General features: G+C 70.6%; 41 protein-coding genes, 1 tRNA gene and 4 pseudogenes. 22 read left to right on the top strand and 24 right to left on the bottom strand.

What is annotated here, in order from left to right:
- The first annotated feature begins 33 nt into the window (after positions 1-33).
- A pseudogene (locus tag ACFWEG_RS06035) lies at positions 34-391 on the top strand (VOC family protein).
- A gap of 69 nt (positions 392-460) precedes the next feature.
- Complete coding sequence (locus ACFWEG_RS06030; protein WP_387209685.1) at positions 461-1,105, top strand: dihydrofolate reductase family protein; 645 nt, start codon at positions 461-463, stop codon at positions 1,103-1,105.
- Positions 1,106-1,136: 31 nt separating this feature from the next.
- Here the strand turns inward: ACFWEG_RS06030 and ACFWEG_RS06025 are convergent, their stop codons facing one another.
- From ACFWEG_RS06025 to ACFWEG_RS06010, 4 genes are all read right to left on the bottom strand, one after another.
- Positions 1,137-1,763: an NUDIX domain-containing protein gene (locus ACFWEG_RS06025; protein WP_387209683.1), complete on the bottom strand. Its 627-nt coding sequence runs from the start codon at positions 1,761-1,763 to the stop codon at positions 1,137-1,139.
- Between the two features lie 40 nt (positions 1,764-1,803).
- Positions 1,804-2,292, bottom strand: a complete 489-nt coding sequence (locus ACFWEG_RS06020; RefSeq protein WP_387209681.1) for a DinB family protein — start codon at positions 2,290-2,292, stop codon at positions 1,804-1,806.
- Between the two features lie 263 nt (positions 2,293-2,555).
- Positions 2,556-3,956 (bottom strand): FG-GAP and VCBS repeat-containing protein, encoded by a 1,401-nt coding sequence (locus tag ACFWEG_RS06015; RefSeq protein WP_387209679.1) that lies wholly within the window; start codon positions 3,954-3,956, stop codon positions 2,556-2,558.
- Between the two features lie 126 nt (positions 3,957-4,082).
- Positions 4,083-5,228, bottom strand: a complete 1,146-nt coding sequence (locus ACFWEG_RS06010; protein ID WP_387209677.1) for a DUF2786 domain-containing protein — start codon at positions 5,226-5,228, stop codon at positions 4,083-4,085.
- A gap of 123 nt (positions 5,229-5,351) precedes the next feature.
- Here ACFWEG_RS06010 and ACFWEG_RS06005 point away from each other — a divergent pair, with 123 nt between their 5' ends.
- The 3 genes from ACFWEG_RS06005 to ACFWEG_RS05995 all read left to right on the top strand — a co-directional run bounded on the left by ACFWEG_RS06005 (position 5,352) and on the right by ACFWEG_RS05995 (position 10,115).
- Positions 5,352-6,095, top strand: a complete 744-nt coding sequence (locus ACFWEG_RS06005; protein WP_387209675.1) for an ABC transporter ATP-binding protein — start codon at positions 5,352-5,354, stop codon at positions 6,093-6,095.
- Positions 6,080-8,203, top strand: a complete 2,124-nt coding sequence (locus ACFWEG_RS06000; protein ID WP_387209673.1) for an FtsX-like permease family protein — start codon at positions 6,080-6,082, stop codon at positions 8,201-8,203. Before ACFWEG_RS06005 ends, ACFWEG_RS06000 begins: the two co-directional genes overlap by 16 nt.
- A 217-nt stretch (positions 8,204-8,420) precedes the next feature.
- The gene (locus tag ACFWEG_RS05995) at positions 8,421-10,115 is read left to right on the top strand and encodes a bifunctional 3'-5' exonuclease/DNA polymerase (protein WP_387209671.1); all 1,695 of its coding nucleotides are present in this window, start codon (positions 8,421-8,423) and stop codon (positions 10,113-10,115) included.
- A 291-nt stretch (positions 10,116-10,406) separates the two neighbouring features.
- Here ACFWEG_RS05995 and ACFWEG_RS05990 read toward each other — a convergent pair whose 3' ends face one another.
- The 3 genes and pseudogenes from ACFWEG_RS05990 to ACFWEG_RS05980 form a co-directional block, all read right to left on the bottom strand.
- The gene (locus ACFWEG_RS05990) at positions 10,407-11,738 is read right to left on the bottom strand and encodes a hypothetical protein (protein WP_387209669.1); all 1,332 of its coding nucleotides are present in this window, start codon (positions 11,736-11,738) and stop codon (positions 10,407-10,409) included.
- A gap of 50 nt (positions 11,739-11,788) precedes the next feature.
- Positions 11,789-12,311 (bottom strand): annotated as a pseudogene (locus tag ACFWEG_RS05985) (SigE family RNA polymerase sigma factor).
- The gene (locus ACFWEG_RS05980; RefSeq protein WP_387209667.1) at positions 12,292-14,277 is read right to left on the bottom strand and encodes an NIPSNAP family protein; all 1,986 of its coding nucleotides are present in this window, start codon (positions 14,275-14,277) and stop codon (positions 12,292-12,294) included. The pseudogene ACFWEG_RS05985 and the gene ACFWEG_RS05980 overlap by 20 nt, the downstream one beginning before the upstream one ends.
- A gap of 299 nt (positions 14,278-14,576) precedes the next feature.
- On the opposite strand from ACFWEG_RS05980, the gene ACFWEG_RS05975 reads away from it, so the two are divergent.
- A complete protein-coding gene (locus ACFWEG_RS05975; RefSeq protein WP_387209665.1) occupies positions 14,577-16,259 on the top strand; it encodes a lysyl oxidase family protein in 1,683 nt (560 codons plus the stop codon).
- Between the two features lie 63 nt (positions 16,260-16,322).
- Here the strand turns inward: ACFWEG_RS05975 and ACFWEG_RS05970 are convergent, their stop codons facing one another.
- Entirely contained in the window at positions 16,323-17,693 is a 1,371-nt protein-coding gene (locus tag ACFWEG_RS05970; RefSeq protein ID WP_387209663.1) for a GDSL-type esterase/lipase family protein, read from the bottom strand.
- Between the two features lie 425 nt (positions 17,694-18,118).
- On the opposite strand from ACFWEG_RS05970, the gene ACFWEG_RS05965 reads away from it, so the two are divergent.
- Positions 18,119-19,948 carry a glycosyltransferase family 2 protein gene (locus tag ACFWEG_RS05965; protein ID WP_387209661.1) on the top strand — a complete coding sequence of 610 codons (1,830 nt, stop codon included), beginning with the start codon at positions 18,119-18,121 and terminating at the stop codon, positions 19,946-19,948.
- Positions 19,949-21,480: 1,532 nt separating this feature from the next.
- Here the strand turns inward: ACFWEG_RS05965 and ACFWEG_RS05960 are convergent.
- Positions 21,481-22,377, bottom strand: coding sequence for an IS3 family transposase (locus tag ACFWEG_RS05960; RefSeq protein WP_387209659.1), 897 nt, complete (start codon positions 22,375-22,377; stop codon positions 21,481-21,483).
- Positions 22,374-22,679, bottom strand: coding sequence for a transposase (locus tag ACFWEG_RS05955; protein WP_387209657.1), 306 nt, complete (start codon positions 22,677-22,679; stop codon positions 22,374-22,376). The genes ACFWEG_RS05960 and ACFWEG_RS05955 overlap by 4 nt, the downstream gene beginning before the upstream one ends.
- Positions 22,680-22,771: 92 nt before the next feature.
- On the opposite strand from ACFWEG_RS05955, the gene ACFWEG_RS05950 reads away from it, so the two are divergent.
- The 3 genes and pseudogenes from ACFWEG_RS05950 (at position 22,772) to ACFWEG_RS05940 (ending at position 25,255) form a co-directional block, all read left to right on the top strand.
- Positions 22,772-23,938 (top strand): hypothetical protein, encoded by a 1,167-nt coding sequence (locus ACFWEG_RS05950; protein WP_387209655.1) that lies wholly within the window; start codon positions 22,772-22,774, stop codon positions 23,936-23,938.
- A gap of 68 nt (positions 23,939-24,006) precedes the next feature.
- Positions 24,007-24,860 (top strand): annotated as a pseudogene (locus ACFWEG_RS05945) (IS5 family transposase).
- Positions 24,857-25,255 (top strand): hypothetical protein, encoded by a 399-nt coding sequence (locus tag ACFWEG_RS05940; protein ID WP_387209653.1) that lies wholly within the window; start codon positions 24,857-24,859, stop codon positions 25,253-25,255. The pseudogene ACFWEG_RS05945 and the gene ACFWEG_RS05940 overlap by 4 nt, the downstream one beginning before the upstream one ends.
- 97 nt (positions 25,256-25,352) lie before the next feature.
- On the opposite strand, the gene ACFWEG_RS05935 is transcribed toward ACFWEG_RS05940, so the two are convergent.
- Both ACFWEG_RS05935 and ACFWEG_RS05930 read right to left on the bottom strand, forming a co-directional pair.
- Positions 25,353-26,570 (bottom strand): hypothetical protein, encoded by a 1,218-nt coding sequence (locus ACFWEG_RS05935; RefSeq protein ID WP_387209651.1) that lies wholly within the window; start codon positions 26,568-26,570, stop codon positions 25,353-25,355.
- On the bottom strand, positions 26,567-28,816 hold the full coding sequence (locus ACFWEG_RS05930) for an ATP-binding protein (protein ID WP_387209649.1): 2,250 nt from the start codon (positions 28,814-28,816) through the stop codon (positions 26,567-26,569). The genes ACFWEG_RS05935 and ACFWEG_RS05930 overlap by 4 nt, the downstream gene beginning before the upstream one ends.
- A gap of 484 nt (positions 28,817-29,300) precedes the next feature.
- On the opposite strand from ACFWEG_RS05930, the gene ACFWEG_RS05925 reads away from it, so the two are divergent.
- Complete coding sequence (locus tag ACFWEG_RS05925; protein ID WP_387209647.1) at positions 29,301-31,277, top strand: DNA cytosine methyltransferase; 1,977 nt, start codon at positions 29,301-29,303, stop codon at positions 31,275-31,277.
- Here the strand turns inward: ACFWEG_RS05925 and ACFWEG_RS05920 are convergent.
- Positions 31,205-31,705, bottom strand: coding sequence for a very short patch repair endonuclease (locus ACFWEG_RS05920; protein ID WP_387209645.1), 501 nt, complete (start codon positions 31,703-31,705; stop codon positions 31,205-31,207). The genes ACFWEG_RS05925 and ACFWEG_RS05920 overlap by 73 nt on opposite strands.
- Before the next feature lie 85 nt (positions 31,706-31,790).
- On the opposite strand from ACFWEG_RS05920, the gene ACFWEG_RS05915 reads away from it, so the two are divergent.
- A complete protein-coding gene (locus ACFWEG_RS05915; RefSeq protein WP_378886481.1) occupies positions 31,791-31,979 on the top strand; it encodes an AbrB/MazE/SpoVT family DNA-binding domain-containing protein in 189 nt (62 codons plus the stop codon).
- 31 nt (positions 31,980-32,010) lie between these two features.
- Here the strand turns inward: ACFWEG_RS05915 and ACFWEG_RS05910 are convergent, their stop codons facing one another.
- From ACFWEG_RS05910 to ACFWEG_RS05880, 7 genes are all read right to left on the bottom strand, one after another.
- Positions 32,011-34,029, bottom strand: coding sequence for an AIPR family protein (locus tag ACFWEG_RS05910; RefSeq protein WP_387209643.1), 2,019 nt, complete (start codon positions 34,027-34,029; stop codon positions 32,011-32,013).
- Complete coding sequence (locus tag ACFWEG_RS05905) at positions 34,022-35,029, bottom strand: PD-(D/E)XK motif protein (protein ID WP_387209641.1); 1,008 nt, start codon at positions 35,027-35,029, stop codon at positions 34,022-34,024. The genes ACFWEG_RS05910 and ACFWEG_RS05905 overlap by 8 nt, the downstream gene beginning before the upstream one ends.
- Positions 35,026-37,815 carry a Z1 domain-containing protein gene (locus tag ACFWEG_RS05900; RefSeq protein WP_387209639.1) on the bottom strand — a complete coding sequence of 930 codons (2,790 nt, stop codon included), beginning with the start codon at positions 37,813-37,815 and terminating at the stop codon, positions 35,026-35,028. The genes ACFWEG_RS05905 and ACFWEG_RS05900 overlap by 4 nt, the downstream gene beginning before the upstream one ends.
- 47 nt (positions 37,816-37,862) lie before the next feature.
- Positions 37,863-39,338, bottom strand: coding sequence for an ATP-binding protein (locus ACFWEG_RS05895; RefSeq protein WP_387209637.1), 1,476 nt, complete (start codon positions 39,336-39,338; stop codon positions 37,863-37,865).
- 1,150 nt (positions 39,339-40,488) lie between these two features.
- Entirely contained in the window at positions 40,489-41,427 is a 939-nt protein-coding gene (locus ACFWEG_RS05890) for an SUMF1/EgtB/PvdO family nonheme iron enzyme (RefSeq protein ID WP_387209635.1), read from the bottom strand.
- A 51-nt stretch (positions 41,428-41,478) separates the two neighbouring features.
- Positions 41,479-42,264: an aminotransferase class IV family protein gene (locus ACFWEG_RS05885; protein ID WP_387209633.1), complete on the bottom strand. Its 786-nt coding sequence runs from the start codon at positions 42,262-42,264 to the stop codon at positions 41,479-41,481.
- 153 nt (positions 42,265-42,417) lie between these two features.
- Positions 42,418-42,801: a GntR family transcriptional regulator gene (locus ACFWEG_RS05880; protein ID WP_387209631.1), complete on the bottom strand. Its 384-nt coding sequence runs from the start codon at positions 42,799-42,801 to the stop codon at positions 42,418-42,420.
- Between the two features lie 647 nt (positions 42,802-43,448).
- Between ACFWEG_RS05880 and ACFWEG_RS05875 the strand changes: the two genes are divergently transcribed.
- The 10 genes and pseudogenes from ACFWEG_RS05875 to ACFWEG_RS05830 all read left to right on the top strand — a co-directional run bounded on the left by ACFWEG_RS05875 (position 43,449) and on the right by ACFWEG_RS05830 (position 52,829).
- Positions 43,449-43,715, top strand: a complete 267-nt coding sequence (locus tag ACFWEG_RS05875) for a DUF6284 family protein (protein WP_387209629.1) — start codon at positions 43,449-43,451, stop codon at positions 43,713-43,715.
- A complete protein-coding gene (locus ACFWEG_RS05870) occupies positions 43,712-44,572 on the top strand; it encodes a DUF2637 domain-containing protein (RefSeq protein WP_387209627.1) in 861 nt (286 codons plus the stop codon). Before ACFWEG_RS05875 ends, ACFWEG_RS05870 begins: the two co-directional genes overlap by 4 nt.
- A 50-nt stretch (positions 44,573-44,622) precedes the next feature.
- A pseudogene (locus ACFWEG_RS05865) lies at positions 44,623-45,003 on the top strand (DNA cytosine methyltransferase); the annotation flags it as partial.
- A 591-nt stretch (positions 45,004-45,594) separates the two neighbouring features.
- A complete protein-coding gene (locus ACFWEG_RS05860; protein WP_387209697.1) occupies positions 45,595-45,762 on the top strand; it encodes a hypothetical protein in 168 nt (55 codons plus the stop codon).
- Between the two features lie 27 nt (positions 45,763-45,789).
- Positions 45,790-46,155 carry a DUF6251 family protein gene (locus ACFWEG_RS05855; protein ID WP_387209625.1) on the top strand — a complete coding sequence of 122 codons (366 nt, stop codon included), beginning with the start codon at positions 45,790-45,792 and terminating at the stop codon, positions 46,153-46,155.
- Positions 46,156-46,471: 316 nt separating this feature from the next.
- Positions 46,472-48,316 (top strand): ATP-binding protein, encoded by a 1,845-nt coding sequence (locus tag ACFWEG_RS05850; protein WP_387209623.1) that lies wholly within the window; start codon positions 46,472-46,474, stop codon positions 48,314-48,316.
- Between the two features lie 85 nt (positions 48,317-48,401).
- Positions 48,402-49,268 (top strand): DNA primase, encoded by an 867-nt coding sequence (locus ACFWEG_RS05845; protein WP_387209621.1) that lies wholly within the window; start codon positions 48,402-48,404, stop codon positions 49,266-49,268.
- A gap of 2 nt (positions 49,269-49,270) precedes the next feature.
- Positions 49,271-50,746 carry an ATP-binding protein gene (locus ACFWEG_RS05840; protein WP_387209695.1) on the top strand — a complete coding sequence of 492 codons (1,476 nt, stop codon included), beginning with the start codon at positions 49,271-49,273 and terminating at the stop codon, positions 50,744-50,746.
- A gap of 432 nt (positions 50,747-51,178) precedes the next feature.
- A complete protein-coding gene (locus ACFWEG_RS05835) occupies positions 51,179-51,379 on the top strand; it encodes a helix-turn-helix domain-containing protein (RefSeq protein ID WP_387209619.1) in 201 nt (66 codons plus the stop codon).
- Between the two features lie 64 nt (positions 51,380-51,443).
- On the top strand, positions 51,444-52,829 hold the full coding sequence (locus tag ACFWEG_RS05830; protein WP_387209617.1) for a tyrosine-type recombinase/integrase: 1,386 nt from the start codon (positions 51,444-51,446) through the stop codon (positions 52,827-52,829).
- Positions 52,830-52,876: 47 nt separating this feature from the next.
- Here the strand turns inward: ACFWEG_RS05830 and ACFWEG_RS05825 are convergent.
- The 4 genes from ACFWEG_RS05825 to ACFWEG_RS05810 form a co-directional block, all read right to left on the bottom strand.
- A tRNA-Thr gene (locus tag ACFWEG_RS05825) sits at positions 52,877-52,950 on the bottom strand.
- A gap of 95 nt (positions 52,951-53,045) precedes the next feature.
- The gene (locus ACFWEG_RS05820) at positions 53,046-54,494 is read right to left on the bottom strand and encodes a substrate-binding domain-containing protein (protein ID WP_387209615.1); all 1,449 of its coding nucleotides are present in this window, start codon (positions 54,492-54,494) and stop codon (positions 53,046-53,048) included.
- 134 nt (positions 54,495-54,628) lie between these two features.
- Positions 54,629-56,233, bottom strand: a complete 1,605-nt coding sequence (locus ACFWEG_RS05815) for an alpha/beta hydrolase (RefSeq protein ID WP_387209613.1) — start codon at positions 56,231-56,233, stop codon at positions 54,629-54,631.
- Positions 56,234-56,337: 104 nt separating this feature from the next.
- A complete protein-coding gene (locus tag ACFWEG_RS05810) occupies positions 56,338-57,543 on the bottom strand; it encodes a DNA polymerase III subunit delta' (RefSeq protein WP_387209611.1) in 1,206 nt (401 codons plus the stop codon).
- Positions 57,544-57,671 lie beyond the last annotated feature (128 nt).

Here is a 57,671-nt window from a genome sequence, read left to right as displayed (position 1 = left end):
GACCAGCGCACGCGGCCCTGCCAGACTGCGCTCATGGCGAACCGCTGGAACGGTGTGACCGTCGACTGCCTCGACGTCGAGCGGATGGCGACCTTCTGGGGGCGCGCTCCTCGATCGAGAGCGCGGCCCGTCCATGCCGGGCTGGGTCTACCTCGGCAGCGTCGGCGACCCGCAGCCCCGGCTCGTCTTCCAGCCGGTCCCCGAGCCGAAGCGGGGCAAGGTGCGGCTGCACCTGGACGTCCTGGTCGACGACATCGACGCGGGCATCGCCCAGGTCGTCGCCCTCGGCGGGCGGCCGACCGGCGAGCGGCACGAGTACCCCGGCGAGGGGGTCGTGGTCGTGATGGAGGATCCCGAGGGCCACGAGTTCTGCCTGTCGCAGTACTCCTGAGGTGTCGGCGCGCCGATGAGTTCCGCACACCGCTCCGGTCTTGACTACGTCACGACACGAGGAGGAGCGATGGGACAGTTGCTGCGGGTGCAGAACTTCGGGGTTTCCGAGGACGGGATCGGCGCCGGTGAGGACCAGACGCTGCAGCAGCCGTTCGGGCACGTCGACCCGATGCGGCTGATGCGGTGGGCGACGGAGACGGCCGGCTGGCCGGGGCGGACGGACGGCGGCGGCAGCCGCGGGCTCGACGACTACTTCACGCGCGACTTCTCGCACGGCATCGGCGCGGAGATCATGGGCCGGAACAAGTTCGGGCCGCAGCGGGGCCCGTGGGAGGACCACACGTGGCAGGGCTGGTGGGGCGACGAACCGCCCTTCCACACACCGGTGTTCGTCCTCACCCACCACCCGCGGCCGTCGTTCACCCTCTCCGACACCACGTTCCACTTCGTCGACGGCTCACCCGCCGAGGTCCTCGCCCGGGCCCGGGAGGCCGCGCAGGGCAAGGACGTGCGGCTCGGCGGGGGCGTCCGCACCGTGCGCCAGTTCCTCGACGCGGATCTGGTCGACACGCTGCACGTCACCGTCGCGCCGGTGAAGTTCGGCAGCGGGCTGCGGTTGTGGGACGCACCGGAGGAGCTGCTCGACCGGTTCCACCTGGAGAAGGTGCCGAGTCCGAGCGGGGTGGTGCACCACCTGTTCTGGCGCAGGTGAGTGCGGGGCCGGCGCGGGGTCGGGCGAGGGGTCAGTCGACCGCCGCGCCCGCCCCCGCGTCCGGCGCGCCCTCGCCTCTGTCCGGCGCGCCCTCGCCTCTGTCCGGCGCGCCCTCGCCTCTGTCCGGCGCGCCCTCGCCTCTGTCCGGCGCGCCCTCGCCTTCGTCCGGCGCGCCCGCCCCCGCCGCGTGCCCGCCGACCGCCCACGGCCCGTCCGGGAGCAACGCGGCCAGTACGGCGAGGAGTTGCGGCGGCTCGACGGGGTCGGCCAGCGCGCGCACCTCGTCCCACGGCACCCACGCCGTCGCGTCGAGGCTCGCCAGCTCGTCGGGCTGCAACCCGTCCTGTCCGAGCGGCGGTTGCTCGCGGTCGAACCGCGCGGCGCAGTAGTGCTCGGTCCCGGTGTAGTGCAGACCGTTCCACCACATGTCCCGCTGCACCGGCGCCCAGCGGTCGATCACCCCGCCCGGATCCAGCCCCGTCTCCTCGACCAGCTCCCGCCGCGCCGCGACCAGCAGCGACTCCCCCGCCTCCACCCCGCCCCCCGGCGGCTCCCAGATCAGCTTCCCCCCGACCGGGTCCCGCCAGCGCATCAGCAGGACGCGGTCGGCGGCGTCGACGCAGAGGACCCGTGCGGTGGCGTGCCGTGTCGTGGACATGGGGCGAGCCTAGGGGGGTCGTCCTCAGGCCGCGCAGGGTTCAGCGGGGGCCCAGACCGGTGCGGCCTTCGAGGAGTTCGCGGGCGATGTCCAGGTGGCCGGCGTGGCGCGCGGTCTCCTCTATGAGGTGGAGGATGACGCCGCGCAGGTCGGCGAGGTCGTCGCCGAGGGGTTCGGGGCGGGGGACCTTGGTCGGGGCGGACAGGGGCGTGCGGGCGATGACCGCGTCGGAGTGGCGGCACTGCTCCTCGTAGAACGCGAGGACCGCCTCGCGCGGCCGGGGCGTGGTCAGCGGGTCGTGGTCGCCGGCCCACGGGTGCGGCTCGGCCTCCCCGCCCACCACCTCCTGGAACCACGCCCGCTCCACCCACCCCAGGTGCTCCACCAGACCGAGCGGCGTCCAGCCGGACGGCACGACGGACGTGGTCAGGGCGCTGTCGTCGAGCCCGTCCACGATCGCCACCACACTGGCCCGCTGCGCCGCGAGGAAGGCGACCAGGGCACGCTTCTCACCGTCATCCGCGTTCATGCGCGGATCATGCCACCGGGCACTGACAACGGGCGGCGGATGCGGTGCGCGACGGCCCTGACCTGCGGAGCCCGGCCCCCGCGCGCGTGTGCGTGCGAGGGCTGAGCGTCCACGGCGGCAAGGCCGGCGCGTCCGCGCACCGGGCCGGACCACGCCGGAGTGCCGTCGCCCCGGCGTCGCGACGCGCCGTGGCGGCCGGTCCTGACCGGACCGGCCTTCTGGGTACCGGGGCCGCCCGGCACGCCGGCGGAGCGCCCCCTACCTCACTGGGGGAACGACGGCCACAGGCCGATCACCTTCACGCCGGTGCTGACGCCGGAGGGGCCGCCCGGGAAGAGGAGGCTCGTCTTCTCCTCGCCGTAGCGCCTGTCGCCGACCAGGAGGTCCGCGTCGCCGTCCCGGTCGATGTCGCGGAGCCGGAGGTACACACCGAACATCTCGTGCTCGGTGGGGCTCTCCGGCACGCCGGTGGTGGCGCGGGTGAACCACTTCGATCCGGTCCCGCTGAGGCCCTTCGCGCCGCCGCGCAGGACGTGGACGCCGCCCGCCCCCTCCGCCGAACCGACCTTCTCCTGCCACACGCCGACCGCGAGGTCCGGGTAGCCGTCGCGGTCGGTGTCGCCGGCGGAGAGCGAGCCGCCGAACCAGTCGTTCTTGGAGGCGGCCGTGACGATGCCCGAAGTGGACTGCGTGAGGCGGTACTTGGTCGAGGGGCCGGAGGCTCCGCCGCGGACGACGACGACCGAGCCGGCACTGCCGTTGTAGCGGCTGTCGCCGACCGCGAGGTCGCCGTAGCCGTCCTTGTCGAAGTCGGCGACGACGCCCGGAGCGCCGTAGCCGGGGGTCGAGCTGTTGACGGTGACGTCCGCGCCGCTGATCTTCACGGTGCTGCCGCCGCGCAGGAACCAGGCGTTCTGGGTCTCCTTGCCGTTGCGGTACCCCGTCGCGAGGACGTACAGGTCGGTGGCCTTGTCCTTGGTGACCTTGCCCGCGACCAGCCCGGCGTTCTCCATGCCGCTCGCGCTCACGGGGCGGCGGTGCTCGGTGACCTTGCCGGTCTTCCCGGCCTGGGAGAAGCCGCCCCGGAAGATGTGGACGGTGTGCGAGCCGTCCGCGACCGCCAGGTCCGTCCGGCCGTCGCCGTCGAAGTCACCGGTCTCGACGTCCGCACCGAATCCGTAGCGGGTGACGGGCTGGGAGGCGAGCCGGGTGGCCTTGGCGCCGAGGCCGGACTTCCCGCCCCACATGATGGTGACCGCTCCGGCCGAGACCTTGCCGCCCACCTTCTCGCTGCGGTCGCCGACCGCGAGGTCGCCGTAGCCGTCCCGGTCGAAGTCGGCGGCGGCCAGGTCCTCGCCGAAGAGGTCCGAGTAGCCGCCGGCGTCCCCGGCTGTCCCGGGAACACCCGCACTGGCCTGCGTGAACTTCTTCGAGACGGTGCCGGGACCGGCCGCGGTCCCGTAGGTCACGAGGAAGCCGGCGCCTCCCTGTTCGGAGGTCTGGGCGTAGTCGCGGTATCCGTCGCCGTTGAAGTCGTCGCCGTACTTCGCGGGTGCGGCCGCCGCCGGCTGCGCGACGACCAGCGGCACCGCGGCCGTGAGGGACGCCGCGGTGGCCGTCGCGAGAGCGAGCCGCAGCGGGCGGAAGGTCCTGCGCGTGATCATGCGTCTCCTGCAGGTGCACGGGGCCGGACGGGGCCGGTCCCGGAGGATCTTGTGAGCAGAGGCGCAGGGGGAGACATCCCAGGGGGGAGGAAGGTTGTACGGGAGGGGCGCCGGTGCCCTTTCCGGTCAGCGCAGGTGCGCGCGGTCCGCCGCGGTGGTGCCGTCGGTCCAGCCGGCCTCGTCGTAGGCGCCGCGGACACGGGAGGTGGTGGTGCGGGGGAACATGCGGTCCGCGCTGGTGGTGACGGCGACGTCCCGGGCGGCGAGGGCGGGCAGCAGGGAGGGCGCGTCGGCGGCGGCCTCCTCGGTGGTGCGGGCGGCGGTGTCGTGCAGGCGGGTGCCGATGCGGGTGGCGTAGGCGAGCAGGAAGGACTGGCGGAAGGTCTTGGTCCGCTTGCGGCCGCCGCGCCGCTGGGCCGCCTCGCCGCGGGCCATCGCGGTGGTCGCCTGGACCAGGAGCGAGGTGTGGAGGAGTTCCACCGCCTCCAGGTCGCCTTCGAAGCCGACGACGGTGGAGAACCCGTACGCCCCGTTCCACACCGCCCGGCAGTGGTTCGCCTCCGCGACCGCGGCGAGCAGGATCGCCTTGGCGTCCTCGTACGGCGGCTCGACGCCGACCCGGATCGCGGCGGGCGTCTCGCCGGTCGGCCTTGTCGCGTCCAGGCGGGCCGCGTCGACGGTGTGCCGGGCCATGAGCTCCTGCGCCTTGGCCGACAGCGCCTCGGCCTCCTCCGGGTAGTCGGTCGCCTCCGCCTTCGCGAGCAGCGCGCGGATGCGGGTCAGCATGCGCGGGTCGGCGTGGTGCGGCACGTCGATCAGCGCGTCCCCGGGGGCCGGTCCCACCGCCTCGACGCGCGGCAGCCGCACGAGGAGCCGGAGCACGGCGAGCACGACGCTCGCGTACGAGAACCGGTCGGCGCGGTACGGCGTCCCGTGGTCAAGGTCGACTAGCTGCAGCTGACCGGCCCAGCGCGGCGGCAGCCGGTCGTACCGGGCCGTCTCCTCGCGGATCAGCTCGGCGGCGACCCGTACGTGCGGCCCGTCGAGGTCCCGGGCCACGAGCCGTACGACGTCGGCGGGCTGCCATCCGCGCGTCCAGGCGTCCCGCACGAACTCCCTTCCGCGGCGCGCGAGTTCCGCGTCCACCGCCGCGTCCGCCGCGAGCAGCGACGCACCCGCGTCGAGCGCGGCGTCCCCCTCCGCGTACAGCGCCGCGGCGAACGCGGCGTCGACGGTCTCCTTCGGGGAGCGGGGGCGGGGCGTGGAGGTCATGGGCGGGGCGTCCGAGGGCAGGCGGCGGGGGGGGCGTACGCCTTCGAGGGTAGGGCAGGCACTACCTTCGAGACGCCCGCAGGTGGTCGTGATCACGGCACCGCGCGAGGCCAGGGTTGCGGCATGACCCCAACAGCACCGCACACAAGCGCACTCGTCACGGACACCGCCGCCGTCCGGCTCACCGCGCTGCACCGCGTCCACGGAAACGTCCGCGCGCTCGACGGCGTCGACCTCATCGTCCCGGCGGGGACCTTCACCGCCGTGACGGGCCCCTCCGGCTCGGGGAAGTCAACTTTGCTCAGCTGTGCGGCGGGCCTGGACCGGCCGACGTCGGGGAGCGTGCGGATCGACGGGACGGAGCTGACGGGACTGAGCGAGCGCCGGCTGACGTTGCTGCGGCGGGAGCGGATCGGGTTCGTGTTCCAGTCGTTCAACCTGCTGCCGTCGCTCACCGCCGCGCAGAACGTGGCGCTCCCGGTGCGGCTCGCCGGTCGCCGGGTGAGCCGGGCCGAGGTGCGGGAGGCCCTGGCACGGGTGGGGCTCGAGGGGCGGGCCGGGCATCGCCCGTCCGAGCTGTCCGGCGGGCAGCAGCAGCGGGTGGCGATCGCCCGCGCGCTGATCGCGCGACCCGCGGTGCTGTTCGGGGACGAACCGACCGGCGCGCTGGACCGAGTGACGAGCCGTCAGGTCATGCGCATGCTGCGGGACCTGGTCGACCGCGACGGCCGGACGATCGTCATGGTCACCCACGACCCCGACGCGGCCGCGTACGCCGACCGCGTCGTCACGCTGGTCGACGGCCGGATCGCGTCGACCGCCGAGCGGACCGCGGACGGGGGGCGGACGGCGTGCCGAGCCTCCTGACCCTGGTGTGGGCCGGGCTGCGCACCCGCTGGGTGACACTGGCCGGCTCGTTCGTCGCCCTGTCCCTCGGTGTCGGCCTCGTCGCCGCGACGGGACTCGGACTCGCCGCGACCGCCGATGGTCCGGCCCCGGCGACCGCCCTGCGGGACACTCTGCAGGTCCGTGTCGAGCGGGGGCCGGGGGCGGCGTACGTGACGCGGCCGCTCGCCCATCCACAGCCTGTGGACAGAGTTTCGACGGCCGGGAAGGCCGGGCGGGACGGCGTGGCGGGCCCGGCCGACGGCACAGAGCACGACGGTGGCGGGCCCGGAGGGCCGGGCGACCGCAGTACGCCGGGCGCGGGGGTCAAAGCGCACGACCGCGACGCGCTGGCCGCCGCGCACCGGGCCGCCGGGTCGTCCGTCGAGCGGCTGCCGTACGGGACCGGCGGCGACGGCGAGGCCGTACTCGCCGTGCAGGCCACGCTCGGGACGGCCGGCGGGGTGACCGCGTTCGTCGCCGCGTTCGTCGTGGCCTCCACGTTCGCGTTCGCCGTCGCCCTGCGGCGACGGGAGTTCGCGCTGCTGCGGCTGGCCGGGGCGACGGCGGGTCAGGTGCGGCGGACGGTGACGGCGGAGGCGGCCGTCGTCGGCGCGCTCGCCGCGGCGGCCGGATGCGGCCTCGGGGCCCTGGGCGCACCGGAGTTGGCGCGGCTGCTCGTCGACGGCGGGATCGCGCCGCGGTGGTTCGCGATCACCGGCGCACACACCTGGCCTTACCACCTCGCCTTCTGGACCGGCCTGTCGGTCTCCCTCCTCGCCTCCTACGCGGCGGCCCGGCGGGCGGGGCGCACCGGGGCGGCCGAGGCGATGCGCGAGGCGTCCCTAGACCGGGGCGTGCTGCCCGTCGCACGGCTGGTCGTCGGGACCGCCCTGCTCCTGGGCGCGGCCGCGCTCATCGCGTACACGCTGGCCACCGACCCCGACGAGCTGCTCAAGCGCAAGACGTACACCACCCGGCCGATGCTGCTGATCACCGGCGCCGCGCTGCTCACCCCGCTGCTCGTCCGGCCCCTGACCCGGCTGCTCCGGCTGCCGGGCGCGGTCGGCACGCTGGTCCGCGAGAACACCGCGGCCGCCGTCCGCCGCACCTCCGCCGTCGCCGCGCCCGTCCTCGTGACGGTCGCGCTGGCCGGATCGATGCTCGGGACGGCGGACTCCGTCGCCGACGCGAAGGCGGCGGAGGCGCGGCAGCAGCTCGCACCGTCCCACCTCGTCGTCACCGGCGACGACCTGCGGCCGGTCGACGTCCCCGGCGCGGTCCTCTCGCCGTCCGCCTCGACCGTCGTCCTCACCCGCGAGGAGGGCACCGCGCTCGTCCGCACCGAGGCCCGCGCGGTCACCTCCCCGGCCGCGCTCGCCGCGACGCGCGCGCTCCCGGTCGTCGCCGGCGACGTCCGCGATCTCGACGACTCCTCCATCGTCGTCAACGAGGAGTGGCAACGGCACACCGTCGGCGACCACGTCGACGTCTGGCTCGGCGACGGCCGCCCCGTCCGGCTCCGCATCGCCGCGGTCCTCGCGCTCGGCACCGGCGACAACGGGGCCTACGTCACCCGCGCGAACGTCCCCACCGCGGCGGTGGACCGCATCGACGTCCGTGTGGGTGACGCGTCCTCGACCCGCGCGGCGGCCGCGCTCGCCGCGACCGGCGGAAAGGTCCGCACCGTGCCCGACCTCCTCGCCGACACCCGTCCCGCCTCCGCCCCCCACACCCGCCTCGGCTTCTGGCTCGTCCTCGGCATCGCGCTCCTCTACACCGTTATCTCCCTCGCGAACACCCTCGTCATGGCCGAATCCGTCCGCGGCCCCGAACTCCGCGCCCTCCGCCTCGCAGGAGCCACCCGCTCCCAGATCCGCCGCGTTTTGGCCGGCGAAGCACTCCTCTCCGTCACCCTCGGCGCGACCCTCGGGCTCGCGGTCACCGCAGCCAACCTCGGCACCCTCGCCCTCGCCCTGCGGGCCATCACCGCGCCGGCGGTGGTCGGGGTGCCGTGGGGGGCGGTCGCGGTGGCGGCGGGGGTGTGCGGGGTCGTCGCGGCGGGGGTGGCGGCGGCGAGCCGCGAATGAATCCAGCCCGGCCGGCGTGGGGAGGCCCAAGACCCCAACCCGGCCGGCGTGGGGAGGCCCAAGACTCCAGCCCGGCCGGCGCGGGGAGGCCCAAGACTCCAGCCCGGCCGGCGCTTGAGGCCACCGGGCGGAGCCCGGTACCCGCGGCGGAGCCGCGAAACCCCTCGTCGCCCGCCGCTCCAGGCGTTTGTCAGTGCCGGATGCCATAGTCGAACGCGTGGACGGACGATGGCTGCTGGAGCCGACGCCGCGCGGCGGCGCACGGGTGGTGCGGGTCGGGGAGACCGGCACCCCCGAGGGGCAGCCGTGCGAGGAGCCGGACCTCGTGGAGGCCGTGCGCGCCCGACCCGACGCCACGCGCTGGGTCTGGCGCTCCACCGCCGAGGTCTACCCCCGCCTCCTCGCCGCGGGGATCCGCGTCCGGAGGGCGTACGACATCGAGGTCGCCGAGGGCCTCCTGCTCGGCCACGCCGGCCGCCTCGGCGAACCCCGCTCCGCCGCGGCCGCGTACGCCCGGCTGCACAAACTGCCCGTCCCGCCGGACCCCCCGTCCCGCCCCGCGGACCCCGGCTCGCAGTCCGCCCTCTTCGGCGCGGACACCGCCGAGGGCCGCACGCCGCTGCCGTTCGACCACCTCCTGGAGGTGTACGCCGACCAGCTCCGCCGGCACGAGGACACCGCGCACCCCGACCGTATGCGCCTGCTCACCGCGACGGAGTCCGCGGGCGCGCTGATCGCCGCCGAGATGAACCGCGCCGGCCTTCCCTGGCGCGCCGACCTCCACCGCGAGGTGCTCACCGAGCTGCTCGGCGAGCGCTACCCCGGCGGCGGCGAGCCCCGCCGGATGGCCGAGCTGACCGACCGCGTCTCGGCAGCGTTCGGCCGCCGCGTCCGGCCCGAGCTACCGGCGGACGTCGTCAAGGCGTTCGCCCAGGCGGGGATCCGGATCTCCTCGACCCGCCGCTGGGAGATCGAGGGCATCGACCACCCGGCCGTCGAGCCGCTCATCGAGCACAAGAAGCTCTACCGGATCTGGGTGGCGCACGGCTGGGGCTGGCTCCAGGACTGGGTGCACGACGGGCGTTTCCGCCCGCAGTACCAGTCCGGGGGGACGGTCACCGGCCGGTGGACGACCAACGGCGGAGGCGCGCTGCAGATCCCGAAGGTGCTGCGGCGGGCGGTCGTCGCGGACCCCGGGTGGCGGCTCGTCGTCGCCGACGCGTCGCAGATGGAGCCGCGGGTGCTCGCCGCGATCAGCCGGGACCGGGGGCTGATGGAGGTCGCCGCGCGGGAGGACGACCTGTACCAGGCCGTCTCCGACAAGGCGTTCGCCGGCGACCGGGACATGGCGAAGATCGCCGTGCTCAGCGCGGTCTACGGGCAGACGTCCGGGGACGGGCTGAAGAACCTCGCGCTGCTGCGGCGGCGCTTCCCGACGGCCGTCGCCTACGTCGACGAGGCGGCGCGGGCCGGTGAGGAGGGGCGGCTCGTGCGGACGTGGCTGGGGCGGACGAGTCCGCCGGCGGCGGGGGCGGAGTCGTACGAGGAGGCGGGGCTGCCGCAGGGGCCCGAACCCGTCGCGCCCGACGGCGAGTTCACGCCCGGGTACGCGTCCACGAACATACGCGCCCGGGGGCGCTTCACCCGCAACTTCGTGGTGCAGGGCAGCGCGTCGGAGTGGGTCGTCCTCATGATGGCCTCGCTGCGGCAGCGGCTCTGGGGGCTCCGCGCCGAGCTGGTCTTCTTCCAGCACGACGAGGTCATCGTCCACTGCCCGGTCGACGAGGCCGACGCGGTCACGCAGGCGATCCGCGCGGCCGGGGGGACGGCCGCGCGGATCGCGTTCGGGGACACCCCGGTCCGCTTCCCCTTCACCACGGCGGTGGTGGAGAGCTACGCGGAAGCGAGGTAGCGGGCGGGGGGCCTTTCGCGGCTCCGCCGCGTCTGCACGACCTTCGGCCGCGCGGCCTCAAGCGCCGGCCGGGCTGCGTTCTGTCGCGGCTCGGACGCGACACCCTCCGCCCGGCACGAGAACTTCGCGGCTCCGCCGCGCACACCGGGCTCCGCCCGGCGGCCTCAAGCGCCGGCCAGGCTGGAGTTTTTCCCGCCCGGGCCGGCAGGTGCGTTCGCGGCTCCGCCGCGTCTGCACGACCTTCGCCCGCGCGGCCTCAGACGCCGGCCGGGCCGAAATTCCCCGCCGCCGCTACCCCAGCTCCCCCCACCTCTCCGACAGCGCGATCTGCCGCAGCTCCGCCATGCTGTGCAGCGGCGTCTCGCGTGTCGCCGAGGTGTGCTGGGTGCTCGCGTTGTACTCGGCGACGACGACCCGGTCGCCGTTGGGGCGGAGGACGTCGACCTTCCACTCGACGACGCCCTTGCCGCCCTTCTCGCCGGGGCCCTTCGACTCCTGGACGAGGGTGCCGTCGGGCAGGGTCTCGGCAGAGGCGTAGAGCTGCGTCTTGGCCTCGGCCCGCGAGTGGTGGTCGCCGACGTAGCCGGGCTGGACGTTGACGCCGATCAGGGAGCCGCCCTCGCCCTCGTCGATGACATAGGAGGCGTAACCGCTCTGCGCCATGCCGGAGTTGGCCAGGATGATCCCCTTGGGCAGCAGGGAGGCGAGCACCTCGGCGACCGCCTTCTCCGGCATCTCGCCGGGCGACGGCGTCTCCGGGTCGGCCGGGTCGGAGCCCGACAGCAGCTCGTCCCAGGCGGGCAGCAGGGCGATGCCCTTGAGCTCGGCCGTGGTCAGCGGGGGCTCGGGGCGGGTGACGGTGCCGAGCTTCTCCTCCGCCGCGTTGTACGCGCCGACGGTGATCGCGTACCCCTCCGGGGTGACGACGGCGACGGACCAGTTCTTGGCGTTCGCCCGCTCGTCGCCGTAGTCGTAGCCCTGGAAGAGCTGCACGCGGGAGCCGTCGGCGAGGGTGTCCGTACGGCAGGAGTCGAAGCGGACCAGGGACTTCGACGGGCACGCCACGAGGTCGCGGGCCGTCGCACCCTGCGGGTCGACGCGGCTGAGGCTCAGCCGGATCAGCGACGCCCCGTCCCCGTCGTCGAGGACGAGGGACGCACTGCCGGTGTCGGAACCCTGCTCCTTGGTGGTCCTGCCCTCCGGCAACGCCCCCTTGAGCGTGGCGAGCACCTTGTCGCCGTCGACGGTGAGCCCGTCCCACTCCTCCGCTCCGGCGAACTCGCCCTTCGAGGAGGACGTCGGCTTCGGTGACGCCTTCTCCTTCAGTTCGAGCGTCGACTCCGACGTCTTCACCGGCCTCGGCGACGGAGAGGCGGTCGCCCGGTCCGCGACCGAGCTCTGCTCCAGCGCCCTGCCCGGCCCCCCGGCCAGCTGCTGGGTGCCGAGGCCGACGACGGCCAGCGCGGCGGCCGCGCCGGTGACGGCGAGGGCGCGACGGCGGAAGAGGCGGCGGCGGCCCTGGCGGAGGCCGGCGTCGACGAGGGCGGGGCGGTCGGGCTCGAAGGTGTCGGCCGTGCGGCGGAGGGCCGCGCCGAGTTCGTCCTCGAACGGCGAGTCAGGCATGGTGGAACTCCCCTTTGAAGGCATGAGGTTCACGAATCGCGCGCGGGTGGTCAGCCCGACGCGTAGGTCACGAGGCTCCCGCCGAGCTGGTCGCGCAGCTTCGCGAGCGCCCGGCTGCTGCGGGTGCGGACGGCGGACGCGCTGACGTCGAGCGCACTGGCCGTCTCCTCGACGCTGCGGTCCTCCCAGAAGCGCAGGACGACCACCGCCCGGTCCTTCGGCGGCAGCGCGGCCAGCGCGGCGAGCAGCGAGAGCCGCAGATCGGGGTCGCCGGCGGCGCCCCCCCGCCGCGCCGAGCGCGCCCTCCGGCAGCTCCCCGTACGGCCGCTCGCCGGACGACTTGCGGCGGCGGGTGGCGAGGAACGCGCGGACCAGCACGGTCTGGGCGTAGCCCGCCGGGTTCTCGATCCGGCCGATGCGCCCCCACTGGGCGTACATCCGGCTCAGGGTCTCCTGCACCAGGTCCTCGGCGAAGTGGGTGTCGCCGCTGGTCAGGAGGCAGGCCGCCCGGTACAGCGGCGCCGTGCGGCCTGCCGCGAACTCCCTGAACGCGTCATCGCGAGCCCGTCTCACTGTCTCCCCCGTCGTCGTGCCGCTCGGTCACCCCTTTGATGCGGCGGGGGGTGTGCGATGTTGCAGACCGGTTCGGATCCCCCGCCCGGAGCTCCTCCGCCTCCGCGACGAGCACCCGCGCCTCGTCCGTCCGCCCCGCCAGGTGCCGGGCCGTCGCGAGGTCGACCCGCGCCTGCGCCTCCGCGCCCGGGTCGCCGAGCCGCTGCGCGGTGCCGACGGCGAGCTCGCACATCCACGCCGACTCGGTCTGCAGCAGCCGCTGTTGCAGGTACGGCACGACGCACCGGATCAGCGCGAGGACCTGTCCCGGCGCACGGGCCGCCCGTTCCTCGGCGAGCGCGGTGAGGACGGGCAGCTCGGCGTCGGCCCAGGCGAGGGCCGCGTCCGCGTCGGCGAAGGGCTCGGCGTCGCCGAGGACGCCGGTGAGGCGGCGGTCGCGGTCGGGGCCCGGCGGGAGGAGGACGAGGGCGGCCTCCCGCGCCCGGGCCGTGCACCAGCGCAGGACGCGGTCGGCGGCGGCCTCGCCGTCCCGGCCCGGGGCCGGCTCGCCCGCGAAGGCGCGGACCAGGTCGTGCGGCGCGAACCGCCCCGGCCCGGCGGGCTCGACGAGACCGGCCCTGGCCAGCCCCTCCAGGGCGAGCACGGCGCGCTCGTCCGTGGCCCCCATCAGCCGCGCCGCGGACCCGGCCCCGTACCAGGGCAGGGCGAGCGCGCCGATGCGCCGCAGGGCGAGCGCGGACTCGGCGGAGAGGGCGGAGGCGGCGACGGTGAGCGGGCCGTGCAGGCCGGCGTCGTCGCGTCCGGGCCGGCCGACGTGCGCGGCCTCGTCGGCGAGCTGGGCTGCGAGTGCGTGCGGGTCCGGTGCGTCCCGGGCGGCGAGCCGCGCCGCGGCCAGCCGCAGCGCCAGCGGCAACCCGCCGCAGGCGCACGCCAGTTGCTCCGCCCCGGCCACCCCGAGCAGCTCCTCGCCTGCCGCCGCCGTCAAGGGCCCGAGTCGCAGTCCGACCGCCCCGATGAGCCCCGGCAGCGGCTCCCGGCTCGTCACGACGACCGCGCACCCGCGCTCGTCGGGCAGCAACGGCCGTACCTGCGCGGCGGATTCGGCGTCGTCGAGCACGAGCAGCGTGCGCGTCCCGGCGAGCCGGTCCCGTAACTGCCGGGCCGCGGCGCCGTCCTCGGCCGGGACCGTCCCCGCCCCGAGCCCGTGCAGCAGGGCCGCCAGGGCCCGGCCGGGCGCGAGCGGCCGCCGGGCGCCGCCGAGCCGCAGGTACACCCGCCCGTCGGGGAACTCCGCGCCCGACGCGTGTGCCACCCGCAGCGCCAGCGCGCTCTTCCCGACCCCGGCCACCCCGCTCACCACGGCGGTACGGGCCCGGCCGGCGGGCCCGGTGACCGGTCCGGAGCCGGGCCGAGGGGGCAGGACGGCGCCCCCGCGCGGGCCCGTGGGGCCTGCCGCGCCCGTACGTCCGGTGGGGGCGGGCGCCGTGAGCGCGTCGGTCAGCGCCCGGACCTCCGCGTCACGGCCGACCAACCGCTCCGCGCACGGCGGGAGTTCGAGCGCCCCGTCCCTCCGCATCCCGCCACGCCCCCGCCCCGCGACCCGCGCCGACCGTTGGCCACATGTTAGCCATCCGTCGCCGAACCGGGCGGGTCCGGAAGCATCGGGCGCATGAAGGTCCGCTAGTACCGCAGCACTCCGCAGCACACAGCCGCTCTCGTCGCGCATGGCGTCGGCGGCGACGAAGTCGGGATGGCGACCGAAGAGCGCCCGGTACTCCTCGTACGCGGCGAGGCTCGGGAAGCTGAAGAGGGCCAGGGCCTCGTCGCCGGCGCCCTCGCCGGGCAGGAAGTACCCGTGGTGGGTGCCGCCGTGCCGGTCGACGAGCTCCATCCAGCGCCGGCCGAACCGCTCGAAGGCCTCGGTCTCGGCCGGATCGATGACGTACCGGACTACACCGGTGATCATCCCCCGAGGCCAGGGCGGGCGCACCGTCGAAGGCCACGACGACTGTTTTCGGCCAAGAGTCGAGCCATCCGCGCGTGTCGGTGAACCTTTTCGCGCCCGCGGGACTCTCTCACGCGGGGGACAGTCTTCACGACCGGAGCCCGCCCGGAGGTCCGCAGGCAATGACCGGCCCGCGGACGGGGCGGAAGGCTCCGGCGGGGCCCGCTGTTCGTCCATGCCCCCGGGCACGCCGACATGACCAAGCAGGGAGCCGGGAGCCCGCCGGAGCGCGGGAGCCGGAGACCGGAAGCAGAGGCACCATGACCAGGACACCACCGAACCGGCTGTGGCGCTGCGCGCTCGCCTCGGGGGCGGCGCTCGCCGTGACCGCGGGCGTCGTGGCGGCCGCACCCGAGGCGCCGAAGGCCGACGGGGCGCCGGAGCTGAGCCTGATCGCGGCGACGGACTCGCTCACGCTCGACTCCTACAAGGAGGACCCGGGCGTCTACCTCGACCTCGGGACGTACCTGCGCGCCGACGGCGGCGACTTCGAGCTGAAGGTGACCCGCAACCCGTCCTACCGGACGCCGATCGCGGTCCAGCAGATCATCCGCACCGGCTCGGGGACGGCCGCCAAGACCCTGCCGAAGGGCCTGGTGAAGGACTTCGCCGGGCTCCCGGGCTTCGTCTCGGTCGAGATCAAGGACGCCAAGGGCAAGAAGGTCCTCACCCGCACCGAGGCCTACTGCCCGAACAACGCCTCCGGCCGCGTCCGCCCCGACGCTCCCGCGAAGTCGCGGTTCCCGGAGAGCTGCCCCTACAACCCGTTCACGCTGGGCTCCGTGTGGGGCGTGCCCGACGGGTGGGCCTCCAACACCTACGCCGGATACTCCTCCCGGCCCGTGAAGCTGGCCAAGGGCAAGTACACCGCCAAGGTCTCCGTGGCCGAGAAGTACCGGACCCTCTTCGGCATCGCGAACAAGCCGGTGACGGTCAAGCTGACCGTCCGCGAGCGGAGTTACGAGGACGAGTCGTCGTTCTCGGCCCGGAGCGCCCACTCCGCCCACGGCGCGCACGGCACCCAGCGCCCGGCCGCCCCGGCCGCCGAGACCAGCGGCGCAGGCCCGTCGTACAACGTGGGCCACGGCCCCTACACCCCCGCCCCGCCGGCCCTGCCCTGGGCCTCGAAGAAGGCGGCGCTGCGCAAGACCGCCCCGTCGGCGGAGGTCGGCGACGGCACCGGGCAGACGGACGGCTCCCGCCAGGCGCCCGCGCTCGGCCCCAACCCGGCGCGGCCGACGGGCAGGGCGGCGGTGCCGGACGTTCCCAAGCCCGACCTGCGCTCGCTGCCCGCCTTCGGGATGCGCATCGACAAGCAGAAGAAGAAGGACTACCTGGCGTTCAGCGCCAACGTCTGGAACGCGGGCCCCGCCACCCTGGTCGTCGACGGCTTCCGCGCCCCGGGCAAGAAGCTGATGGACGCCTACCAGTACTTCTACGACGCGGCCGGCAACCAGGTCGGCTACACGCCCACCGGCACCATGGAGTGGGACCCGCGCAAGGGCCACGAGCACTGGCACTTCACGGACTTCGCCAGCTACCGGCTGCTGAAGGAGAACAAGAAGGAATCGGTCCGCAGCGGCAAGGAGGCCTTCTGCCTCGCCAACACCGACGCGGTCGACTACACCGTGCCGAACGCGAACTGGCACCCGAACAACACGGACCTGTCCACGGCGTGCGGGCAGGAGAACTCGATCTCCGTGCGGGAGGTCCTCGACGTCGGGTCCGGTGACACCTACACGCAGGACCTGCCCGGGCAGTCCTTCGACATCACGAGCCTGCCGAACGGCACCTACTACATCCAGGTGCTCGCCAACCCGGAGAAGCGGCTCAAGGAGACGAACCTGGAGAACAACAGCGCGCTGCGGAAGGTGGTGCTCGGCGGGACCAAGGGCGCGCGGACGGTGAAGGTGCCGCCGCACGGCCTCATCACGGCGAAGTAGTCAACCTTGACGGGGGGGGCGGGGCCCAATGGTTCTCAGGGTCCCGCCCCCTCTCGTGTGTCCTCAGCCGGCGACCGTCGTCGCCGTGCTCACCAGCCGCATCTCCTCCGGCCCCCGGCCCGCCACGTTCACGCAGGCGTGCGCCTGGAACCCCCGCACCCCGTACACCCGTGCCAGGCAGGCGCCGAGCGCGCGCTGGCCGTAGGCGTTCGGGTGCAGCGACTCCTGCACCTGCCCCGGCCCCGCCCCGCTCACCACGAACCGCGCCCACTCGGCGCTCACCCCCGACGGCGGCACGTCCGCGGTGGCCCGCTCCGTTCCCCGCGCGCACACCTCGCGCCCCTCGAACGCGCGGGACAGGTCGAGGAACTCCGCGCCGGCGTCCTCGGCGACGGCGGCCAGCGTGCGGCTGATCGCGGGGACGGCGTCGTCGTGGGCCCAGTCGAGGTCCGCGTCGAAGAAGGGGCAGCGGCCCACGGCGGCCCGGTCGTACCGCGAGTCGAAGGCGCGCAGGCGCGCGCCGGGCGGCAGGGGGCCCGGGTAGGACTGGACGACGAGCCGGTACCCGCCCTCGGTCTGCCCCGCGCCGGCCAGCGCCTTGCGGATGCTCGCCACCGCGCCCGCGACCGCCGTCCGCATCCTCGGCAGCCCGTCCGCGACGGCCGCACGGGACGTCTTCGAGCACGGCCGGCCGCCGACGGGCCTCAGGAACGCGGCCGCACAGCCGCGGACCACTTCGGCGAACCGCAGGTCGTTGCCGCCCAAGGAGAGCACCACCAGCTCGACGTCGTGGTCCTCGGCGATCTCCGCGAGCCGCTCGGCCTGCGGGCGCTCGCCCTTGAACGCGCGCCCCCCGTCCTCCGGCAGCAGCACCGCCTCGGCCGTCGCCCCGGCGCAGGCGAGGTTGACCCGCTGCGCCATCGGCAGCGGCCGCCCGCCGACGGTGATCGCGGCGCTGCGGACGGCGGCCACGTCGGAGCGGTGGCAGCCCGACGTGTGCGTCGCGCCGTAGACGCGGTCGGTGTCGTACGCCGCCCGGTCGCCCTCCCAGGTCCGGTCCGTCCCGGCGCCGCCCGCGTCCGCCACCAGGCTGTTGCCGCGCCAGCGACCGGCCTCACCGGAGAGGTAGCTGTCGCCGAGGGTCACCACGACGGGGGGCTTCGGGGCGGCGGAGGGGGCCGGCGCGGGTGCTGCGGCAGGGTGCGCCGCGGGTACTGCGATGGGGAGCGCCGCGGGTGCGGCGGTGGGGTGCGCCGCGGGTGCTGCGGTGGGGTGCGCCGCGGCGCCCGGGGTGAGGCCGAGGGCGGCCGCCAGGGCGACCGCGGCGACCACCCCGGCGCGCCGGGACCGGGCGGAGGGGGACGACCGGGGGACGTGGCGCGGGCCCTGGGGCCTGCCGCGCCGCGGGGTGCTGTGCCGTTCGGAGTACGTCATCCCTCCAGCACAGACCACCCGCCCGGACCACCGGCCGCGCCACAGGACCCGCCCGCCCGATCCGCCGCAGGTTCCCCCGGACGGAGCAACGCAACCCGCCGCCAGGGGGTCGCCCGCCCTTCGGCGCCCCGCCGCATCGGTCGGAACGACGCCGTCGATCGGTTCGACAGAAAGGCCGCCTTTTCGAACAGGGCCGCATATGACGCCGCGTGAATTCCGTTTTTCCTTGCCGGAGCTAATGAATGTAAATGCGATTATCCGTCCCCGATATATCGCCGTCGGCACTGTTATCTTTACCGCGATTCCTCTCCACCGGACAGACCGCGTTCTTCGCGTGCGGAGCGAGAGGTGGACGACGAGGGCCGAATTCCACGACGGCCCGCCCCGGTGCAGCACCTGACACCGCCCAGTACGAGAGGGACTCCGTGAAGGTCACCGTCATCATCCCGACCCACAACACCGGCGACGGCGTGCTGCCCGGCCTCGACTCGCTCCGCAACCAGACCATGCCCCGCTCCGACTTCGAGGTCGTCTACGTGGACGACGGCTCGACGGACGACACCGTCGCCCTGCTCACCGCGGAATTGGCGGACGAACCGAATATGCAGCTCGTCGCCATGAGCAATTCGGGATGGCCGGGCCGCCCGCGCAACACGGGAGTGGAACGTGCGCGCGGCGAGTACGTGCATTTCGTGGACGACGACGACTGGCTCGCCCCGCAAGCCCTCGAAAGGCTTTACGCACGGGCCGAGGAGACCGGCGCCGACATCGTCGCCGGCCGCATGGCCGGGCACGGCCGCGGGGCCCCGCGCGCGCCCTTCGCCAGGAAGCTGGCGCCCGGTTCGCTGCGCGAGAACCCGGTGCTGCTGGGCTCCATGACGGTCCACAAGCTCTTCCGCCGCCAGTTCCTCCTCGACCACCGGCTGCGCTTCGAGGAGGGGCGGGTGCGGCTGGAGGACCACATGTTCATGCTGCGGGCCTACCTGCTCGCCCAGCAGGTCAGCACGGTCGCCGACTACACGACGTACCACTGGGTGCGGCACCGCAACGGCAAGCACAACATCAGCTACTCCCCCATCGAACCCGGCCCGTACATCGACTCGGTCCGGCGGATCATCGCCCTGCTGCACGCTCCCGACACCTATGTGGCCGACGACGACCTGCGGCACCGTTTCATCGCCAACTGGTACGGCAGCAAGGCCCTCAAGCGGCTGACCGGCAAGGGCTTCCTGGCCCAGGACGAGGAGCGACGTGCCGCCTGGCGCCGGGCCGTCGTCGACCTGGCCGCCGAACTGCCGCCGAAGGCGGACCGGCACCTGCCCGCGCGCCTGGCCGTGCTGTCCCGGCTGTGCCGCGCCGGCGACCACGACGCCATCGAGGCCTACGCCCGCTTCGAGGCGGAGGTGCGGCAGCAGCCGCGGGTCGAGGAGGCCGTGGTGAAGGGCGGGAGAATCCACCTGCACACCCGCACGACCCTGGTGCACACCGACGCCGGGACCGGCGAGACCGTCCCGCTCCTGTTCAGCCGGACCGTGCGCGAGACCGCGTCGGGAGCCAAGGCGGTGCGCTGGCACTGGAGGCTCCCCGCGCCGCTCGGCACGCTCCCCCTCGACGCCGAGCCCGACCTCACGGAGCCGCTCACCGGGGCCCGGGCGCAGGCCATGGTCCACCACGAGAGCGGCGGCACCCAACTGGTCGTGACCACCGGGACGTCGGAACTCGTCCCCGTCGCGGACCCCGCGGACCCCGACCTGTGGCAGATGCACTGGATGACACGGTGCACCGTCGACCCCGCCGGCGTGGACGCCCTGTCAGGACCGCTGGAGCCGGGCACCTGGCACCTCCGCCTCCGCCTGAACATGGGCGGCTGGCTCAGCGCCCCCCGCCTGCCCCGGCTCAAGCTCGCCGTCGCCGCGACGTCACCCGGCGGCCCGAAGCCCGCGGCCCCGGCGCCCGCCCGCCCCACCGCCTTCACCAACTGCCCGGCCCACCGCGTGGTGCGCGCCCTCGTCCCCACCCTGCGCCTCCTCCTGCCCGCCGGCGGCTACACCGCGCTCCGGAGCCGCTACCACCGCTCCCTCCTCCGCGCCACCGCACCCCGCGCCCGGACGGCTGCATCCCCCTCCCCCCGCCGCACCTCCCCCACCCCACAGCCCCCGTCCGCACCCCCCACCCCCCGCCCCACGAACCTCCCCCTCACCACCCCACCCCCCACCCCCGCACCCCGCTCCGACACACCGTCCCCGACGCGGTAACCCCCGGCCGACCACCGCCGGCCCCAGGGCCTCCCCTCCGAGGCCCTGCCTCCCGCACCCCCGCCCCCTCGCTCACACACCCGCCGCCACGACACCCAGCACAACAGAAAACCCCAGGTCACACAGCGTGTGACCTGGGGTTCTAATGGGGCCGCCTTCGGGATTCGAACCCGAGACCTACGCATTACGAGACCATGAGCGATCGTGTTGCGTGGTGCCTCGCCGTGCTGTCCGGTGACGTTTTTCCTGATCAGAGCACATGCGACTCGTTGACGTGTGCTGCCCCGTGATGCACCGTCCAAAGGCGTCTGTCCACCGGCTGTCCACCGGTGGGGCTCTCACCGGTCCGCCAGTGAGACTGCCGCCGGGCTGCCAGCAATGCTGTCGACCGGCCGGAGAGACGAGCGAAGGTCGCTGTGGGACCCCTACAGGCCATCCACGACTGGGTTCCTTCACACGCCCGCACTGCCCGCGTGTGGTCTCGAAGAGCTCGGTGCCGGTCTCGCCCGTAGCGTAATGCAGTGCGAAGGTCCCTGCGCGCCCTCAGCCTCGACCAGCGCACTCCCCGCTACCCGATCGCCCATGCCCGTACTGCGCCGGCGAGCTCACCCTGCACACCGGCCCCGAGCAGGCCCCCGACTGACGTGCCCGCCCGGGCCCGATTCCAACGCACCTTTGCCCGTGGGTGAGGACGGTCGGCGCGTGTGGACATGGGCCGACCTGCTGACTCCGATTGCCGCCCTCCGTTCCGAGGGACGGCCCGAAACCGCTCGGCACGCAGCTTAACGCCGTTGGCCCTGGCACGATCCGGGGCCGACCGGACTGCTTCTCAGTGGGGCGTGGCTTGCGCACGAGACCCCGGGCCCGCGCTGACAGGGCCCACACCCACCAGTCACATATAGGTAACAAAAGGGCAAAGCAGACGAAGATTCGGACTCCTTGACTGCAAACTGACTTCAGAGTTGAGGCGAGAGGCAGAGTGCGGGCAAAAATTATTTAGTTAGACTAAGCACTTTTCTTCCTCGTCCAAGCTCTCAGCAATAGCGGTCGAACGAATGAAATAAAGGGGAGGGCAAATCAGATGCCCAAAAGTTGGATGCGAATTATTCGCGAAGCACTGCAGAGCGGCGACGGGACGCTTCGTCTCGTGTTCCTCATGGGCGCGGGGGTCGCTTGCGGCGCCGCGTTGGTGGGTGTGGTTGCCGCCGCAAGGCTCACCGGGCTGCTCTAGTCTGCGAATGCTGCATCACATACGAGGTAGCAACAACATTCTTGGCCCCTGACCTACCGGCGCCACCCTCGGCCCGTGCGCCCCGCCATTTTCTCAAGAGGCGGGGCGTGTCGAGTAGTTACCCTCTACTTCGCGATGACCGTGGTGGTCTGCGAGGCCCTGCCGGGCCAGGTCGAGCGTACCGCGATGGACACCGTGCACGCCCGGGTGGTGGTCGCCCGCCCCGATGACCGCGGTGGGCGTCAACAGCACCCGCACCGTCCTGGACTGAAGTTTCCCCGTGATCATGGACACAGTTGCCTTATGCCGCGAGGGCCTGTCCTTGCTGGAAGCGCAGGCGTGTCTCGTGGGGTGTGAGGTAGCCCCAGCGGATGTGTTTGCGTAGTCTGCGTCGGTTGTAGAAGGTTTCGATGAAGGTGAAGATCTCGGCGCGGGCGGTGGCCCGGTCGGGCCAGAAGCGGGTGCCGATCTCTTCCTTGAGGACCGCCCAGAAGCTTTCCGCGGCGGCGTTGTCGAAGCAGATCCCGGTCCTGCCCATGCTCTGCCGGCCTTCCAACTCGCCTATTTTGGTGCGGAGTTGAGTGGAGGTGTACTCGGATCCGCGATCTGAGTGGATCACGCAGTCCGGCTGCAGGCGGCCGAGGTCTGCTGCCATGGCGAGGGCGTCGAAGACGAGTTCGGCGCGGTGGTGGTCGGCCATCGAGTAGCCGATGATCTCGCGGGTGGCCAGATCGAGCCAGCCGGCGAGGTAGAGCCATCCTTCGGCGGTCGGGATGTAGGTGATGTCTCCGACGATCTTCGTGCCGGGGTGGTCGGCGTGGAAGTGGCGGCCGATCAGGTCGGGCGCGGGTGCGGCCTTGGAGTCCTGCTTGGTCAGGCTGCGGCGGCCGGTGCGCCGGGTGTGGCCGGTGATCCGGTGTTCGCGCATGATCCGCTCGACGCGCTTGCGGTTGACCGTGCGCCCCTGGCGCCGGAGTTCGGCCGTCACGCGCGGCACTCCGTAGGTGCCCTTCGATGCCACGTGGATGACGGTGATCTCGTGGGCCAAGGCCGTGTCCGCCCGGTGCCGGGCCTCGCGGGCCACGATTCCGGCGGCCCACGCGTAGTACGTGGAGCGGGCGGTCCTCATCACCCGGCACAACAGCACGATCGGGAAGTTGGCCTTCTCCGCGTGGATGAATCGGCAGAGACGGCTCACCGATCGCTCTCCTTCGCGAAGAAAGCTGTCGCTTTTTTTAGGATCTCAATCGTTTTCGCCTGCTCCGCGGTCAGCTTCCGCAGCCGCTTCAGCTCCTCGTCCCGGTCGCCCCCGCCCTGCTGGGCGGCGGTCGTCGGTCCGGTCTGGGCGGCACGGGCCTTCTTGACCCACCCCCGCAGGCTCTCCGAACTGATCCCCAGCTCGCGCGCGACGTCCGTGACCGTCCGCCCCGACGAGCGCACGAGCTCGACCGCGTCGCGCTTGTACTCCTCGGAGTACCGCTTCGTGTACTTGCTTCCCACCTGGTGCTACTTCCTCTGGAACCGCTCAGGTCCCATTCTCCAGGTGTCCATGATCTGGGGGAAGCTTCAGGTGCCGGTGTCATCCTGTGCCGGTGGACGTATCCCTTCCCGACCAACTGGGCGCAGTTGAACGAGAGTCCTGTGTCGCTACGCAAGCGGTAATCCAAAAACTGAATCTCCCCGCGCTCCCTGAGCAGATCACGGGACAGCAGGATGTTGCCTATGTGCCGGTGACCCGCGCGCAATGGAAGTCAGTGTTGAGGGACGCCGGCCTGTCCGGGCTTCAGCGGGAGACCGACGAGAAGGTTGCGGAGATCCTGCGCCTGCGGACCGCTTCGGGCCGAACCGTCGGGAAGCAGCTTCCGGAGTTGTTGCGGAGTCTCCACGCGTCGGTTGTTGCCTTGGGCGCTGTCGCAGAAGAGGTGTCCCGGTTCAGTCCGTCCCGTACGAGCGCGGCAGAGCGACGGTTGGCGACCGACCTGGCGCGAGCGAATCGGAGCGAGGCTCAAGCGCTGTTCGCCTGCCTGGAACAGGGATGGACGGAGTCTGCTTGGTCTGCAGTACGGCGGTATGCTCTCGCGGCCCAGGCGGCCGGGCGAACTCTGGAAGCTGCCGCCGGGACTGATCACGCCGGCCTTCCTTACGAGGACGTCTACCAGCGAACGCTCGGGGTGTCGGCCGAGCAAGTGGGTCCCGGGTCGGGTGTGGCGTCGCGGGCCCGCCTCTTGGCCGCTTGGTCGGAAGCCCCGCAGATGCTCGATCACCGGCTGCGCAGGAGCATGAGACATCTGATCGATGACTCGCTGCCCCTAACGGTGATACTTCTCCATCACCTTGCCGTCCTAGCGATCTCCGATCGCCCTTTGGTAACGCACCGTGCTGCTCTCCTGGGACGTGACCTGGTGACGTCCCATCTGAAGTCCGATCCGGAACTGGCATGTTCAGTTATGGCACGACACGTCGCTCGAGAACCGGAGATGGTGTCCGCCCATCGAGGACAGATCGCCTACTACGAGGAGGAATACCAGGAAGAAAAGGCGCGGGCGGTCATGGACCTGCACCGGGCCGTGCTGGAAGCAGACGTCAGGCGCACGGCTGTTGTGGTACTGGGACTGCTGGGAAGGACGGTTCCGCAGGGGGCCCCGCTCGCCACCGTCCGGGATCTGCTGGCCGCTCAAGACGGTCAGCCGCTGTGCAAGTTGCTTGCCTCGACGATCCGCTCTGAGAGGTCGTTAAGTCCGATCTTTCTCGGTTCGTGATCGCTCGATCGTGTGACCGATCGCCAGGTCGGTCACACGGCGGGCATGTCCATGTTCAGATCCGGGGCATGGAGCGAGAGCCGTACCCGAGCGACTTAACGGACGAGCAGTGGGCGTTGATCGAGCCGATGATCGCAGCCTGGAAGCAGGACCGGGTGAAGCGGTCGGCGACCGGCGATCCCGGTAGCTGTGACCTGCGGGAGGTCGTGAACGCGATCTTCTATCAGAATCGGACGGGCTGCCAGTGGCGCTATCTGCCCCACGATCTCCCTGCCTGGTCCGCGGTGTTCTACCACTTCGGCCTGTGGCGTCAGGACGGGCTTGACCAGCGGATCTCCGAGCTCCTGCGGTGTCAGGTCCGGGAGAAGGCCCGCCGATTAGAGGACCCGTCCCTCGTGGTCATCGACACCCAGTCCGTGCGCGCGGCCGCGGGTGTCCCGAAGACCACGACGGGACTGGACGCCAACAAGAAGGTGGCAGGCCGCAAGCGGGGACTCGCCGTCGATGTGCTGGGGCTGATCATCGGTGTCGTCGTGCTGGCCGCATCCGCCCACGACAACGCCGCCGGCACCGCCCTCCTCGACCAGGCCGCAGAACGGTGCGGCAACCGCCTGGAGAAGGCTCTGGTCGATCAGGGCTTCAAGGACGAAGTCCTCATCCACGGAGCCCTGTTGGACATCGACGTCCAAGTCGTCCGCCGCACCCGGGCGATCATGGCAAGGGTTTCGTTCCGCAGCCGAAACGGTGGATCGTGGAGCAGGTCAACGGAACGCTGATGCTGCACCGCCGCCTGGCCCGCGAGTACGACCACCGGCCCGACACCTCTGCCTCGCGCGTCTACTGGGCCTCCATCGCGAACATGACCCGCCGCCTCACCACGCCCAGCCAGGCCTGGCGCGACTCCCTCGAGCTGGCCGCGTGAACATCACCGAGCTCCTGGCCGACCTGCAGGTCCAGTACGACCGGACCGCGACGCGGGCCGGCGAACTACGCGACCGGATCGAGCACCTGACCTCCGCCCTGGCCGAGACCGAAGCACGGCTCACGAACCTGGCCACCACGCGAAAGATCATCGCGGAACTCGCACCGGCCCGCGACGATACCGAACCGCCCGAGACCAACAGCGCCTACCAGGCCATCGTGAACGCCTTCAACCAACACCCCGACCAGGAATTCCGGGCCCGTGACCTGCACGAACTTCTCCACATGCCCACCGACGAAGCAGCCGTCAACGTCACCCGCGCCCGCCTCGGACGCCTCCTCCGCCAAGGCTTCCTCACCCAACCCGGCCGAGGCCGCTACCAGAAACGGACTTAACGACCTCTGAGATCCCCGACACGGTCGGGCTCAGATCACGCTTCAGAATTCAGCGCGCGGGCGAGAGGGCCGACAGGCTGATCATCCTGGCCGAGAATCAGGACTGCTTGCCGTCCTTCGTCGTGGTACGAGGGTTCGGAACCGAGTTCTGGTCCGTGGCCTTCCCCTTTCCGTCCAGCCCCAGGGACTGCTTGATGTTCTCGTAGTCGACGACGGGGGTGCCGATCCTGGCCACCGTGTGCCCGTGCGAGGTCAGCATGGCCTCGGCGAACGGGCTGTCCAGCGTGGCGACGCGGGTCCACAAACGGACCTCTGCCAACGGAACAGACTGCACGATCTCGAAGTCGACCAAGAGGTCCGGGATGTCGAGGTACTTGGGCAGAATCCGGTAACGGGCGTTGTTGTCGCGGAACATCTCCAGAGCCGCGTTCCGCTCCCGGCTCCCCTTGACGGGGGATCCGGCCTCGATCCAACGTGCGATCAAGGGTGCTTCGCTCAACGGAACCGCCTTGGCGAGACGTACGTACTCGGCCTTGGCCGCGCGGTTGCCGCCGCTGGGCAGGTCCTCGTAGAGGTCGCACGCAGGAGTGAGGACGACCCACCAGCCGTCCTGGGGGTCCCTCAGAAGATCTGCCGCGGTCACGTGCTTCGTGACCGGCGGCATCAGGTACATCCGGGCGGTCGACGCGTGTCCCATCACACGGTCCTCGGAGGAACCGAGCACGGCTCCGAGGGCCTCGACCGCGTTCTCCTTCAGCCAGGCCGCCAAGCGGTGCACGAGGATGGGCGCGATCTGGCTACGGTCAACAGCCCCGAGCCGGTCCCAGTTCGGGGCGATCTCGTCCCGCAGGAATCCGCGCACGTGCTCGTCCACGAGGGCGGTAATGTGCCGGGTAAGGACCGGGACACCGGACTCGAGGCCCTCGCGAATCGCGGTGACAGCGTCGTCCAGTCGGTTCTTCGGGACCACTTGGATGAGCGGTGGCTGCGCCAAGTCGCTTACCTGCTCCGCGAGGCCGGTGCAGAAGACGACCGGCACCCAGCGGGTCTTGGCTATCCGGTCGTGCAGTTCACGGCCCTGCAGGTTGGGGTGCGCGGCGGAGCCACGCCGTGTCGCGTCCCTGACATCCAGAACAACCAGGTCGATCGCCTGGGTCTCCAGCAGGCGTTCCGCTTCGTCGAAATCGTTCTCGACGTGGATGTCGAGCGTTCCGAGGTCCGAGAGCTCCTCCGTGAGCATCTCGGACAGTTCCTCCGCGATGTCCACCTCGTCCTCGACGATCAAGATCCGGTACACCGCGCCCCCGTCCGTCACCCAACTCTCCTTCGCAGTCTTGCCCTGAATGTGGCTCCGGCGAGGGGCCCTGGCGTCACCAGGGACAGATCACCGTCGTAGAAATCCTTCACGACGCTGCCGGCGATGCTGAGGCCCAGCCCGATGCCGTCCTCCTTGTCGCTGAAGTACGTGTCGAAGATCATCTCTCGGATCTCCTCACGTACTCCGGGGCCGCTGTCGCTCACGTCGATGTCGACCTCGTCGTCGGGCGTCCGCCTCGTCTCGATGAGGATGGCGCGCTCCTCCCCCTCGGGCAGGGTGGAGAGCCAGTAGATCGAGTTCCCTACGAGGTTGTGTACCACCTGGGAGATGTCGCCGGGGTCAGCCGTCACTGTCACGTCCTCTCCGCTGACGGTGACGGTGATGCCGTGCTTCTTGAGCGTGCCCTCGTGGACCGCGACGGCCTCGTCGATCGCGGCTTGGAGGGACAGGGCGCGGGGGCGGCCTCGCCGCCGGCCGCTCAGCGGCTCGACGCGGGTGAAGAGCCGGTCCAGAGCCTGTTCTTGCGCCGTGAGGTCGACATGCATCTTCGTGAGAGCGGAGGCGAGTTGTTCGTCCTCATCGCGCTTACGGCCTGCCAGCTTGTCCAGTCGGCGGAGGACGTAGGCGATCCGCGTCAGTGCCGTTCGACCGTCGTGCAGTACGACGTCGACCAGCGCTCCGAGAGTCGCGAGGCGGGAGAACTGCGAGAGGACCTCCTGGACCTTCTCGACGCTCTCGTCGATCGTTTCCTGAGCCTCCTCCAGTGCGCGGCTCAACTCGGTGTCGTCCGGATACTTCGCGTTGAGAACGTCCCGGACGGGCGAGAGGGTGAAGTTCTGGAACAGGCCGTGACGGTCGCTTCCGGCACCGGAGGGGGTGTCCGCCGTGATCGGACCCGACTCGCGCCTCTCTCCCTTCGGGTGGCGCAGCAAGTAGCGCCAGCTCTCGAGTCGGCTCACGGCCTGGGTCAGGACACCTTTCAGGTCCTCGTATTCGGGCGAGTCGATGAGTCCTTCCCGGTGCGACCGGTCCCGAAGCCCGGGGTTACCGTCCGCCGATATGTACACGAAGCCCGCGACCTGGTTGTTGGAGAACCGCATGGTGGGGTTGTTCACGCGGCGGAGGTCGAAGCCCAGCCAGTCGAAGTCGACCTCGCCGAAGGGCTGCACCCGGAAGCCGTCCCGGTAGAGGGCGACACCGCTGTTGTCCTTGATCAGCTTACGGACCTCGGTGATGTTGCGGGCCCCGAGGTCGATGTTGAGCATCTCCTTGAGGGAGGCCGAGTCGAGGTCCCAGGTACGGAGGTCGAGCATCAGGGAACCGCACTTGGGTGCCTTCCCGTGCGACGGGAAAAGGTACTGGTTCAGAGTCTCCGACTGCCCGGACGTGAGGTTGGTCATGGTCAGGTCAGCGAGACCGTTTTCGTCGATGGCCCCTATGAGGCGGTAGTGCGGGTGTGCCAGAGCTTCGCTGGCCCCGACGAAACCGGTGTGGTGGTCCAACGGCCCAGCCGGAAGCGATAGGTAGATCGCGAACTCCGGCTGGTCGGGTACGTCCAGCTCCGCAGGAGGAGGAGGAGGAAGGAGTCGGGACAGGGACCGCTTCAGGCTCGCCACCGACTCGGCCCCCCAGTCCTGCCGAAGCCCTTCGAGCCGGACTAGGGTGCCGTGAGAGCCCGTCCAGGCGGGCTGTTTCCCGCTCGCGCGAAAAGTACTTGTCACCTCGTCGAAGAGGCGTCGCGCTTCGCCGTTGTCGGCGAACACCTCGGGAGCGCCCACGTTCCACTGGACCGGTACCTGGTCGAGGTAGGCGTTCTCGGCGGCGAAGTCGCTCCAGTCGAGTCGGATGTTCACCTCAGGGCCGCCGGCCTTGCGACTCCTGATCGCGGTCACGGCGCCGAGGCGGGCTGCGGAGAAGCGCCCGATTCCCTTTGCACCGAGAACCCTTCGCCCGAACTGCTCGCTGCGCGGAGCACGGTGCCGGAACGGTGTGGCAATCTCCATCCAGGTGTCCCGGACGGTCTCGGGAGACATACCGTGCCCGTCGTCCCACACCTCGATGGAACCGTACCCCTCCTCCAAGGGCCCGTTGAACCTGATCACAACGAGGCTCGCGTCGGCGTCGTAGGCGTTCTTGACCAGCTCCGTGAGCGCCACCCGCTCGTTGCTGATCAGTTCCTCACCGAGTGTGCTCATCAGGCGCGCACGGGGACGAAGGAACGTCTGTGTGTTCTCGGAGTCCACGCTCGCCCCTCTGACCGCTTCGCACCCGCACCCCCGCCCGAGGGGAGTACCAGCTGCGATCTTAACGGCGGGGAGGGCTCCGGAAACGCTGCTCAGGAGATTTGGGCAGCACGTGTGCCGGGACGGGTCCACGGTGGTTGCGGCACCCGACGCCCGACAAGGGGTACAGCCCTGTGATCGAACGTGTCTTCTGGTTCGGGGGTTCGTTGAGACAGGCGACGTTCGTGGACGTATCGCAACCGGAACTGGGGAGTCCCGAGGAGTAGCCCAGGGGGTGTCCTCTAACATGGGGTGACTCAAGAGTAGAACACTGCTTCAAGTTACCGACTAGACACGGTGAGTGAACAGCTGTGTTCACAGGCAGGTCACCCGCGTGACAGACGAGGCTTTGCGGCGGCGTGGGCCGGCCGGAAGCCTTGCCTCCGCAGCGGCGTGCGTGATCTCCTGGAGGTCGTTCAGATCATCAGGTACGGAGGAGTGGGTCGTGGCGAAGGAGAAGGGGGCGAAAAGCACGTACGGCGTGCCCCTGGAGCGGAGCGACTACCTCAAACTGGACAAGCACAGGCACCACTGCGAGCCGGACGATTTCAGGAAATGGGTCGAGTCCGGTTACGGAAAAGGTAAACGCCTGGCTGTCGACCTCTTCTCGGGTGCCGGCGGGCTGAGCCTGGGCCTTGAGCGGGCCGGATGGACCACCGCTGCGGCCGTGGACTTCGACGAGCGGGCTCGCGAGACGCATGCAGCGAATTTCCCGGGAATGAGTCTTTGCGTCGACCTCGGCGATGACGACCAGCGAGGCGAATTCGTCCAGCGAATCCTGGACTCCGGCGCCGATATCGATATCGTGGCGGGAGGCCCTCCCTGCCAGCCGTTCAGTCGTGCCGGACGCAGCAAGATCCGGCACTTGGTCGAATACCACAACCGTGACCCGCACGATCTCCGAAAGGAACTCTGGCGCGCCTACGTCGATGTGGTGGAGCGGCTCCTTCCACGTGCCGTCCTCATGGAGAACGTCCCCGACATGGGGCTCGGCGATGACTTCAGCGTGATCCGCATCATCGAGGCAAAGCTGGAGAGCCTTGGGTACGTGACCCAGGTACGTCTCGTCGACGCGTGGAACTATCGCGTGCCGCAGCACAGGAAGCGTCTGATCCTCCTCGCACGGAGAGACGGCGGCGACTTCGCGTGGGGGAAACCGAAGAAACAGACCAAACTTCGGGATGCCATCGGCGACCTACCTGCGCTCAATCCGGAGCCCTTGAAAGCGGTGGGTGCCCGAGTCATCGACTACGACGAGCAGCAGGAGTCGAAACTGTCTTCCTTCGCCAAGGAGATGCGCAGAAGGGCAGACAAGGGTGTAATTCACGACCACATGACGCGGCGGGTTCGTGAGGACGACTTCAGGATCTTCACGGTCATGGATTCCAAAACCCTCTACTCCGATCTCGAAGAGAAACTAGAAGAGGGCGAGAAGGATTTCCAGAGGTACGACTCGGAGCAATTCACCGACAAGTACAAAAAACTGGACTGGGAGGAATTGAGCCGCACGATCACCGCGCACATCGCCAAGGACGGTTACTGGTACATCCATCCTGAAGAGGCGCGAACGCTGACCGTGCGTGAAGCCGCGAGGATCCAGACCTTCCCGGACCGCTTTCGGTTCGCAGGTACGCGGAGCGACGCCTTCCGCCAAATTGGCAATGCGGTTCCCCCGCTGTTGGGCGAAGCCGCGGCCCGGGTTCTCCTGCGGCAAGATGTTCCCGCCGGAGACGAGGCCGCGGACAAGTGGCCGAAGGTACGTGAGGAGCTGACCCGCTGGGCCAAGGAGCAGCGTGCGGGCAAGCAGTGGTACCAGTTCCCCGGTGGCCGGAAGATGAAGCCGCTCGGTGCTCTTGTCATGGCGGTGCTCTCGGGAAGCAAGCTGCACCCGAAGCAGCTCTCCGACGTGATGGACGAGGTCGCTGGGCACAGGGAACTGACGCAGGACGTCTATCTCGCCCTCGTGAACGCAGCGCCGACAACAGCACTCCGCAAGCGTCTAGAGGGCAGGCTCAGTCCGGTCGTCGACAAGCCCGAGGTCTGGGTAAACGCGGATTCGGTTCTTGATCACAGTAAGGTGATGGGGCTCAAGCCGGCTGAGCTCGCGTTGTTCAGGCTGCTGGCCGGCGGCGACATAATGCTGGTCGGCCAGAGTGCGTTGCGGGTGGCTGCGAGGGTTCAGCAGAACGAATCGCACCTGACCAACCGACTGACCGAGGGTCGGCTCAACCTCATCAAGCTTCTCGGCGCCGGCCGGAACGCACCGGTGCGCATGGCCGCCATCAGGTTCATCGGCGAGAACCTTTGTCGTGACAAGCAGCCCGTCTGTGGAAGCTGTCCGCTGAGCAACTACTGCCCGACCCGTCCGCAGGAGGACGAGGGAATTGAAGCCACCTTGGATGTTGCGGTAACCACAGGCTGACAGGGTCCTGCCGGGAGAACCGGGACGCTGCGGTGTGCCGCGTGGGCGATGCGCTCGGCGGCCTGCTCGGCGTCGGCCCTGACCTCACACTCCCAGATGCGCACTACGGTCCATCCGGCGTCTCTCGCCGCTTCGGTGTTCCTGGCGTCCCTTTCCATGTTGGTCGTGATCTTGGCTTCCCAGCGCGAGGCGTTCGGCCCTCGGAAATGCCGCGTGCCGTGGGATGGGCAGCCGTGCCAGAAGCAACCGTCGACGAAGACCGCGAAGGAGTACCGGGGCAGAACGAAGTCCGCCGTGCAGCGGGGAGCGACCTTACGGTGCAGCCGAAAGCGCAGCCCGAGGGCGTGGACGGCGCTCCTGAGGGTCTTTTCCGGTTCGGTGTCCCGGACGCGGCGGCCTCGGAGCTGCGCGCTCCAAGGGGTGCTCACCCATCCTTCGTGTGTGCTCACGAGGCCATGCTTCCACCTTGGGCGGTCATGCCGTGGGCGTGCTCCGGGTGGCAGACTGACCTAGGTGATCCGAGAACCCGCAGAACTCGACATCGACGAGGCTGGCCGTGTGGAGATCCCGCTCGGGATCCTCGCCGAAGCAGGCATCAGCCCGGGTACCAGGCTGCTCGTGTTCAGCGACGGGGACGGGCGCATCGTGCTGAGGCGTGCAGACGACGCGATCAACGACCTGTTGGGGGAGGGAACCCTGTAGCGGCAGCCACGACCGCCCGGGACTGCCGCCCTCACGCGGTCTCGTCGTCGAGGCCGACGGACACGGGGTGGAATCCATGCCGCAGGGCCTCTTCATAGACCTCCATCGCCTGCCTGGCCTGGGCCCCGGTCACCCGTCGCCCCTGAGAGAGCCGCTGCGCGACACGGTCGGCGAGCTGCCTGTCCAGGGCGCGCAGGAGTCGGCCTTCGCGGGCCCAGTCCGCGAGAGCCTGCCACTCCTCGCTGGGGATGTCCTCGACGGCGGCTTCGGCCTCGTCGGACTCGGTGCTCTCGGGGGAGGCGATCTCGAAGGGCTCGGCCGTGAGTTCGGCGGTCAGCGCATCGGGGAGCGTCCACGGGATGCGGGAAACCTCGTCCCAGCAGTCGGGCTTCTTCGCCCACTCCGACACGTGCCGATCGCCGGAGATCACCGTCTCCATGATCAAGGGACAGAGCTCGTCGAGGGCGTCCTCCAAGGCGTCCGTGGTGCCCTGCTCGTTCCAGATCCTGTCGAGGTCGATCCGCTTCTCGGCGGCGAGCGAGAGCCGGGCGACCGTGTAGGTCGTGATCAGTCGTTTGTGGCTGCCGGCAGAGTGCGCACGGGCGATCCGGTCGGCAGCCTGGAAGAGGATGGCGGTGGCTATGGCGCGCTTGCAGTACTGCACGTCCACAACGGGATCGGACTTCTCGATCCGCTCCATGAAGTGGGCAAAGTTCTTCTGGGCACCGCGACTCACCCAGTACGGGAGCTGCTCCCAGGAGTGCACGAAGGTGGCTAGGTCGGCCTTGCTGAATCTCTGCCGGCTCGGCGTGATCAGCTTGAACTTGCGCTGGGCGGCGCGGGTCTCGTGCTCGGCGGACTTGTCGGTGTACTGACCCCGCGCCCGCTCGTAGAACCACCGCGTCTCCTGACCGCTGCCGTCGGTCGCAGGAGCCCACAGGCTGCGGGAGACACGCTCGAAGGCGACGTGGAACTCGTGGTTCGAGCTGAAGTCGACCAACGTCACCTTGTTCTGGGTGTTGGAGTACTGGGAGATCCTCGGAACGATCTCGGACAGGTAAGCGGGGTCGACGATCGTGAGTTTCATCTGCACGTGGACCCCGTCCAGGTTCCGCTTGTCATGAGTCAGGACGTGGTGCAGCGAGGCGGTGGTCTGGCCGCCGTTGACGATCTGGAGGCCGGTCATACTCCTGATGGCGACGGGACTGCCGTGCTCGTCGGTCTCGAAGTCCACGTCCGAGGCGGTGGCGGTCACGCCGTTGTTGTAGGCGAGGAAGCGGCTCGGATCCTTCAGCAGGGTCTCGCGGATGCCCTTGTTCACGCCACCACGGGTCTGGAGGAAGGACCGGACGTTGAGTTCGAGCAGCCGGGTCCGGTGCTCCTTGTACAGTTCGGCAAGCTGCCGGCCGGGGATGACGGCCAGGACGACCGAGTAGTTCGGCTCGTCGCTGTGCGCTGCCAGGCACGGAAGAGGACGCTCGAAGGTCACCTTGATGGGCTCGCCGATGCTCCCGGAGGTCTCGTGCCTGTGGAGCCGCGCAAGGTCCCAGAGCTCGTGTGTGACAGGGATCCCCTCGAACTCCCCGGGTCCCGGGGCACTCGTCGTGCTGACCCGGTTGCTCAGGAGAAAGAGGCGGATCTTCGGAACGTTCGACAGTGCCTTCTCCACACCGACGCACATGTCGTGCACGTCGGTGTTGTCCTCCTGGTTGGGGCGGATGGCCGCGTGCTTGCCCAGGAACGCGAACAGCCTGCGGAAGAGCCTGTCGGACTCGGCCTTGGTCAGCTTGCTGCTCATCGGGGTCAGGTTGAAGTCGGTGGTGTAGAGATCGAGGCTGGACCCGTCTTCGGGCAGACCGTAGCCGTAGATCTCCAGCCCCCGGGAGGAGTGGTAGGCGAGCGCAGCGTCGGTGACCACCCCGGCCTCCTCGAGGATCTCGAGTACGTGCTGGGTGAACGTGTTCGGGATCGAGCCGCCCTCGGCGTCCGCCAGCGCCTGGATGTCGGTCACCAGCGCGCGTGAGTAGTCGTGGAGGTCGTGCTCAGCCATGGGTTCCTCGGATCAGGTCGACGAGTGTCTCGGCGGTCACGCTGTGGGCGGTCAGTGCCGACACGTCGATGGTGTAGGTGCAGTTGCCCACCCCAGGCGGCAGTTCGGCCTCGATGATGCGGGGGAAACCCTCCCCGACCGTCCAGAACTCGCTGCGACGCAGGGTGTAACGATCGTGGTCGTAGAGGTCCCGCTGATTCGGCAGATAGCCGGCTTGGACCAGCAGACTCTCGAAGCGCTGGGCGGCGGACGGTGAGGTCAGACGGGCCCGTATCTCGTCCACCAAGGCGTTCAGACTCCTGCCGAGCCCACTTTGCCGGTCGTCGAGGACGACATGAGCCAGTGCGAGGGGCGTCGAGTCGGCCGTGTCCAGCTGCCGCTCACTCGCGATCTGGACCGTCCGGGGAGAGCGGGCTGTGGTCGTCTTCACCTCGACCGCGGCGCCGGGCAGCTGGAAGTCCTGGTTCGTCTGCTGAGGGCCCGTCCAAGAGCTGACGGCCGTGTGCTGGTCCACAGCCGGAAGTACGTACTCAAGGAGGAAGTGGAGTTCGCCGAAGAGACCGCACCGGGCCTGTCGGGACAGGCCGTCGCGCGATACGGAGCGCAGCAGCTGCTGCCACCGGACGTAACGGCGAACCGCGGCCTCCGCCGCCGTCTCGGTTGTCGGTGCGTCCCGAACCACTTCTGCGATGTCGGTGACGAGCGGGGTGAAGACCTCGGTGAGTTCGTCGTCGGTGAGCACCACTTGGAGCTCGTAGTGGTTGCCGGACACTGACGACAGGTTCAGCTGCAGGCCACGGGTGGCCGGCAGTTCGTGGATCTCCTGACGGACGGTGTCGGCGGTCCTAGCGTCGGTGCCTAGCAGCAGCATCCGCCGGAGGGCAGGGTGCGTCACCGACACCTGGATGTCGTGCAGGGAGTCGGGGTGGAGCCGCCGGGTGGACCTGCCCGGAGTCTGCTGGTGGGCCTCCAGCTCCTGCCACACACTCTCGTCGATCACTCTTCGTCCTCGAAGTCGTCGAACTCCATGTCCTGCTTGAACCAGATGTCGTTCACCACGTACTCGGTCTTCAACTGGTGGCTGGAGAACGGAAAGCTGATGGCGAACCCGACCAAAGGGGCGACCGGCTCGGGGTTCCCCGACGAATTGGCCACCTCGGCAGGGCTGAGGGGATACAGCAGAAGCAAAGGCTGGTCAGAGCGGCGCTGGTTACGCAGGGGCCGACCGCGGGGAGTGTCGGGGTCGAGGGGCTCGCCCTTCCTGTTGAGCTTGCCCCTCGCGGCCTCCTTCGTGTCCTTCAGCGCGCGCTCCTTCTGTTCGTCGGTCAGGTCGCAGAGTTCGTCGGCGGGGCTGAGTACGCGCTTGATCGTGTAGCGGCCGGGAACAACGTCCGAGGACTTGGAGTGGCTGCGCGTGATGAGGCCGACGGAATGGCCTGCGATCTCGGCCGCCGCTCCCTCGGGCAGTCGGCTGGCCAGGCGGATCGTCCAGTTGCCCAACTCACCCTGCTTGGCACACTGGCGTACGTACTCCGCGATGAAGGCCGGCCGCACCCGCTGGGCCTGCCGGTCGGTGAGGTAGGAGTCGAGGAATCCCTCGGTGACGTCCGAGGCTGCGACGCCACTCCAGGTAATGCTCCCGCTCCGCTCGTCTACCTTCCCGGCAGAGAGCGCATCGAGCCGCGCGACGAACGTGTCGAGCAGATCGTGGTTGTGGCGGACCACCTTCTCGGAAAGGTCAAAGATGGTCGTCTCGGGAAGCTCACCGGAGTAACTGAGGCGGACACGTGTGCCCTGTCTCATCTTGTTGGAGGCCGTGATGCCGAGGCCGAGCGACGAGGTCCTGACCTTGAGACCGTACTCGCGTGGGGTGAGTCCCACTGCGGACATCTCCTCGACGTCGCGCCGGAGTTCGTCGGTGGCCGCGGTGATCTCCGCGTACTGGCGCTGCAGCGTACGCGTCGTGTACAGCCGGCACAGGTCCTCGTAGTGGGGACGGTAGCCGAACCAGCGACCCATCTGCAGCAGGGTGTCGTACGTCTTGGAGGCACGCAGGTAGTAGCTGACCGACAGCCCTTCGAGGGTCAGACCGCGGGAGAGTTTCTCGCCGCCCACGGCGATGACCGACAGGCCGGTCTCCCGGCGCTCGTAATACTGGAGAGCGTCCTTCGCGGCACCGTTGACAGCCATGACGGTGATCTTCGCAAGGGCTGCGTGGAGATGCGGTTCGACGTCATCCCAGTCGAGCCTGCCCCCGGTCATGTCCTCGGTGCAGGGGACGAAGTCCCCATCCCAGAGCTCCCGCAGCTCTTCCTCAAGTTCTTGCCGGGCACTGCTGAACCGGTCCTGTAGAACGTCGAAAAGCAGACGCACATGGGCGTCGATCTGGTCGCGGACTTGCTGCTGTACGGCGGTGAAGCGGGTCACGTGCACCAGCATGGAGTTGTGCACGGCGACCTGCCCCCGTGCTCGACGTGCCGCGCAGGTCAGGACGAAGGACCGAATGGCTCGCTGCAGCGACTCCGGCAGGAAGTCGGGAACCTGGTGGTAGGACTTGTGCTTGTCCGGCACCCAGAGGTCCGTGTCCTTGATGTGCCTTATGAGCGGCAGCGGCTCGATGTCCTCCTCGTCGCCGTCGGTCTGCAGACCGAAGACCCGCTCGGGACCGAGGTAGTTGGACGGCGCCCGCAGGGTGCGGATGAAACTCTCCGGAAAGAGGTCGGGGCCCAGCTCGTCGTGGTCCGTGTCGGGGCTGATGTAGATGTTCGCGAAGGGGGTCGCGGTGTAGCCGACGTAGGACGCCTTCGTGAAGCTGTTGACCAACCGCCTGATGGCCTTGTTGATCGCCGACGGGTTGGTGTCGGGGTCCTTGGAGGTGTTCACCCCGGCGTTGTCGGCTTCGTCGTCGATCACGAACAAGGGGAGGTCGGGAACGACCATCCGGCCGGTCTCCGGGTCCTCCACGCCGTGGTTGTCGATCACCCAGTCCCGCAGGTTGTCGATGATCCGCCGGTTCTTCTTGACCACGAGGACCACCGGAACGCTGCCCACCGGCACGTTCGCGGAGACCGCCGTCTTGCGGGCGAAGTCCCCCTTCTCGTGACTGGTGGTGAGCGACGCGGCCTTCAGACGCTTGCCGTGCGACATCGCGCCAACACCGATATGACGATGCGCGTCGTCGTCCGAGCGGAACTGGTACTGGGTGTCGAACCCGAGGAGCCCCTCGTCGATACGGAGCTGCGTCTGGCTCCGCAGGTCGTTGTGGATCCCGGCGAATACCACGATGAGCCGGTAGCCGGCGTCAGCCGCCTTCGCGGCGAGCCCGATGAACTGCCCCGTCTTGCCGGACTGGACCTGTCCGATCACGAGCCCGGTCCGGCGCCAGACGCCTTCCCGCTGAGGGTCTTCCAGCTCACCGAGGACGTCGTCGGTGCTCTGGTCGAGTCGGCGTACGACCTGCGTCGGGAGTTTGGAGACGGTCAGGAGGTAGCGCCGGTAGCGGTCCCAGAAGTCCCACTTCCGGTCGGCCTTCGCATCGGCGAGCCAAGGTACATGCCCGTCGTCGTCCTTCATCGCGGAGGAATCGGCCTGGAACACGGAGGCCCGGGCCTCGAGCACTTTCCGCACTTGGTCCCGCTCCACTGTGATCCCTTGGGCAGCGAGGATGCTGACCGCGGTGTTCACGGCGAAGTCCACCTCGGCCGGCGTTGCCTGGCGGTCACCGGGCAGGAGCAGCACCGCGGTCTGCTCGGCCTTCTCGAGACTGTCTTCGGGGGTGGTGCTCACAGCGACCTCCTGCGGCCGGGTCGGTTGGGCGTGGGGACTACCAGGTGTCAGGAGTTCCAGAAACCTTGTTGCTCGTCGAAGGGGGACATGGAGCTGAGTACTGCCCGGGCGTCCTCAGGCGAGCGGCCCTGCTCAAGGAGTGCTTCGTACACCTGGCGGGCGATCTCGACGGTCTCCGGAGCGGCCGGCCCCGGACCGCCGAAGGGTTCGGGGTCGTCGACCGTGTCTGTCTCGTGGAGCATGCGGAGCGCCGTGACCGGGACCGTTTCCTCAAGGAGGCGGATCATCGAGCGGACGACGTCCGGGGTGCCGCCCTGGTCGTCCATCGCTGCTTTCACCAAGGGGTGTTTTCTGTTGATGCGCAGAACGATCCGGCCGTCGTTGCGTTTCACGTTCCAGGCGAACTTCAGAGGGTCACCGTGCGCCCGCGACACGACTTGACCACGCTGTCGTGCGGAGCGGGAGGCCGCCTCGCGCGTGTACCTGGCGATCCTCTCCAGGTGACGCCGCAAGGAGACGGGTGGAACGACGCTCGCTTTGCGCACGTCCACGCCCCAGTCGGTGTCGGCCTCCGCAGGGATGTCCACAGCGATCCGTGCGAGGTTGTACTTCTCCTCGCGCCGGAGGCCGCGGATCCCGAGCCAGTCACCTGCCAGGATCAGGCGGTCACGGCGGTAGACATAGAACCCCTGCTGCCCCAGCCATCCCTTCTGCCCGGCAGCCGACTCGTATTCGGCTTGCGAGAGCCGCTGTGCCGTCGGGAGGACGAAGGGCTCCACGCGCACCGACTCCGATCCCAGCGGTAGAGGCTCCCAGGGGATCCGCTGGACCGACGGGTGCTTGGACAGAAACGGGTCCCACGGGGAGAGGTCGGAGCCACGTACCCGGATCCGGCACCCGGCCGGACGCTGCAGGAAACGAGCGAAGACCATCGCAAGGTGGGCTTCGGTACGCTCCGCCTCTGCGTAGAACTGGGCCTGCGTCTTTTCGTCGTCATTGGTCACGGCGGTGTTGTGGTAGCCGGAGAGCTGCTCCCACAGGACGACGGTCCCGTGCTGCATGCTTCCCGCGATCCGACGCAGCAGGGTGGTGGTCGTATCGCCGGGGTCACGGAGGAGCCGCCACTCCTTGTAGTGCTCCACGACGCCGAGATCCCACGTCCGGACGTGCCAACTTCCGTCCCTGACCGTGGCGACGGTGAGCTTGCGGCACTGGGAGAACGAGGCGGACTTCAGCCCCACACCGAAACGGCCGAGATCCGTGGCACTCCGCTCGGCTGACGGACCGCGGGCCGCCACCGTCATGGCGGTCACAAGCTCGGGCTCCGTCATCCCCCTGCCGTCGTCCGTCACAGCGATCCAGGAACTCTGTCCGTCCCATGTGAAGTCGACGTCGATGTTCCGGGCCTCAGCCGAGACACTGTTGTCCACAAGGTCTGCGACGGCAGCGGGAAGCGAGTAACCGAGCGAACTGAGCGACGCCACCATGCCAGCAGGGTCGGGAGCGGCGACGTCGAAGTCCATCTTCACGCTCCGTACCCGGTGTATCCGGTCAGTCCTGTGCGGTCGGTTCGCCTGTGTGCTCCAGGGAGCGGCATGCGGCAGGACTTCTCGGGCTTCGCGTGGTGAGTGTGCTGCAACTCGTCCCACGCCAGCCGAAATCCCCCCGTTCGGAGCATCCTACCGAACGGGTCTCGTCTAACGTAGGTGATCTCTGTGGAGGGCTGTCCGCCAGCTTCGCGAGGAACAACACGTACGCCGCTTGGTTGCCTCGGCGGAGGACGCGAAGATCACCCGCCCGGATCCGTCCGACCGTTCCGTGCGGATCCACGGCGCGTACGAGTTGCTGACCGGCAGCGGTATCGCCTCGCCGGGGCCGGTATTCCGGGCGGGTCCCAGCACTACGGCTGCGTCACTGCGCAACTGGTCGACCGAGCAGACGAGGACGGGCAGGACCGGCTACGCCCCTGTCACCCTTGGCATGGGCAAGCGCCTCATGATCGGGCTGACTTAGCAGTGGGAGACAGCGCTCGACGCCCGGCTGGCCATGCACTCGGCATCGCCGGTGCGCATCCTCAACGACCTCCGCGCATACGCGCGTCCGTGATCTGATCTAACCTCCTCGCCATCGCTTCATGTCAGAACCAAACAGTCCCGACGCCGCCCGCGGCCCCCTCGGAGACCGGTGAATTTTCACCCCTTGGCCAGGGAGTGACGAAAGCCTCTGACGGAGTTTCACGCACGTCTGTCCACCGGTTGTCCACCGGGACCCGTTGCGCCAGCCTGACCTCTCCTCTACATGCAGGCAAAAGACCAGTTCAGAGCCTTGGTTCGTCGATCTCGTCACAGAAACGAACTTTCGACCTACGCATTACGATGCACAGACAGACAGGGCCCGATTGACCCAGCTTCCAAGGTCAATAACATCAAGAAACCCCAGGTCAAAGGCTTGACCTGGGGTTCACAATAGAGCCGCCTTCGGGATTCGAACCCGAGACCTACGCATTACGAGTTTTCGATCTTACTTCCGCACGCGTCCACGGGTTTCCGAGAATGCGCCTCCCCCGGCGGGTCGACGCCGTTCAGAGACTCCCCCGGACGACCCGGGACGTTGACGGAATCGCCGACGTCTGAGACCGCAATTGAGACCGCGGCACCGTCGGCCGCTCAGTGCTCATGCGGGCCGACCGGGAAACTGCGCCGGTGCCGCAACGCACCGGAACCCCGTGTCGTCGTCGTGCATCATGTCGCTCGCGTCGTTCGGGACAGCGGGGACACCGCGGAACAGCGGACTCGTAAACGCGCTCCCCCGGAGTTCGTATCGGCCCGGCGTGGTCGGCGTGGCCAGCCACTCCCAGACGTTGCCGACCATGTCGTACACGCCGTAGGGCGAGACTCCGGAGTGATACCGGGATACGGACGTCGTGCGCTCGACGCCGGTCTCTCGGACGTTGCACTTGGCCGCCGTTTTCTGATTCCCCCACGGGAAGGTGCGGCCGGTGGTCCCGCGAGCAGCCTTTTCCCACTGTTCCGCGGTCGGCAGAGACTTCCCGGCCCACTCCGCGTAAGCGGCTGCGTCTCGCCAGGTGACGTGAACGACGGGGTGGTCGTACAACTCGCGAGGACACCGGCCGTTTTCCCAGTGCTCCGGCGGCCGGCGGCGAGTCGCCGCGCAGAAGCGCGCGAAGTCGGCGTTCGTTGTTGGAAACGTGTCTATGTGGAACTCATCCACCCACACGGGTTCGTCTTCGGCCCCGGCCAGGAAGATTCCGTCCGGGACATGCGCCATGAGCTTTCCGTCACCGGGATGCTTCACGTACTCACCGCTGCTGGTCTCGTCCTCGCCCGGTTCAATCACGGGGTGCAGGGGAACGTCATCCGCGGCAAGGATGCCGATGAAGCGGCCTTGCGCGTCGCGGTCGGCTTTCGCAAGCAACGTGTCTAAGGCGGCTTGGTTGACCATGCGGATAGCGGCCTTTTCGCTGTCCGCTTCCCATCGAGAGACGATGCGGTCGGATACGCCAAGTTTTTCGGCGAACTCCATGAGGCTCATGCGTGCAGCCTCGCGTAAGGCCTTGACCTCGCGTCCGGTCCATTTCGTTACGAGTGGCATGGGCTACCTCGGGTTGAGCCGCCGCCCCTGGCGAAGGGCGGCGGCATGCGTCTACAGACGCTCGCCAGGGATGCTGACGTATGCGTCACGCAACGCAGCGAGTACGGGGGAGTCCTGGGGGAACTGCACGTCGTCGATCGCGCTTACGGCGCGCACTCCGATCGTCACGTTGGTGGCGAATGCGGCGGCCATGTTCGGGATATCGGAGAGCCGCACCGGGGCAGTGATCTGCTTCGGCGCATCGAGCGACTGAAGGAGAAGCATCGTGGTGCCGGGCAGAACGGGGGCCTCCGGCCAGATGACCGTGCCCTCTTGGTCCACGAATCCCAGGTTCCACGTACCGCCCTCGGACACCCGTCCGTCGCGTTCGATGAACACGGCGTCGTCGAATCCTGCGACCTGCGCGTCTCGACGGAGCCGAAGTTGAGGGTGAAGGCCGATGTGCTTCACCTCTGCGTTGTCCCGGGTGAAGGTGAACGTTTTCGCAGTGAGAGGCGGGGGCGGCATGGCACCTGCCGGCCGCAGGTTCACCAGGATGTGCGGGTCCCTACCGTCCGCCGGCCGGCCCATGTCGAGCGCAGGGTCGAAAACGGTCACTCGGAGACCTGCCACCCCAGTCACGCCATCGGCCGCCTTGCGGATGTAGCCGAGGGTCCGGGCACGGTCGAGCTCGACACCGAACACGATGCGGCAGTCTCGGACGAGGCGGTCAAGGTGGAGGGACAGGCCCCGGACGGCGCCGTCTTCCATCCGCATGGATGTGAAGTGACCGTAGTTGGTGAGGGCGAGGCCCTGGAGGTCGTCAAGGGTGACGGGGTTTCCGTTGAGTTCGGCCATGCGGCCAGTCTTGCAGCCCGGCGTCCAGCGACAACACCCCTCCCCAAGCCAATAGTTCGGTTTAATTCGGTGCCGTGGCGGTCGGAGTGCATACCGGCTGAGCGCTTATCGGGCCAGGCTTAAGCCATGACCAAGAGCACACTGCGCGAGACGCTACGAACCCGGTTTTCCTCCGGGCGAACCGACCGCGGACTCAAGTTGCTTGACGCGTTCCGCAAGGTCGGCCAGCTCAGTGGAGACCCGAGCGACTTCGGCTTGCAAGTCCGTGACGCGCTTGGCCGAGTCCCGAGGGGCTTCCTCGCCCGGGGCGGCATCACGAACGTACGTGCCGCTTCCCGTGACGCCCTTCACAAGACCCTCCGTCTGAAGTTGGGCGTAGGCGTTCTGCACGGTCATCAGGGATACACCGAGCTTCTTCGCATAGGCGCGACCGCCGGGGAGTCGATCCCCAGGACCGAACGTTCCCGCGGCGATCTCGTCCCGGAGCTTGGCCGCGATCTCGCGTGCGTTGGGCTTCATCTTCGGCTGTGAGTCCACCCAGAAAGCGTACTTGACCTAGGTCGTTCCGACTGGGGTCACGCGACCTCTTGACGCCCCCCAAGTGACCTAGGTAGCTTTTCTCCCAACGGCAAGTGACCTAGGTCGCTGAGCCTCCTCGGTCGTCAGCCCGCGGAGGCCGCCCGGTTCCAAGGCGCTCGGAGGCGAGCGTCCGAAGGCTCAGCACACGCAATGACGCACAAGGCGGGGACGCTGCAATCCCGCTGAAGGCCAGGGGACAGGGCTTGTGCCCGACTGGCGAGGTGGCCCGGCGACCGCGAGCAACGGCCGGCGTGTGGGGACGTGGTCCCCCTTGCAGTGCGTGTCCCTTGTCCGTGAACCGAGAGAGGAGTTGCAGGTGAACGCCTTATTACTGCGGGCGCTGCCGGACGTGACCGGTCCGATAGCAACGCCCCCCGCGTCCTCCTGACCCGCCGGGGTGGAGCGCCGAACGAATGGCGCTCTCGCGGTTCGGGGTCTTCCGCCGCACACGGTGCGGCGGCCGGTTGCCTCCCCTGCCCGTCCGGCCCTGCGGGGTCGTACGGGCGGGGCTGAGGGGAGCCGGACTCATCGCTCTACGGCGTGCGGCCCCGGTGTCCTACCACCGGGGCCGCTTCGGGCCGTTCCTCACGGAAGGAACCTGACCCATGCAGCACATCGTTACTGTTCAGGACGCTGTTACCGCCTTCGCTCCATGGATGGAGCCGACGCCGGCGGAACTGGACGCGATCGAGCACGAGATGCCCGTGATCCTGGCGGACGTCGACCTGTTGGACGCGCAGATCATCGCCATGGACCGCACCCCCACGGAGCTGGACGCGCGGCGCATCCGCCGGGCCCGCAACCGGGTCCTGGCCGCGCGCCGGGCGCTCGCCAACCGCCGGTCTGCCGGCGTGAACGGGGGTGCGGCGTGAACCGCACCGGGAAGATCCTGCTCGTCGCCGCGCTGGTCGGTGTGGTCGGCATGGCGTTCCGGGTCTCGTGGAACGCGCTCCGGGACGTCGCCACCGCGACCGGGGCCGACCCCGCCGGGGCGGTCCTCTACCCGGTCGTGGTCGACGGGCTCATGGCGCTCGCCCTGATCGCGACCCTCGTCCTGGCCGGGTCCGACCGGCGGTACGCCCTGCGGGTCCTGGCGACCTACACGGTCGCCTCCCTCGTCCTGAACTACGTGCACGGGCTCGTCCCGGAGCTGCACGCGGCCCCGCTCGACTGGGGTCGGTTGGCCGACTGGGACCCCGCGAACTGGGCGCTCGTCCTGCTCGCCACGTCGCTCCCGGTCGGGTCGATCTACTTCGGGTCGGACCTCGTTGCGAAGGTGCTGCACCACCGACCCGCCGCCCCCGACCTGGTTGCGGAAACGGTGGAAAGCGGGACGGATCGGTCTACCCCTGACCTGCGGGAGTCGACCCCTCCGGCAATCGCTCCCGTGTTCGAGAAGTCGGCCGTCGTGGCTGTTCCCGACGTCCCGGCGGTCGACCCGGTCCGCCCGGTGCCGGTCGGGGCGGTGGCGGCGGACCGCCGTCGGCCGCGTGCGGCGACCGGTCGGGTCCCGCAGACCGCCCGCACACCCCGACCGACCCGCACGCCGGATCAGCTCCTGGCCGAAGCGCGGGAGGCGACGACGGCGTGGCCGGACGTGGCACTCACCGCTGAGGCGATCCGCAAGGCGGTGCGGACGTCGTCCGCGAACGGCCGGACGCTGCGGGACGCGCTGCGCGCCGAGCGGGCCGCCGCCGGCGACGTCACGTCCGGTGCGGTGGCGGTGTGAGCGGGGGTCTGCGGGTCGGGTCGCTGTGCTCCGGATACCGGGGCCTGGACATGGCCGTGGAAGCCGTGTTCGGCGGCACCCCGGCCTGGGTGGCGGACAACGACCCCGGCGCCGCCCGCATCCTCGCCCACCACCTCCCCCAGGTGCCGAACCTGGGGGACATCACGGCCGTCGACTGGCACGACGTCGAGCCCGTGGACGTGCTGTGCGGGGGCTACCCCTGCCAGCCCTTCAGCTCCGCGGGCAAGCGGAAAGGAACCGCCGATGAGCGGCACATCTGGCCCCACATCGCCCGTGCCCTTCGCGTTCTACGACCCCGCCTCGCGGTCTTTGAGAACGTCGCAGGGCACCTTTCTCTCGGATTCGACTCCGTCCTGTGTGACCTTGCCGCCCTCGGGTTCGATGCACGCTGGTGCACTCTTCGCGCGTCCGACGTCGGCGCCGCCCACCAGCGCAAGCGCCTGTTCGTCCTCGCCTGGCCTACCGACACCGGCCGCGAGGGACTGGCGCGGGGGCGGACAGAGAGGGCAGCTCCCCACGGCCGTCTCCTCGCTGCTCCCGACGCCCCTGGTCGGGGACTCCAAGGGAGCCCGGCAGAGCACGGCCGCCAACCCGCGCAGCACCGCGCCGACGCTGACGGACCTGGTGTTCGCCGGCCACCTGCTCCCGACACCGCGGGCGTCGGACACCGGCACGGCGGGGCGCCGCGCGAGCGAGGGATTCCGGCCCCCGCTCTCGGAAGTGGTGCTGCCGCTCCTGCCGACCCCAAGGGCGTCGGCGAACGAGAACCGGCAGACCAAACGCACCCCCTCGCAGCAGGCCGGAACGCACGGCCTCTCCCTGGCCGCGGAGGTCTGCGAACTCCCGAACACGACCAGGACCGGCAGGGCGAAGCAGGGACCGAACCGGTCTGGGGCCGCTACGCCCCGGCCGTCGAGCGGTGGCAAGGCGTCGTCGGACGCCCCGCTCCCGGGCCAACTGACGCTCTGGGACGGCTGAACCCGCTCCTCGTCGAGTGGCTCATGGGCCTCCCCCAGGGCCACGTCACCGCCGTCCCCGGCCTGTCCCGCACCGCACAGCTCAAGGCACTCGGCAATGGCGTCGTCCCCCAACAAGCCACCGCCGCACTCCACCACCTGCTCGCTACCGCGCTCCCCACGGGGATGCCGGACGCCCTGAACGCCGCCTGAACAGCCCTGATGAGAAGGAGTGGACCCGTGGAATCCCTGCCCGAACGCGCTCAGGTCGTCCGGCTCCCGGACGGCACCTACGTCTACGCCGACCAGCCCACCCCCGCCCCCTACGGCGGTGGTCCGCAGGTCGTCCACCAGCACATCCACCACGCGCCCCCGGACCGCACCGTCCAGCGCGTCGCGCTCGGCTCCGGCGTCGGGGCCGGGGCGGTGGCCGCCGGGGTGTACTTCGGCCCCCTCCTCGTCGGCGTCCTCACCGCGATCGCCGCGAACCTGGCCATGCTCGCGTTCCTCGCCCTCGTTCTCGGCTGGGGTGTGGTCACCGTCGTGAAGACGGTCGCCGCCACCGACACCAAGACCGCCAAGTCCCGCCGCGGCAAGCGCCGTTGACCCCGCAGCCGTACGCGACCCGCTGAGCGCTCCGACCCCCCTTGCAAGGGTCCGCGACCCCCGGGTGTCCGGGGGGCCGTACAGGGCCCCGTGAGGGGGTTGCACGGCCCCGTTTTCCGGCCCCCTACGCGCGGGCGCGCGTAGGGCCCCCACCCTCCTCACGGCTCAACTCCGCAACTTCGCAGGTCACCTGCGGTTGCGGGGGCTCAACCCGTGCCCTCGACGCAACCGGGAGCACAGGCCCGTGCAACTAGGGCGGGCCGGTGTCGCCACGCAACGGCGCACCGGCCCTCATCCACTGTCTTGGAGGACTCCTGTGGACTGGAAGCAAGCATGGACGACCACCACCAACACCACCACGTCGGCCCTGGACTCCCTGTCCCCGCTGTGCGCGCCGTTCGCCGCGCGCTGGGACATGGAGGCCGACCGACGGAACAAGCTCCGCACCCCCGAGCACCTGAAGACGCTCATGGCCGCGCAGAAGGAGCACAACGCCGCCCGCGCCACCCTCTCCACCGCCAAGTCGCAGAAGCTCACCGCGCGGGCCGCGAACAGCAACCCCTTCGCGGCCGGCCGCCGGGCCGCCCGCGTCGCCGCGAAGGCGGCCACCCGGCACGAGCGCGACACCCGGTCCAAGCTCCGCGAGGCCCGGGTCAACTACCCGACCACCCTGAAGACCCGCGCCGTCCAGACCCACACGGCCCACGCCGTCCCCGGGGCGGTCGCGTCCGCCCTGATGTCCGCGCAGGAACTCACGCTGTGGCCGGCGACCACGTCCGCGCTCCTCATCGGCGCGAACGTCGTCGGTCTCGCGCTGGGCCGACGCACCCTGCGGGTGCCGGTCGACGAGTCCCTGTCCCTGGAGGAGCGGCAGCTCATGGAGCGGCTGGACCCGTCGTACTGGGTGCAGCACGCCCCCGACCGGGGCCTGACCGGCACCGTCACCACGCCCCCGGCGATCGAGCCGGGCGGCATCCGGTGCGAGATCAGGTTGGACGGTACGTGGACCGTGAAGTCCCTCGCGGACAAGGCCGACTCCATCCGCGCGCTCCTCGGCGCCCGGACCGCCCTGCGCATCCGGATCACGTCCGCGTCGCGGGGCGGGTGGGCGATGCTCACCCTGGCCACCCGGTCCGCCGCCGCTCACGTCTCGTCGCTGTGGACCCCGGACCGCATCCCCGCCGACCCGTCCGTGATGAGCCTGGGTCTCGACACGGAGACCGGGGATGAGGTGCTGGTCCCGTTCGACGAGCGGCTGTTGGTGTCGGGGGCGTCCGGCACCGGCAAGTCGTGGTCGTTCCGCCCGCTCATGGCCACCGCCCACCTGCGCGGCGACGTGCTGCTGATCGACGGCAAGGGCGAAGAGGCCAACATCTGGGAAGCCGTCTGCCGCGTCGCCGTGGAGCGAGACGAGATCGCGACCGCGATCGACGACGCGCACGCGGAGATGACCCGCCGCAAGCACGACATGAAGCGGCGCGGCATCAGCGTCTGGGACGGCCCGCAACTCACCGTCCCGGTCGACGAGGGACAGGTCGTCCTCGCGGTCATCGCCCGGGACAAGGACCGGCTGCAACGCCTCATCGAGCTGTCCTCGCTCGGCCGCTCCCGCGGCGTCGTCCTGTGGTGGGCCACCCAGTACCCCCTCACCGACGGGTCCGCCCCGGGCGTCCACAAGCTGATCGCGCCGAACCTCCTCACCCGCTTCTCCCTGCGGGTCGCCGGCACGACACAGGCACAGGTCGCCCTCGACGACTGCGCGCACTACGCCCCCCACCAGATCCCCGACGGGCGCGAGTACCGCGGGCACGGCTACCTCAAGGGCTACGGGCCCCGGATGCTCCGCACCTGGACCCTCGACGACGCCGGCGTCCGCTCCCTGCCCAAGTCCATCTGGACCCCGGCACCCGCCACGGGTTCGGGCCCGTCGCCCGCGCCGCTGCACCTGGTCAAGCCCGACCCGGTGGCGTCCGGGGCGGTGTCCAACCGGGACAAGGTGCTGCACGCCGTCGACAACGGGGCGCGGACCGCGAAGGACGTGGCCGACGCGACCGGGCTCAACAAGGGCACCGTCTCCCGCGAGATCAAGGCACTCACCGCGTCGGGGGCTCTGCACCGCACCCCCGACGGCCGCATCCAGACCGGCCGCCGCGCCGCCTGAACCACCCCCGCCAACACCAAGGGCGGCCCCGTCTCACCAAAGCCGGGCCGCCCTTGCCATCCAGCACAGAACTGGAGACACCAGCATGACCCAACCCACCCCCATCCGGCGAGAGCCGATCCGTGAGCTGTTGTCCGTCGCCGGCAGCCTGGCCAACGGCGGCATCCCCGTCCTGCCCCTGCGGGTGGGAAAGGTGCCGTTCCCGAACTGCCCGGCTTGCGCGGGGAACGCGTGCGGGGGCCGGCCGAACATGAAGACCCCCGGCCCCTGCGCCTGCACGGCACCGTGCCACGCGTGGGCCGCGGCGACCACAGACCCCGAGATCCTGCTGTCGCCGCCGTGGCGCCGGGCTTGGGCGCGGGCGGCGGCCGTGGCCTACCACCCCGGCGGAGCGGGGCTCACCGTCGTCGACCTCGACAACGCGGACGCGGTGGCGTGGGCGCGCGAGTACCTGCCCGCAACCCAGACCGTGCCGACCACCCGCGGCGAGCACTGGATCTACTTCGGGGCGATGCAGTCCGCGAACAACGTGCGGCCCGGCGTCGACATCAAGTCGACCATGTCCTACGCCCGGTGGCTCGGCTTCGGCCCCGGCACCGGGCCCCGGACACCGCTGCCCGACGCCGTGCGCGCCTTGGTCACCCGGCACCCCCGGACTGTCCGGCCGATGTCGGCGTCCGTCCCCGCCGGCGGCGGGGCGTGCCCGCACCGCACCCCGACCTACCTCGCCCGGGGCATCGCCATGGCGGTGGAACAGATCACCGCCGCGGAGTCCGGCGTGCACGCGGCCGTGTACGGGGCGTTCCTCGCGGTGCTGGCCACGCACGGCCGGTGCGGGTGCCTCACCGACGCCCACGTCGGCCGCCTGTTCGCCGCCGCCCAGGCCAAGGGCGAGAGCGTGCGGCACTGCACCGACGCCTGGAACAACGCCCGCACGACGCTGGGAGTGTGACCGTGTCCGAGGACGAGAAGACACCAGCCCGCGAGATCATTACCGACTACGCGCAAGGGCACTTCCGGTACTTCCGCACCCCCGACGGCACCGTCTACGCACAGCGCCAGGGTCACCCCGTCGCCCGGCCCATCCGGTCGCAGGGCAGCACGGGCAGCCACCGGCAGGAACTCATGGTCGGGCTGTTCCGCGACGGGTTCGGGGTATTCAACGGGTCCGCCATCAAGGAAGCCCTTGACCTCATCGAGGCGCTCGCGCTCAGCGAGGACGTGCAGCCGGTCCACATCCGCGTCGCCCCGGGTTCGGACGGGGCGACGTGGCTGGACCTGGGGCGCGACGACGGGCGGTCCGTGCGCATCCACCCCGGCGGGTGGGAGATCACCGTCCCGGACCCGCGGGAGGTGTCCTGGCGGCGCACCCAGCTCACCGGGGAACTCCCGGTGCCCCTGCGGGACACCGACGGCAAGGGCATCGACGCCCTCATGCAGCTCTGCAACTTCGCCACCGCCGAAACCGAGTGCCTCGCCATCGCATGGCTCATCGGCTGCCTCGCCCCGTCGGTGCCGGTCCCGGCCCCGTTCCTCACCGGCCCGCAGGGCGCGGGGAAGTCCACCGGCGGGCGGATGCTGATCCGGATCGTGGAGGGCATGAGCGGCGACCTGCGCCGGGCGCCGAAGGACGAAGAGAACCTGATCGCCGCCGTTGCCGCGGGGTGGGTCACCGCGCTGGACAACCTGTCCCACATGACGCCGGACCTGTCCGACGCCATGTGCTGCATCGTGACCGGAGCGGAGAACGTCAAGCGGGCGCTGTTCACCGACGGGGACGTCTTCCGCGTCGGCTACCGCCGCCCCCTCCTCCTCACCGGGATCGACGTCGGCGTCATCCGCCCCGACCTCGCCGAACGGCTGCTGCCGTTGCGGTTGGAGCGGCCCCGGGTCCGGCGCACCGAAGCGGAACTGTGGGCAGAGTACGCCGGCGTCCTGCCGACCGTGCTCGGCTCCCTCCTCGACCTCACCGTCAAGGCCCGGGCCGCCACGGCGGAAACCCCGACCGACCTGCGCATGGCCGACTTCGCGCACCTGTGCGCACAGCTCGACGTCGCCACCGGGCTGGGCGCGCTCGCCGCCTACCGGGCCAGCCTGGACGACCTGAACGACGACGTCATTGAGGGCGACCTGTTGGCACAGACCGTCCTCCGTCACGCCGACACCCTCACCCCGGGCGCGGCTCAGCGGATGACGTCGACCGAGTGGCTGCACCTCCTGACCGGTCTCTACAGCGGCGAGGGATTTCGCCCCCTGCCGAAGGGGTGGCCGACCACCGGAAAGGTGCTCTCCGACCGGCTCAAGCGCCTCCAACCCACCCTCGCCGCCCGGGGCGTGCTCATCGACTCCGGACGCACCCGCGCGGGCCGACACCTCGACATGACCCGCCAGGCTGCACCGCCCCCGAACCGACAGGGTGCGGCGTTCTGACCGCACCGCACCCGAACAAGCAAGAGGAGCACCACCCGCCACGCGCGCGGGTGCTCCTCTTGCCCTTCGGCGCACCGCGCCGCCCAAAGGACGCGCCGAAGCGGCCCCTTCTTCACGCTCGAAGCAGCACCCGCCCCCTACAGACGCCCCTTCCTCTTTCCTAAGTAGGAAGACGCTGCGTCACCTGCGTCACGGGCTACAGAAAGCAGCCCCTGACCTGCGCGGACGGCCGTGACGCAGACGGACCCGCCTGCGTCATCCTGCGTCATCTGCGTCACGCCGTGACGCAGACCGTGCCGCACGCGTGACGCACACCCTGCACCCTGCGTCAACCAAAACCGCAGGTCATAGCTCTGCATGTCGCAGATGACGCTGTGACGCAGAAATCCTCACCTCGGACAGAAGTCCCCCGACGCCCGCCCGGAGGCAGCCATGAGCACCGCACTCGCGCCCGTCGACCAACTGCTCTACACGCCCAAGGAAGCCGCCGTGGTGCTCCGCTACGGGCGGTCCACCATCTACGAACTCATGGCGGCCGGCGTCATCGCGTACGTCAAGCAGGGCCGCTCGCGGCGCATCCGCCGCAGCGACCTTGAGGCGTACGTGAACAGTCTTGAGACGCACAGCCACTGACCCCCGACCCACCAGCGGCGGCCCCGGACCACGATCCCGGGCCGCCGCTGCCATGGAGGAGCGCATGAGCACCCGCAAGGCCAACATGGAGTCGTCCATCTACCTGGGCAGTGACGGATGGTGGCACGGTCGCGTCACCATGGGCGTCAAGAACGACGGCAGTCCGGACCGGCGTCACCGCCGCGCCCGCACCAAGACCGAAGTGCGCCGCAAGGTCAAAGAGTTGGAGAAGCTGCGGGACGAGGGACGGGCACCGAAGGCCGGCCGCGTCCCCACCGTGGCCGAGTGGATGTCCACCTACCTCACCACAATCGCGAGCCTCAAGCTCAAGCCCCGGTCCCTCGACGACTACTGGTCGAAGACCCGCAACGACATCATCCCCGGCGTCGGCGGCCACCGGCTCAACAAGCTCCAGCCCGAGCACTTGGAAGCGATGTACGCGGCCATGCTTCGGGAGGGGCACGCCCCCTCCCACGTCCTCAAGGTGCACCGCATCCTGTCGCGTGCACTGAAGATCGCTCACCGCCGCCGGATGATTGTCGAGAACGTGGCGACGCTGGTCGACCCGCCGTCCGTGGACGAGACGGAAGCGAACCCGTTCACTCAGGAAGAGGCCAAAGCGTTCCTGCGGGCCGCCGCGAAGCGCCCCACGTTCATGCGGTGGATCGTCGGTGTCGGCATGGGCTTCCGCCAGGGCGAGTGCCTGGGATTGCGCTGGTCGTACGTCGACCTTGAAGCGGAGCTGTTCCACCCGCGATGGCAGCTCCAACGGCTCACCTGGCGGCACGGCTGCGCGGACCCCCATGCGTGCGGCACCCGGTTGCACCGGTTCGGCGCCTGCAAGCCGAACTGCAGGGTCCATGGCGCGTACAAGCGCGGGTGCCCCAAGCCGTGCCCGAAGACGTGCACCAGCCACGCCAGCGCGTGCCCCGAGCGAAAAGGCGGCGGGCTCGTCTTCACCCGGCCGAAGACCAAAAAAAGTCAGAACCCCGTTCCCATCCCGCCCCCGTTCGTGCCGCACCTGCGCGAGCACAAGGTTCGGCAGGACGCTGCGCGCGCCGCGGCCGGCGACCGTTGGGAGGACTGCGGCGCAGTGTTCACCCGGCCGGACGGGCGGCCGATCGATCCGCGGGCCGACTGGGAGGAGTTCAAAGAGCTGCTCGAAGAGGCGGGGATCAGCGACCGCCGCCTGTACGACGGGAGCCGCCACACGGCCGGGACGATCCTCAATGAGCTGGGGGTCGACATGGTCACCATCATGGAGATCCTGCGGCACACCCAGATCAGCCAAACCAAGCGATACGTCAAGGGTCGGTCGACGCTCTCGAAGGACGCCATGCAGCGCATGGGAGACGCGTTCTTCCCCGCTCCCCGGGCCACCACTGAGACCAGAAATGAGACCCCGAGCAGCAGGGAGGCACGCGCCCGACGTCGCCGCCGTATGCAGTAACAGAAGAAACCCCAGGTCACGGGCTATGTGACCTGGGGTTTCAGCGGGGCCGCCTTCGGGATTCGAACCCGAGACCTACGCATTACGAGTGCGTTGCTCTGGCCAACTGAGCTAAGGCGGCACGCGGCCGGACGCGCGGGGCGTGTCGGCAGCAGGGACAGTCTACACAGTGGCGGGGGTGGTTCCGAACCGGTTGCCGGAGGGGGTACGGGCAGGTCAGGCGCAGAGGCCGGGGGCGGCGGCGTCGCAGGGGAAGACGGCGGCCGCGCGGAGGGCGGCGGCGCCGGACGGGGCGGTGAGGTGGTCGAGGAAGGCGGCGGCGGGCGAGCCGGGCGCGGGCGTGCCCCGGGTGTGGGCGTACTCGACGGCCCAGTAGGGGTAGGCCCCGGACTTGAGCGCGCCGGCGTCGGAGGGCGCGGCACCGGCGAGGGTGACGGCGACCGCTTTGCCCTGCGCGAGGGACGACGCGGCGGCCGAGTCGGCGTAGCCGATCGCGCCGGGCACGGCGTCGACCGCGGCCAGGACGTCGGACGTGGTGCGGCGCTCGCAGCGCAGCAGGTTGCCGGGCGGGCGGGGCCGGCGGAAGGTGACGCAGTCGTTGGAGGTGGTGGGACCCTCGGCCGCGCGCAGGACGCGCTGTTCGAGTGCGGTGCGGCTCCCGGAGGAGCTGTCGCGGCCGACGACCCGGATCCGCCCCGGCCTGCCGCCCAGCTCCCCCCAGTCGGTGACGCGGCCGGCGAACACGTCCCGTACCTGGGCGAGGGTCAGGTCCCTTACGCCGGTGCCTTTGTTGACGACGACCCGGAAGGTGATCACCGCGACCCGTCGCCCCGACACCCCGGGCTGGGTGGTGGGGGCCGGGCCGTCGGTGAAGGCGACGACGTCCGGCCCGGTCAGCCGGCGCAGGCCCTCGCCGCTGCCGGCGAGGTCGATCGTGACCTCCGTGTCGCCGCACCGGGCGCGGAAGTCGTCGGCGAGGCGCGTGACGGCGGGTCCGAAGGCGGTGGATCCGACGAGGGTGAGGCCGCCCGGACCCGTCGGGCAGCCGTCCGGCGGCTCGGCCGTCGCCCGCAGCCCGTAGCCGCCGAGCAGTCCCGCGCTCAGGGACAGCACGAGGGCGCAGCTCCACAGGACGTCCCGGCGGCGCTGCCGCGCGTGGCCCTCGACGATCCGGCCGCCCAGGATGTGCCCTTCGAGCCGGATGTCGGCGTCCCTGGGGCCGGTCAGGACGAGCAGCAGCTTGAAGTGGTCCTTGCGCTTCATGGAGAGCCGGGGCAGGGCGAGCAGTTCGGCGCCCTCGGTCCGCACGAGCTCCCGGTCCAGGGTGCGGCGCAGGTCCTGGCGGGAGGCCTCGGCCGCCTCGACGGCGATCAGGGTGCGGCGCGGGAAGGAGACGTACAGCTCGCGTTCGATGTCGTCGCTGCGGAGCTCCTGGAAGCCGACGTTCTCGATGCGGAGCAGGACGACACTCGCCGGTCGTCCGCCGTCAGCCGACGTCTGGAGTCGAAACGCGTCCCCGTCGGACGTCACCCGGATGGATTCGTTGAGCTGGACGCGGTAGGCGATGCGGTGGCGCAGCCGGTAGACCTGCACGAGGCCGGTCAGGGCCGTCGCGATGACCGTCGCGACGACGGCCCAGAAGACTTCCGTGAGGCCCCCCAGCATCACGCCCCCCGTTCGCGCGCCTCGGTGTGCAGCGACGGTACTGGCGGATCGTTCCGTCCGGACGACCTCGACGCGGTGTTCGCCCACTCGTCGCCGGCCCGACGTCCGCTCGCCGCCAGCCCGACGCCCGCCCGTCAGCGGCAGGTCGTGCCGACGGGCGGGAGGGTGCCCTTCAGGAGGTAGGCGTTGATCGCGGAGTCGATACAGGCGCTGCCGCGGCCGTACGCGGTGTGGCCGTCGCCGTCGTAGGTGAGCAGGCGGCCGGAGTCGAGCTGGGAGGCGAGAGCCTTCGACCACTTGTAGGGGGTGGCGGGGTCGCGGGTGGTGCCGACGACGAGAATCGGCGCGGCGCCGGGGGCGGCGATGGGATGGGGCGTGCCGGTGGGCTTCACCGGCCAGGCGGCGCAGTTCATGGAGGCCCAGGCGAGCCCCGCGCCGAAGACGGGCGAGGCCCGCAGATACGTCGGCAGCATCTTTTCCACAGCCTGTGGACCGTCGAACGCGGGCGGCCCGTCGAGGCAGTTCACGGCGGGGTTCGCGGCCATGAGGTTGGCGTAGGAGCCGTCGGGGTCGCGCTCGTAGTAGGTGTCGGCGAGGGCGAGGAGCTGCGCGCCGTCGCCGTCCCCGAGGGCGTCGGCGAGCGCCTCGCGCAGCAACGGCCAGGCGTTCTCGTCGTACATCGCGGCGAGCACGCCGATGGTGGCGAGGGACTCGGTGAGGGTGCGCGGGCCGCCCGTGGCCAGCGGTTCCGCGTCGGTCGCGGAGAAGAACGCGGCCAGCCGGCGGCTCGCCGCGCCGGGGGTGCCGGTGCCGAGGGGGCAGTCGTCGCGCGCGACGCAGTCCTCGGTGAACGCGGCGAACGCGGTCTGGAAGCCGGCCGTCTGGTCCGCGCCGAGCTCGTCGGCGGAGATCGACGGGTCGAGCGCGCCGTCCAGGACGAGCCGCCCGACCCGGGCGGGGAACAGCTCGGCGTAGGTCGCGCCGAGGAACGTGCCGTACGACGCGCCGACGTAGGTCAGCTTCCGGTCGCCGAGCGCCGCCCGCAGGACGTCCATGTCACGCGCGGACTCGACGGTCGAGACGTGCGGCAGGATCCTCGCGGACCGCTCGCCGCAGGCCCGCGCGAAGTCCTCGAACGCGGTGACCAGGCGGTCGGTCTCGCGGCGGTCGTCGGGGGTCTGGTCGACGCGGACGAAGGCGTCCATCTCCTTGCCGTCGAGGCAGCGCACGGGCTCGCTCGCCGCGACGCCGCGCGGGTCGACGGCGACCATGTCGTAGCGGGCGCGGACGTCGGCGGGGTAGCCGAGGCCCGCGTACGCCTGGAGGTAGCCGACCGCCGAGCCCCCGGGGCCGCCGGGGTTGACGAGCAGCGAACCCGTCCGCGCGCCGGGGCCGGTGGCCTTCGCGCGGGAGACCGCGAGCCGGATGTCGCCGCGGCCGGGGTCCGCGTAGTCGAGCGGCACCTTCAGCCGGGCGCACTCGAACCCGGGCACCGCCCCGCCGCCATCGTCCCCGGCGCGGCAGGCGCTCCAGGTCAGCCGCTGGGCGTAGTACGGCGCGAGCGCGGCGGGTGTGGCGTCCGCCGTACGGGCCGAGGTGCTGCCACCGTCCCCGGCGGGCGCCCCGCCGGCCGTGCAGCCGACGGCCAGGAGCGCGAGCGCCGCGGCGAGCACGGTACCGGCGGTACGGAGAGGACGCGCGGGGCGCGGGGGCCGGGGGGACGGTCGGCGCAGGTGCATCGACCGAGCGTAACGCGACGGCTACGATGTGCGGTGACCGGTCCGCGCGGGGGCCGCTCCGCGCATCCCCGCACCGGCGCGCCGTGCCGCCTCGCCGGGCGCCCTCACCCCGCCCGCAGCGCCACCGCCATCGCCTCCACCGCCAGCAGCGGGGCAACGTTGCGGTCCAGTGCGTCGCGGCACTCGCCGATCGCCTCGATGCGCCGCAGGGTCTGCTCGGCGGACGACTCGCGGGCCACCCGGTCGAGAGCGTCGCCCATGGCGACGTTGGCGATGGCCACCTGGGAGCCGAACTGGAGCGCCAGGACGTCGCGGTAGAAGCCGGCCAGGTCGGTGAGCGCGAGGTCGAGGCTGTCGCGCTGGGTGCGGGTGAGGCGGCTCTTCTGCCGCTTCTCCAGCTCCTTCATCACCCCCGCGGTGCCGCGCGGCATGCGGCCGCCCGGCCCGCCGCCCATCGCGGCCCTCAGCTCCTCGGTCTCCTTCTCGTCGACCTCCTCGGCGACCTGCTTGGCCTCCGCGGCGGCCGCGTCGACGAGTTCCTGGGCGGCCTTGAGGCAGCCGCCCAGGTCGGCGACGCGCAGCGGCATGCGGAGCACGGCGGAGCGGCGGTCGCGGGCCGCCGGGTCGGTGGCGAGCCGGCGGGCCCGCCCGATGTGGCCCTGGGTGGCGCGGGCGGAGTCGTGGGCCAGCTGCGGGTCGATCCCGTCGCGCCGGATGAGGATGTCGGCGACGGCGTCGACCGGCGGGGTGCGCAGGGTGAGGTGGCGGCAGCGGGAGCGGATGGTGGGAAGCACGTCCTCCAGGGAGGGCGCGCAGAGCAGCCAGACCGTGCGCGGTGCGGGTTCCTCGACGGCCTTGAGGACCGCGTTGGCGGCCTGCTCGGTGAACCGGTCGGCGTCCTCGACGACGATGACCTGCCAGCGGCCGACCGCCGGCGACAGCGAGGCCCCCCGGACGAGTTCACGCGTCTGCTTGACGCCGAGGGTGAGCCCTTCCGTGGCCACGACGGTCACGTCCGCGTGCGTCCCCGTCAGCGCGGTGTGGCAGCCGTCGCAGAACCCGCAGCCCGGCGCCGCCCCCAGCGCCCGGTCCGGGCTCACGCACTGCAGCGCCGCGGCGAAGGCCCGGGCCGCGGTGGCCCGCCCGGAGCCCGGCGGGCCGGTGAACAGCCAGGCGTGGGTCATCCTCGAGCCCTCGGGCACGTCCGCACCGGTCGACCCGGCGGTGACGAGCGCGTCGGCGTCCCGCGCCGCGGCCGCGAGCTGCTCGCGCACCCGCTCCTGCCCCACCAGGTCGTCCCATACGGCCATGACTGCCCCTCTCGTCCTCGCTCGGCCCATTGTGCAACCCGCCACTGACAACCGGGCCACGGGACCGGATCGGGCGGACTCCCGACGCACCCCGGACGTTCGGCGGGCCGGGCCGGAGAACCCGGCCC

The organism is Streptomyces sp. NPDC060194 (genome assembly GCF_042728285.1).
GTDB lineage: Bacteria > Actinomycetota > Actinomycetes > Streptomycetales > Streptomycetaceae > Streptomyces.
Note: the sequence above shows the minus strand (reverse complement) of the source record. Positions and strands in the feature narration are given on the sequence as shown.

Coding starts and splice junctions, on each gene's coding strand:
- ACFWEG_RS06030 (WP_387209685.1), top strand. CDS start 461: ATGGGACAGTTGCTGCGGGTGCAGAACTTCGGGGTTTCCGAGGACGGG.
- ACFWEG_RS06025 (WP_387209683.1), bottom strand. CDS start 1,763: ATGTCCACGACACGGCACGCCACCGCACGGGTCCTCTGCGTCGACGCC.
- ACFWEG_RS06020 (WP_387209681.1), bottom strand. CDS start 2,292: ATGAACGCGGATGACGGTGAGAAGCGTGCCCTGGTCGCCTTCCTCGCG.
- ACFWEG_RS06015 (WP_387209679.1), bottom strand. CDS start 3,956: ATGATCACGCGCAGGACCTTCCGCCCGCTGCGGCTCGCTCTCGCGACG.
- ACFWEG_RS06010 (WP_387209677.1), bottom strand. CDS start 5,228: ATGACCTCCACGCCCCGCCCCCGCTCCCCGAAGGAGACCGTCGACGCC.
- ACFWEG_RS06005 (WP_387209675.1), top strand. CDS start 5,352: ATGACCCCAACAGCACCGCACACAAGCGCACTCGTCACGGACACCGCC.
- ACFWEG_RS05990 (WP_387209669.1), bottom strand. CDS start 11,738: ATGCCTGACTCGCCGTTCGAGGACGAACTCGGCGCGGCCCTCCGCCGC.
- ACFWEG_RS05980 (WP_387209667.1), bottom strand. CDS start 14,277: ATGATCACCGGTGTAGTCCGGTACGTCATCGATCCGGCCGAGACCGAG.
- ACFWEG_RS05975 (WP_387209665.1), top strand. CDS start 14,577: ATGACCAGGACACCACCGAACCGGCTGTGGCGCTGCGCGCTCGCCTCG.
- ACFWEG_RS05970 (WP_387209663.1), bottom strand. CDS start 17,693: ATGACGTACTCCGAACGGCACAGCACCCCGCGGCGCGGCAGGCCCCAG.
- ACFWEG_RS05910 (WP_387209643.1), bottom strand. CDS start 34,029: ATGGCTGAGCACGACCTCCACGACTACTCACGCGCGCTGGTGACCGAC.
- ACFWEG_RS05895 (WP_387209637.1), bottom strand. CDS start 39,338: ATGGACTTCGACGTCGCCGCTCCCGACCCTGCTGGCATGGTGGCGTCG.
- ACFWEG_RS05890 (WP_387209635.1), bottom strand. CDS start 41,427: ATGCCACTCGTAACGAAATGGACCGGACGCGAGGTCAAGGCCTTACGC.
- ACFWEG_RS05885 (WP_387209633.1), bottom strand. CDS start 42,264: ATGGCCGAACTCAACGGAAACCCCGTCACCCTTGACGACCTCCAGGGC.
- ACFWEG_RS05875 (WP_387209629.1), top strand. CDS start 43,449: ATGCAGCACATCGTTACTGTTCAGGACGCTGTTACCGCCTTCGCTCCA.
- ACFWEG_RS05860 (WP_387209697.1), top strand. CDS start 45,595: ATGGGCCTCCCCCAGGGCCACGTCACCGCCGTCCCCGGCCTGTCCCGC.
- ACFWEG_RS05845 (WP_387209621.1), top strand. CDS start 48,402: ATGACCCAACCCACCCCCATCCGGCGAGAGCCGATCCGTGAGCTGTTG.
- ACFWEG_RS05835 (WP_387209619.1), top strand. CDS start 51,179: ATGAGCACCGCACTCGCGCCCGTCGACCAACTGCTCTACACGCCCAAG.
- ACFWEG_RS05830 (WP_387209617.1), top strand. CDS start 51,444: ATGAGCACCCGCAAGGCCAACATGGAGTCGTCCATCTACCTGGGCAGT.
- ACFWEG_RS05820 (WP_387209615.1), bottom strand. CDS start 54,494: ATGCTGGGGGGCCTCACGGAAGTCTTCTGGGCCGTCGTCGCGACGGTC.
- ACFWEG_RS05815 (WP_387209613.1), bottom strand. CDS start 56,233: ATGCACCTGCGCCGACCGTCCCCCCGGCCCCCGCGCCCCGCGCGTCCT.
- ACFWEG_RS05810 (WP_387209611.1), bottom strand. CDS start 57,543: ATGGCCGTATGGGACGACCTGGTGGGGCAGGAGCGGGTGCGCGAGCAG.